Raw genomic sequence first — 57,671 nt, forward strand, 5'->3', positions numbered from 1 at the left:
TTAATCTTTTTCACAACCCCTTATTTATCAAGTAAATAAAAATGAAATTTTTTAGCGATAATTAGGGCTTACTGTTTTCTTCTTCTTTGAACGCTTAGAACGTCTCTTTTTTTTCTTTCTAATCTTAGCAAACATCTGTTTATACTCTTCAACATTTATTTCACCTTTCTTAGATTCTAAAATTGATATTGAAGGAATATTTAGCTTTGGTTCCTGAAAAATCAATTCTTCTTGAATATACGCTCTCTGTAATATGTCTTCAATTAAATAATCTTCATTAATCGTATTCGGAGAATATTCAGTCTTTAATGATAACTTGAATAAGTTTGCTGTTGTATTATACCAAAAAGCTTTCCAGCCGCTTCGAAATTCTCTTATGTTTTCAAAGGCAGTTTTTCCTGTTTGACGATGAATTAACTTTATTAATACCCTACCTTCAGTTCGAGTCATTTTTTTTAATTGATCTGTCAATTCTTTTTCAAGATATTTTTGTACTCTTTTTACATATTTTCTTTTTTTACTTTTTGAAGGAATTCTATCTAATCGTAAACGAAGACTATCTATTCTTTTTGATGCTAAAGTTGCGTACGGATATGCTTTGAAAACTTTTCTCTTGAACCAATAATAATAGTGTACATCTTTTGGTTCTTTAAATTTATGTTTTGGCAACACTGCAACTTCTGGTAATTCTATCATTAAAGTATCTCCCTCTTTAACCAAGTAGTAATCGTCTTTGAAACTAGGAAGAGTATCTTTTACCTGAGCTTGTAAAGCCAAGGTAGATATAAGTAAGCAGTAAAATATATATTGTTTCACTAATTTTAAATTTGACACATTAATTACAACAAAAAGGATTCCAAAAATATGGTTTTACTGAAAACAAAAAAACTCACAAAAGTTAATTTGTGAGTTTTTTTGTTTATACCTTATAATATTATTCTGCCATTATAGTTTCAGCAATCTTTTTATAAGTACCATTCTCTAATTTTTCTCTAATTGCTGTAAATGCTTCAATAGTTTCTTTAACATCTTCCATCGTATGACGTGCAGTAGGAATTAATCTTAAAATAATTAATCCTTTAGGAATTACTGGATAAACAACAATAGAGCAGAATACTCCATGATTTTCACGTAAATCGTGCACCATTGCCATTGCTTCTGGAATTTCTCCTTTTAAATATACTGGAGTAATACAGGTTTGCGTTGTTCCTAAATCGAATCCTGCATTTCTTAAACCTGATTGTAAAGCATTTGTGATTTCCCAAAGTTTATCTTTTAACTCTGGCATTGTTCGAATCATATCTAAACGCTTTAACGCTCCTTTTACCATTGGCATTGGTAACGATTTTGCAAACATTTGCGAACGCATGTTGTATTGTAAATACTGAACTACATCTTTATCTCCTGCAAAAAATGCTCCGATACCTGCCATAGATTTAGCGAATGTAGCAAAGTACACATCGATACCGTCTTGAACTCCTTGTTCGAAACCAGTTCCACGACCTCCTTCACCTAAAGTTCCAAATCCGTGTGCATCATCAACTAATAAACGGAAATTGTATTTTTCTTTTAATGCTACAATTTCTGCTAAACGACCTTGCTCACCACGCATACCAAAAACACCTTCAGAAACTAAAAGGATTCCTCCTCCAGTTTTTTCTGCCATTTTAGTAGCACGCTTTAAATTCTTTTCACAACTTTCAATATCATTATGACGGTATACAAATCTTTTACCTGCGTGTAAACGAACTCCATCGATAATACATGCATGCGTATCCATATCATATACAATGATGTCGTCTTTTCCTACTAAAGCATCAATTGCAGAGACCATTCCTTGGTAACCGAAATTCACCAAATATGATGCTTCTTTACCAACAAACTCAGCACATTCACGTTCTAATTGTTCGTGGTATTTTGTATGACCAGACATCATACGAGCTCCCATAGGATACGCCATTCCATCGGTAGCAGCAGATTCTCCATCTACTTTTAATACTTCAGGGTGATTTGCTAAACCTAAATAATCGTTAATACTCCAAGTAACTACAGATTTTCCATTAAACTGCATTCGGTTAGATATTGGTCCTTCTAATTTAGGGAACACATAATAGCCTTCTGCCTTATCTGCCCATTTTCCTAACGGTCCTTTATCTCCTTTAATTCTATCAAATAAATCTTTTACCATTGTTACTTCTGATTTTTTATAGGGTGCGAAAATAGGGCTTTTTTAACAGTTAATCAAATCTGAACTCTTGAGTTATTTACAAATAAAAAAGATGCCTGTGTAGACATCTTTTATTTTTAGCTTTATTAACTAGGAACTTTAATTCTTTTTAATTCATTTTCAAAAGGTTGATTATATAATCGATTTCCTAGTGCTTTATAAATTGCATTAGCTACAGCCCCTCCTGCCGGTGGTAATCCTGGTTCTCCTAAACCAGTTGGTGACAATTCATTTTCTACAAAATGTACTTCTACTTGGGGTGTTTCATTCATTCGAATTAAACGATATGTATCAAAGTTTTTATTTGAAGGTACACCTTTATTAAAACTTAAATCACCATACATTGCATGTCCTATTCCATCTAGAACTCCTCCTTGAACTTGATTGATTCCTCCTGTTGGATTAATAACAACTCCACAATCTACCGCTGCTACTACTTTTGTCACTATCGGATAACCATCTTTCAATTCAACTTCAGCAACCTCGGCAACATGTGTATTATGACTATAGTATGCAGCAAAACCTTGATAGACTCCTTCTCTACTCTTACCCCAATTACCTTTTTCTGCAGCTAGTTTAATCGTGTTTTGCATTCTTTCGCCAGAATACTCAATCTTTTCATCTTTTGTATTCTTAACATTTTCTAGAAGTTCTAAACGTAATTGTACTGGGTCTTTTCCTAATTCTTGAGCTAATTCATCGAAAAAAGCTTGTTCTGCAAAAGCTAAGAAATTAGTGTATGGTGCTCTCCAAGCCCCTGTAGTTACATCACTTTTATAATTTTTGGTAGAAACTTTATAATTAGGAATACATCCTGCTGGAAAGAAATGCGGAATTAATCCATACATATTAGAATTCATCGCAGCTTCTTTTAAGTGATATCCTGTAATTTTTCCGTCTTTTAACGATGCCGCAATTTTATATTTAATAGCAGGACGATAAATACCCGTAGTCATATCATCTTCTCTAGTTGAAATAACTTTTACTGGCTTTTTTATTGCATTAGAAATTTCTGCTGCTTCGTAGACAAAATCTCCGTATAAACGACGTCCGAATCCGCCACCCATTCTTGTCATATCTACATGAACGTTCTTTAAATCTCTACCTAACATGTCTGCAACTCCTTGCGCTGCGTATTGTGGAGTTTGAACTGGTCCTATTAAATGTACTTTTTCATCGGTAACATTCGCAAAAAAGTTCATTGGTTCTAAGCAGTTATGTGGTAAAAAAGGAGAATGATAGGTTCTCTCAATCACTTTATCTGCTTCAGCAAAAGCTTTTTTAACGTTACCATCTTCTCTACGAATATCAAAGTCTTTACCTACTAAAATCTTATTTAATACTTCATTTTGCTTATCAGTACTTTCAAGTTCTTTAGCTGCTTTCCATGTAGCTTTTAAAGCCTTTTTACCTTTGATTGCTGCCCAAGTGTTTGTTGCAATTACTACAACTTTATCAGTCGGAGACATTATAAACGTCCAATTAAATTTTCCTTGATCTAAAAAGCTTCTTACTTTTTCTCCAATAGTAATTACATCTACTACACCTTTTATTTTTTTAGCTTCAGTAGCATCGAAAGATGCTAATTCTTGACCAAAAGCTGGTGGACGTAATACAGAAGCATACAACATTCCTTTCTCTTTAAAATCTATACCGAATAATGGTTTTCCAGTAACAATATTTTCTAAATCTACATTTATTCTATCTGTACCAATAATAGAATATTCTGAAGGCTTTTTTAAAGTAACATTTTCTGGCACTTCTAATAACGCTGCTTCTTTAACCACATCTCCATAGCCTAGTTTTTCTCCTTTTGCATTTGTTATAATTCCTTTTGAAGCTTTACAAGTTGATGCATCTACACTCCATTTGGCTGCTGCTGCATTTACAAGCATTTGCTTCGTAGTAGCTCCCGTTTGTCTCAAAGCATCCCAACCAAAACGAATGGATTGACTCCCTCCTGCTAACTGACGTTTGTAGTTTTTAGTATCTAAAGGTGCTTGTGCTACATTTACTTTATCCCATTCTACATCTAACTCTTCAGCAATAATCATTGGCATAGACGTTTTTACTCCTTGTCCAATTTCAGGATTTGGAGAATAAATAGTCACATAACCATTATCTGCTATCTTTATAAAAGCATTAAAATCGTTAAAGTTTAGTTTTGAAATATCTACTGGTGGTTTTACTTCTGGCTTACATGCCGTGAACAGATTAAAACCTACTAACAAACCTCCACTTGCTAATGCAGATGTTCTTAAAAAATTTCTTCTGCTGAATGTATACTTTTGAGTACTCATAATTCAAAATTTATTAGTTGAGTTAAAGTTTTTCTTATTCATATTGTCTAGGTTTTGTAATTCCCATTTTTTCAAAACCTTTTTTGTTCATTTCAAAATGCGTTTTCATTGCAGAGTTTAAATAATCCTTTAAAGATTTTAAACCTATCTTTTTTCTTCTTACATCAACATTCATACTATCTTGGATTGGTTTTGGAACAATCCACATATCATTAGTATAATTTAGTTGAGTTCCATAATATTGTTTTTGTCCTTTATTAGTCAATACTCTATCAGTTAAATAAGCAAAATTTGAATTATCTGCATTATTCTTCAACACTTCCTTTTTCATAGATTTTAGTACTTTTTCCTGAAAAGCAACATCATGGTCGGCATGTTGCACTAATAACCAAAAGTCTTGAGATCCGCTTTCTCCTACTTTATCAAAACCTAAAAAATTATATTTATTGAAAAGTGACTTAATAGTATCAGTATTGGCAATAAAAATTCTCTCTTGCTCTTTATAGAGACTATCTTTTACTTTTTGAGTTTCATTAGGTGTATGAGCAAATTGTATTGCTTGATCATTTTTCACCATTCTTTGTAACTGTAACTTAACTACAGAATAATCTGTTTTTTTTACTCCCTCTTTCTTACAAGACAGCATCATAATTAAGAATAATAAGAATATTCCTCTGTTTACAAAGCACATATTTTATATTCTCTTTTAAGACATTTTTTTAGCAGCAATAGCAATCGCTTTTTCTATTCTATTATACGATGCACATCTACAAATATTTCCGTGCATAGCTTCTCGAATTTCTTGAGTGGTTGGATTTGGATTATCCTTCAAAAAAGAAGCTGCCGTCATTATTTGTCCTGCTTGACAATATCCGCATTGAGGAACATCTACTTCTTTCCATGCTTCTTGTAAAGGATGATCTCCTTTTTCTGAAAGTCCTTCAATAGTAGTAATCTCTTCATTATCTAACATAGATACCTGTAGTTGACAACTTCGCATTGCTGTACCATCTACATGTACTGTGCAAGCTCCACATTGAGCAATACCACAGCCAAATTTAGTACCTACCATATCTAGTTCATCTCTTAAAACCCAAAGTAAAGGTGTGTCTGCTTCTACATTAACGGTTTTAGAACTTCCGTTAATTTTAATTGTGTAAGTTGGCATTTTGATAGTTTTGTTTCGTTCTGTGTAAGTTACAAAAAATATAGATGCATTGTTTTTTATAAAATCGTTTTAAGAAAATTTTAAGGTGATTTAGAGTCTATTTAGAGTTCTTCAAAATAAAATGATGCATTTATAATTAATACATTTGCTTTATTTTTAATTTCTATGGAATTTAACAAGCATATTATCTACAATTATTTGAAAGAAATTGGTTTATCTGATTCATTAGCTACTTATTTAAACTTAATAACTTTATCTATCATTTCTTTAGTTATTATTTATGCTATTGATCTTTTTGTTAGAAAAATATTTCGAATAATTTCGGTAAGAATTGCTAAAACTTCTAAAACGAATTTTGATGATATTTTAATTACCAATAAAGTACCTACCAATGTTGCTCATTTGGTGCCTGTATTTTTATTGTTTGAATTAATTCCTGTTATTTTTTACGATTTTGAATATTTAAAGAATTTCTTCACAAAACTGGTTCTAATCATAAGCATTTTATTAGTTATTAATATTGCCAGAAGTATTTTAAATTCCTTAAGAGATTATTTAAAAAAACTCCCTCGTTTTAAAGACAAACCTATTGATAGTTATATACAAGTTTTTATGATTTTTGCTTGGTTTACAGGCTTTATTTTGTCTTTTGCTATTATTACCAACCAATCTATTTGGAAGTTTTTTACAGCTTTAGGAGCTGCATCTGCCATTATTATTTTAATTTTTAAGGATACTATTTTAGGTTTTGTTGCCAGTATTCAGGTATCAGTAAACGATATGGTTCGTATTGGTGATTGGATTACTTTTGAAAAATTTGGAGCTGATGGTGATGTGATAGAAATTACTTTAGCTACGGTAAAAGTTCAAAATTTTGATAAGACTATTACAACTATTCCTACCTATGCTTTAATTTCTGATTCTTTTAAAAACTGGAGAGGAATGGTTAATTCTCAAGGAAGGAGAATAAAAAGAGCTTTGTATATTAAAACGACAAGTATTCATTATTTATCTACTCAAGAAGTTGAAAAATTAAAAGAAATTCAATTAATTGAACCTTATCTTTCTACTAGACAAGAAAAAATTGATCAGTTTAATACTCATAATAATATTGATAAAAGTCTTTTACTAAATGGTAGAAACTTAACCAACATCGGAGTATTTAGAAAATATGCTCAATCTTATGTTGAAAATCATCCTGCAGTTAATAAAGAGATGATGATAATGGTACGACAGTTAGCTCCAACAACTCAAGGATTACCTATTGAAATTTATGCGTTTTCTTCAGATAAACGTTGGAAAAACTACGAATATGTTATGGCTGATATTTTTGACCATCTATTGGCTGCCATTCCACATTTTAATTTGGAAGTATTTGAATTATCTACAGATTTTAAAGTTCTAAATTCAAATCAATAATTTTTTCATTAAAGTCGAACTGTAAATCTTCATGTAGTTTTTCTATTGACTTTTTTGCTGAAGTCAATTGTCTGTTATAGGTATTTACCAATCGTGGACTTTTTTTAATTGTTGGTTTCATTTCTTTTAACTTCCAACAGAAATATAATAGCAATTCAACTTCGGTTTCTTTCTTTTTTGAATAACGAATAAACTTTTTTACCAAGGTTAGAATTTTACGCACACTTTTACGAATATAAAAGTAACTCTTGGTATTAATATTTTCGAACAATTCATCCACTTCTTCTTTTATTCCTTCAATGTATTCATCTTCATTATGTGATAAAAAAAGTAAATAGGTAAGTAGTTCTTTATTTTCTTTTTTAAATCGAGAAAGCTGTAAACATAACTCCATTAATTCACTCGATGATTTATGAGATAATTCATCTTTTAATTGTTTTACGGTTACTGCTTTCATATTCGTTGTTATTTTGTGTAAATATAAAAACCTCATAGAATTCTATGAGGTTTCAATTATTTTTTTGTTTTAATTCTTATTGAATACTTGGAATCTTTACCAATTCGTTTACATCTGCTTCGTAGTTAACCCCATCAACTTTAAATCCGAAAAGCTTGAAAAACTCTAAGCTGTATCCCTCTAAATCACCAATTTCATTAATATTTTCAGAAGTTGCTTGTTCCCAAAGTTTTGTAATTTCTTCCTGTACATCGTCACGCATTTCCCAATCGTCAATTCTAATTCTACCTTTTTCATCTAAAGATAAATCTCCGCCGAACAATCGTTCGCTATACAATCTTTCAATTTGTTCAATACAACCTTCATGAATTCCTTTTTCTTTCATCACTTTAAACAATAATGAAATATATAATGGTATTACAGGAATTGCAGAACTCGCTTGAGTTACCAACGCTTTGTTTACCGAAACATACGCCTTACCTCCTATTGCTTCTAAATCTTCTGAAATAGTAAAAGCTGTCGCTTCTAAATGATCTTTTGCTGCTCCAATAGTACCATTTCTGTATACAGGTTTTGTAACTTCTGGACCAATATATGAATACGCAACCGTGGTAACTCCTTCTGCTAAAACATTTGCATTTTTAAGAGCATCCATCCACATTCTCCAATCTTCACCTCCCATTACAGTTACTGTGTTTTCTACATCATCTCCTTCTGCTGGTTTGATGGAAATTTCTGAAACTTTTCCTGTATGAAAATCAACTGTTTTATTGGTAAAAACTTCACCAATTGGTTTTAAAACAGATTTAAAACGCTTCCCAGATTCTGGATGCGTTCTCACTGGAGACGCTAAACTATAAATTACCAAATCAACTTGACCTAAATCTTCTTTTATCAAATTGACTACTTCTTCTTTTATTTCGTTTGAAAAAGCATCTCCATTGATACTTTTTGCATACAATCCTGCTTTTTGTGCTTCTTCTTCGAAAGCAGCTGTGTTATAAAACCCTGGAGAAGCTGGTCTTCCTTCACTTGCAGCTTTATCAAAGAAAACTCCGATAGTTGCAGCGTCAGATCCGAAAGCACTTGTAATTCTAGATGCTAATCCGAATCCTGTAGAAGCACCAATTACTAATACTTTTTTAGCACCTTCTATTTTTCCTTTTGATTGTACATACGCTATTTGGTCTTTTACATTTTGGGCACATCCTGTTGGGTGTGATGTTAAACATATAAATCCGCGTGTTCTTGGTTCAATTATCATTGTTGTTTGTTTTAAGAGTTTAAAAACTCTGTTACATTTTTTTCTATTCGAGCTAATACATTATCGGTATTGGCTTTTACAAAAGTTTCCCCTGTAATTTGCTCGTATAACTCAATATATCTGTTAGAAATTTCGATGATTTTCTCATCAGTCATTTCTGGAATTTGTTGTCCTTCTTTTCCTTGAAACCCGTTTTCAATTAACCATTGACGTACAAATTCTTTTGACAACTGCTTTTGTTTCTCTCCTTTTTCTTGTCTTTCTTCATATCCGCCTGCATAAAAATATCGTGAAGAATCTGGAGTGTGAATTTCATCAATTAATACAATTTTACCATCGTTTGTTTTTCCAAACTCGTATTTGGTATCTACTAAAATAAGTCCTCTTTTAGCAGCTAATTCTGTTCCTCTTTGAAATAATTTTCGCGTATAATCTTCTAACACCACGTAATCTTCTTCAGAAACAATTCCTTTAGCTAAAATTTCTTCTCTAGAAATATCTTCGTCATGCTCACCGTTATCTGCTTTTGTAGAAGGTGTAATAATTGGTGTAGGAAACTTGTCGTTTTCTTCCATTCCTTCTGGCATTGCTACCCCACATAAAGTTCTCTTACCAACTTTATATTCACGAGCAGCATGACCTGATAAATATCCACGGATAACCATTTCCACTTTAAAAGGTTCGCATAAATTACCTACAGCAACATTCTCATCTGGATTTGCGATTAACCAATTCGGAACAATATCAGCTGTATCGTTCATCATTTTGGTTGCAATCTGGTTTAAGATTTGACCTTTAAAAGGTATTTGTCGTGGTAAAATAACATCGAAAGCTGAAAGTCTATCAGAAGCAATCATTACTAAAAGATCATCGTTAATATTGTAGACTTCTCTTACTTTTCCTTTATAAACTGACTTTTGCTTTGGAAACTGAAAGTTAGTTTCGTTAATTGTATTCATTCTTAAAATAGTTGTGTTGTTGCGGCAAATGTAAGTTTTTACAACTAAAAGCAGAAGCTTTTAAAAACAATCTTATTCAGTTTCTATACCTTTATAAGCTTTAATAATGCTCTTTACCAATCTATGACGAATCACATCTTTATCATCTAAATACACTTGAGCAATTCCTTTAATATCTTTTAAAGCTAACAAAGCTTCTTTTAAACCAGAAACTTGTTTACGTGGTAAATCTATTTGCCCTGGGTCTCCTGTTATTATAAACTTTGCGTGCATTCCCATACGCGTTAAAAACATTTTCATTTGAGAATGTGTCGTATTCTGCGCTTCATCTAAAATAACAAAAGCATTGTCTAAAGTTCTTCCACGCATAAAGGCTAAAGGAGCAATTTGAATGGTTCCTTTTTCTAAATAAGCTTGTAGTTTTTCATGCGGAATCATATCTCGTAACCCATCATACAAAGGTTGCATGTAAGGGTCGAGTTTTTCTTTTAAATCTCCAGGAAGAAATCCTAAATTTTCACCCGACTCTACAGCAGGACGCGTCAATACGATTCTTTTTACTTCTTTTTCTTTTAACGCTTTTACCGCCAATGCTACTGCTGTATAAGTTTTTCCTGTACCTGCAGGTCCTACAGCAAACAGCATATCGTTCTTTTTCATTAACTCAACCATTTTTCGTTGGTTGGCTGTTTGAGCCTTGATGAGTTTTCCACTTACTCCATGAACTAAAACATCTTCTCCTTTACCCGATTTTCTTATTTCTTCTTCTTTTCCTGTTGAAGTTAATATTCGTTCAATACTATTTTCATCTAATCTATTGTACCTATTAAAGTATTTAATAAGCATTTCTAATCGCTTTTCGAACTCATCTAAAATTTCCGATTCACCGTAAGCTTTTAGTTTATTTCCTCTTGCAACAATTTTAATTTTAGGAAAATAGCTTCTTAATTGTGCTATAGTACTATTTTGTGCTCCAAAAAATTCGTTTGGATTAATTTCAGTTAACTCAATAATTCTTTCGTTCAAATGACTTTTTTTTAATGTTAGTTGGTCTAAAATAACGAATATTTTGCTTGAAATGTTTAGCTTTGTCTTAAATTTTAGCACAGTTTTTCACAATTTAATTAACAAACACTTTTAATGTCGCTTATTACATTAACTACTGATTTCGGATTAAAAGACCATTTTGTGGGAGCTGTAAAAGGAGCTATTTACTCTGAACTACCTGAGGCTAAAATAGTTGACATCACACATCTTATTTCTCCTTTCAACATTACTGAGACTTCGTATATCTTAAAGAATGCCTATAAAAGCTTTCCTAAAGGTACTATTCATATTGTTGGAGTAGATTCTGAATTAAGTACCGAAAACAAACATATCGCTTTAGAGCTTGATGAACATTTTTTTATTTGTCCTGATAACGGATTAATCTCTATGGTTGCTTCTGAAGTAAATCCTACAAAAATTGTTGAAATTAATATTCACGATTATATTGAAAGTAGTTTTCCTGTTTTAGATGTTTTTGTGCAAGTAGCTTCTCATATTGCTAGAGGAGGAAGTTTAAATATTATAGGTAAAGAAATTCAATCGTATAAAAAATTAGTTGAAATTCAGCCTAAGGTAAATCAGGACCAAACTATTATTGTTGGTGGTGTTATTTATATTGATAACTATGGAAATGTAATTACCAATATTACCAAAAAGTTATTCAGTTTGATAGGAAAAGGGAGAAACTTTACCATTTCTGCGGGTAGATACCAATTTAAAAAAATCGTAAATCAATATAACGAGATTGTCGATTATACTGTTCCTTCAGAACAGCGTATGTACGATGGAAATAAGCTTACCTTATTTAATTCGGCAGGTTATTTAGAAATTGCTATTTATAAAAGTAATTTAGAAACCGTTGGTGGTGCTTCTACCCTACTTGGTTTAGGATATAGAGATACTATTACTATTGAATTTGACACGGTTGTAAAACCCGAGTTTGTTCCTATAAATTCTTAATTATGTTTGTACGAATTGTTAAACTAAGTTTTGATCCAGAAAAAATTGAAACTTTTTTAGAAAATTTTCAACATCAAAAAAATGATATACGAAACTTTCCTGGTTGTCGTTTATTAGAATTGTATAGAGATAAAACTAATTCCAATATCTTTTTTACCTATAGCTATTGGGATTCTGAACAAGATTTAGAAAATTATAGAAACTCAGATTTATTCAAAGGTATTTGGGCAAACACCAAAATTTATTTTAATGGTAAACCAGAAGCTTGGAGTGTTGATAAACTTGAGTCATTAACCTAAAACTAACAACATTGTTACCAATACTAAAAAAAGAATTTAACTCATTTTTTGCTTCACCCATAGCGTATTTAGTTATTGGTGTGTTTTTATTAGCAAACGGATTGTTTTTATGGGTTTTTAAAGATGGATTTAACATTTTAAACGCAGGTTTTGCCGATTTAAATACCTTCTTTCAAATAACACCTTGGTTTTTCTTATTCTTAATTCCTGCAATAACCATGAAAAGTTTTGCTGAAGAGTTTAACACAGGTACTATAGAAATTTTAAAAACACGACCTATTGGTTTATGGAATATCGTTTTAGGTAAATTTTTAGCATCACTATTATTAGTATTTATTGCTATTTTACCAACGGTTGCTTATGTGTATACCATATATCAACTAGCTACACCTTTAGGAAATATTGATACAGGAAGTATTATTGGTTCTTACATCGGAGTATTTTTATTAGGAGCAGTTTTTACTGCTATCGGACTTTTTACCTCAACCTTAGCGAGAAACCAAATTGTAGCATTCATTTTAGGTGTTATTGTTATTTTTTGTGCTTTTTATGGTTTAGATGCTTTAGGAAACTTAGTAGACTCTTCTGGATTAAGCATTAAAAAAATTGGTATTAACGAACATTTTAAAAGTATTTCGAGAGGAGTTATTGATACACGAGACCTCATTTATTTTATCAGTGCTACGTACTTCTTTTTATTCATCACTAAAACTCAATTAAGTAATGAATAAGAATCTCAAACATATCATTTTAGTTTTAGCAGGAATTGTTGTATTAAATATTGTTTCAAACAAAATTTACAAACGATTTGATGTCACACAAGACAAACGCTACACATTATCTAACACTACACTTAATTTAGTAGATAAGATTGACAATATGCTGTTAATCAATGTGTATTTAGAAGGAGAGTTTCCTGCGGAATTTGAACGCTTGCAGGTAGAAACACGTCAGTTTTTAGAAGAATTACAAGCTGAAAATTCTCAAATACGTATTCAGTTTATCAATCCTGATAATATTAGAGAACGTTTGATAAAAAAAGGGATGATTCCTAGCCAACTTACTGTTGAAGAAGATGGAAAATTATCGAATGCTATTATTTTTCCTTGGGTAGAATTAAACTATGGTACGAAGCGAGAAATAGTTTCCTTATTACCTAATACACTTACAAATTCACAAGAAAACCAATTACAAAATGCTGTAGAAAAATTAGAATTTTCAATAGCCAATGCAATCAATAATATTACCCAAGACAAAAAACAAAAAATTGCGATACTTTCTGGTAATGGTGAATTAAAGGATATTGAATTATATAGTTTATTAAAAGAAGTTGGCAAAAAATATCATTTGGCAAAGTTTACTTTAGACAGTGTTGCAACAAATGCTCAACAAACATTAAACGATTTAAATCAGTATGATTTAGCCATTATAGCTAAACCGACAGAAAAATTTACTGATGAGGAAAAGTTAACCTTGGATCAATTTATTACTAATGGTGGAAAATCTTTATGGATGATTGACATCAATGTTTCTGATACCGATAGTTTATACAACGAAGGAAAAATGTTTGCTTTTCCAAGAGATTTAAATCTTACCGATTTATTATTTAGCTACGGAGTTAGAATTAACAACAAGCTAATTCAAGATTTATATTCAGCCAAAATTCCGTTAGCAACGGGTAATGTTGGTAATCAAACTCAGTTTCAACATTTAAATTGGTTTTATCATCCGTTGAGTTCAGGAAATCCAAATCATCCAATTACAAAAAACTTGCCTCCTGTTCGTTTTCGATTTACCACTCAAATTGATACCTTAAAAAATAACATTAAAAAAACACCTTTGTATGTGAGTTCGGTATTAACAAAGAAAACTGCTCCATTAAATTTTATTGAACTACAAAGCATTACCAAAGAACCTAAAGAAGCAGATTATGCTGAAGGGCCACAATTATTTGCTGTTTTACTAGAAGGAGAATTTAACTCAGCTTATAAAAACAGAATAAAGCCTTTTAACGTAAATAATTTCAAACCTACATCACCTGAAAACAAAATGGTAATTATTGCCGATGGAGATGTGGCAAGAAATCAAATTTTAAAAGGAAGGCCTCACGATTTAGCTTTAGATAAGTGGACAGGACAACAATTTGGTAATAAAGAGTTTTTATTAAATACTATTGATTATTTACTAGATGATTCTGGTTTAATCACATTAAGAAACAAATCACTTCAATTAAAGTTATTAGATAAAAAACAGGCTTTTAACGAACGTAGTTTTTGGCAGTTTTTCAATATCCTAATACCTTTAATTCTTTTAGGTTTATTTGGTTTTGGATTCCGCTATTGGAGAAAGAAAAGATATTCTTAAATATCTAATAAATCAGTATGAATAAATCTATAATTTAATCGTTTTTGTAATTTATCAGAACTAATTATTTTATATTTCAACGCTAAAGAATCATCAAAAATAGGTGGTTCTTTTTTTATTTTAATTTTAGCAGTTGTATAAAACTCTTCCCTTGTTGGGTGATGACTTGAACAAGCATTAAACACTTCGCCCCATACATTTTGTTTTATTATTTGGTAAAGTATTTCAATACAATCATCTTGATGAATCATGTTTACAAAACCTTTCGGATGTGGAATTTTTTTCCCTTCAAACCAATTCCCAGGTTTTCTATCATATCCCAGCAATCCTGCAAAACGAATTATTGTAGTTTCAAAACTTTTGTTTACTCTAAAAGCATTTTCTATTTCAACTAAAGGAGAATTTATAGTTTGCTCTTCTTCTATAATAACTTTATTCAAGCTAGGATACACTGAGGTAGAACTTATAAAAATCACCTTTCTAATAGCCGATTTTTCTATTTCTTGAATTAACTTTTTAAACCCTAAAACATTTTTTGAAGTTATTACTATAATCAATACTTCAGAAGCTAAAAATTCCTGAATTTCTTCATTAAATTCTTTATCAATATCTATTAAAAAAGGAATTATCTTAACTTCATCTAAAGAGTTTAATTTATTTCCTGATGTTGTTGAACCTTTTATAACATATTCTTTGCCTAATAAATACAGCGCCAAAGGTTTTCCTAACCAACCACATCCTAAAATACTAACATCCTTCATCACAACAATTATCGTCTTTTACCAATTTACAAGAAACTACAGCTAAAAGAGCTCCTAAAATTGGCGCTAAAATATACAACCATAAATGTTTGTAATGACCAGAAACAATTGCCGGAGCTAATGATCTAGCAGGATTCATAGATGCTTTCGTCATAGGACCAGCGAACATAGCTTCTAACAATACCACTCCACCAATAGCAATACCAGCCATAACACCTACTTCCTTACTTCCTGTTGATACATTTATTATCACCAACATTAAAAAGAAAGTCAATAGTAATTCTAAAATAAAGGCTCGCCAAGGTACCATATTAGGAATTGTGGCTCCATAATACTCACTTGTGGGAAATAATATCCATAGTAAAACACTACCTAACAAAGCTCCTAAAACTTGTGCTATTATATATTTTGGAACTTCTTTCCAAGCAAACTTTTTAGCGTAGGCAAAAGAAATTGTTACTGCAGGATTAAAATGAGCTCCTGATATTTCTCCAAAAGCATAAATCATTGCCATCACAATAAGCCCCCAAGTGATTGCAACTCCTGTATGATTTAAATCTGATCCTTGTGTAATTTCGCTAATTGTCATAGCTCCTGTACCACAAAAAACAAGCGCAAATGTTCCTATAAATTCTGAAATATATTTTTTCATAACTGCAAATATCTATCAAAAAAGATAACTTTGATTTTAAGTTTTCGTTAACATTAATCCATTATTTTCATTGTAATTTTAACAACCTAAATTTTAAACAAACTAATCATTATGAAAAAAATAGTTTTAAGCTTATTCGTTGCAGCTTTAGCATTTTCAACTAATGCGCAAGTAAAAACTCCAGCTCCAAGTCCATCTTCTAAATTAGAACAAAAGGTAGGATTAACTGACGTTACAGTTGAATATTCTCGTCCTGGAATGAAAGGAAGAAAAATCTTTGGTGATTTAGTTCCTTTTGATAAAGTTTGGAGAACTGGAGCTAACCAAAACACTAAAGTTACATTTAGTGAAGATGTTATGATTGATGGAAAAAAGTTAAAAAAAGGAACCTATGCTTTATATACTAAACCAGGAAAAGATACTTGGGAAGTTATGTTTTACTCAGATGCTAACAACTGGGGGACTCCAAGAAAATGGGACGATTCTAAAGTAGCTGCTAAGGCAACTGCTAAAGTTTCTAAAATGCCAATGCCTATCGAAACATTTACGATTACCGTTGATGATGTTAAAGATGACTCAGCAGTATTAGGAATGTTATGGGAAAATTCTTATGTTGGATTAAAATTTAATACTCCTACAGATAAAGGTGTTGAAAAAAGCATTGCTAAAGTTATGTCTGGTCCTGGAGCTAACGATTATTTCGACGCTGCTGTTTACTACTTAAACAACAACAAAGACATTAACAAAGCTAAAACTTGGATTGACAAAGCTGTTGAAATGACAAATGCTGAACCTCGTTTTTGGTACATTCACCAACAAGCTTTAATCCACAAAAAAGCAGGAGATAAGAAAATGGCTAAAAAAGCAGCAATGCGCTCTTTAGAGTTAGCTAAAAAAGCTAAATACGATGCTTATATTAAAAAGAACGAAGATTTATTAAAAACTTTATAATAGAACTTCTCTTTAATAAATAAAAACCTTGCAATCAAAATTGATTGCGAGGTTTTTATTATTCTATTTTTTCATAATGATGATTTGTATTTTCATTCATCATTATTTTCTTTCTTTCAAACAGCTTATTAGAAATGTGAGTATAAATTGAAACTTGTTTTGAATTAAGTATAAACTCAATTCTATCAAATCTGTTATTTACTTTCCATTTTCCTTTACCATAAAACTTACTAAAAAAGCTTCCATCTTTAAACAATCGTAAAGTATCTGGAATATGTGGAGTTTCAATACAGCAAATTTTATTTTGAAAATTTTTATTTACATATACTCCTACCATTTTTTTATTAGTAGTTGGCATATCAAACCACATAAAAAATAAAAGAAATGCTCCTAAAATTAATATAATTCTAGATATGAATTTAGCTATTTGTTTCACTTTGATTATCTCTTATAACAACTTGCAAGATACATGCAATAGCAATTACTAATCCGCACCCTAAAGCATTAAGCCATAAATAAGGAAGCCAATCTACATACCAAACATATATGATTAATAACTGAGTAATTATAGCTGCAATAAAAACAGCATTTCCTCTAATAAACTTAAAGAAAAAGGCTAATAGGAAGATTCCTAAAACATTTCCATAGAAAATAGAACCTATAATATTTACTAATTGGATTAAGTTGTCAAACAAATTGGCTACACATGCCACCAAAATTGCTAAAACTCCCCAACCTAAAGTAAACCATTTAGACATTTTTACATAATGAGCCTCACTATGTTCTTTGATTACATTTCTCTTATATAAATCAATCGCAGTAGTACTTGCCAGTGCATTTAACTCTGAAGCTGTTGAAGACATGGCTGCCGATAAGATAACTGCTAATAATAACCCTATTAAACCTTTAGGTAAGTTGTTCAATATAAAATGAATGAAAACATAATCTTTATCGTTAGTTTCAACTTGATCATCAGCTTTTATAATAATAGCTTTGGCTTGTTCTTTTAGTTCTTTATCCTCTTCATTAAACTGTTGAAGTTTAGTTACATTTTCATCCGTCAATCCTTCGTATATCAAAGCTTTTTTACGTTCTTCAATAAAACGATGTTTTTCTTCTAACTTAACATATTCAGCAATTGTTTCTTGATTAGAATTTGCAATCGCTTCACCTGCTTTTGGATTAAAATTTAAAGGTGATGCATTAAATTGATAAAACACAAATACCATTACTCCTACCAACAATATAAAAAACTGCATAGGAACTTTTAACAATCCATTAAAAATTAAACCCAACTGACTTTCTCTTGCAGATTTTCCTGATAAATAACGCTGTACCTGACTTTGATCAGTTCCGAAATACGACAACATTAAAAATGTACCTCCTAAAATTCCTGTCCAAACTGTATAACGGTTATTTAAATCCCACGAGAAATCTAATACTTTCATTTTATTTGAAGCGCCAGCAATTTCCAATGCTTTAGAAAAGGTAATTCCATCAGGTAAATATTGAAGAATTAAGTAGAATGCTATAAACATACCTGCAAAAATCACTGCCATTTGCTGTTTTTGCGTAACACTAACGGCTTTTGTACCACCTGATACTGTATATATAATTACCAACACACCAATAACAATATTAAGCGTAATAAGATTCCAACCTAATACAGCTGATAAGATTATAGCAGGCGCAAAAATGGTAATTCCTGCTGCTAATCCACGTTGAATTAAAAATAAAATTGCTGTTAGGGTTCTTGTTTTCTGATCGAATCTTCCTTCTAAATATTCATAAGCTGTATATACTTTCAGTTTATGATAAATAGGAATAAAAACCAAACAAATAATTACCATGGCAATAGGCAATCCGAAGTAAAATTGAACAAAGCCCATTCCGCTATGAAAGGCTTGTCCTGGAGTAGACAAAAAAGTGATGGCACTAGCTTGTGTCGCCATTACCGACAACCCTATAGTCCACCACTTTGTTTCATTTCCACCTTTTATATAGTCATCTACATTGTTACTTCCTCTTGTTTTCCATACTCCGTATAAAACAATAAATAACAGTGTAGCAGAAAGTACACCCCAATCTAATAATTGCATAATTTTAGTTAGTATATAGGTTAGTTATTACATAAAAAAGTACAATATACACCAAGTTTGCTAACAGCACCATACCGTACTCTTTTTTCCATATATACTTTTGAGGTTTCATCTTTTAAAAGGTTTAGTTTGTTGATTTATTATTGTTTTGGTTTTTCAAAAAAACTATCTGCTAAAGGAGCTTGACTAATCAAACCATCAGAAAACACTATTGGGTCTCTTGCTGGTTCTAAAGGTTTTCCTTCTTCGTCTTTTTTGAACCAAGTTATAGATTTTGGTAATAAGAAACCGTTAACGTTTTCCCAATCATTGTAACGAATGATATTAAATTTTTCAGACGGCTTTTTTGAAAAATACGTAACTGTATAACCTAACCAAGCCATTTGATTTTTATTCGGATCAAAATATACATAATAATTATCATCTGGAGATACACCTACATTTGCTTCGTATGAAATTTTAACTCCAGGATACGATACTCCTTCAAAGTCTAAAGGTTTCGTTTCTGAATACACAATTCCATCATCAGCCAATACAAATGGCATTGCATAAAAATAGAAGTATAAATTATGATAAAATTCAGGATTTCCTTTAAAGGCCATAGAATCTTTTTGATGCAACCATACATTTTTACCATCAAATCCTAAAGAGTAATTTTCAGCATTCACAGCAGATTTTCTTGAGTGTAAATCTGTTGTATGATCTTCTCCATTAATTTTAAAAGATAACGTTTTAGCTTCTCTCCAATTTTTAAGGCCTCCATGTTTTTCAAATACTTTTCCTAACTCTTTAGGAAACTTATCTTCTTTAACTTGCTTAGTTACTTCTTGATTTTGTTGTGGTTGTTCCTTACTTTTTTCTTTTTTACATGAAAACGCAAAGACTGTTAATGTGATTAAAATGATTAGTTTTTTCATTGTTGTTATTTGATTTACTTTACTTGGTCGTAACAACAGTTTAAAATTACAAGAATTTTTAAACTTGATTAATCTTCATCGGTTAAACTTTCCATAAAAGCAATTAACGATTGTATTTCTTCTTTAGAAAGTTCCAATTTATCAGCTGGTAAAGTTTGATTAGGAACCTTAAATCCAAGACCTTCTCCCCCTCCTTTATTATAAAAATCCATTACTTGGTTTAAACTTTTATATACTCCATTGTGCATATATGGCGCTGTTTTAGCAATATTCCTAATAGTAGGAGTTTTAAAAAAGTACATTCTCTCATTAGTATTAAATACATGATAACGCCCTAAATCTTCATCTAAATTATCTTCTTGTAAATTAGGCACTCCAATAGATTCTAATTCTGAATCTTTAAAAGCTGGCGGTACAGTACCATTAAATACTGGTGGAAAATGACAGGTAGCACATTTTGCTTTTCCCATAAACAAATTGAAACCTTTAATTTCTGCTTTAGATAAGGTCTTTTCCTGCCCGTTTATATTCTTATCAAACTTAGAGTTAAATTCTCCTAGTGTTCTCATATAATCTGCAATGGAATTTCTAATAACCATATCGTTTACCTTTCCGTACAAGCTTTTTATTAGTTGACTGTAAATACTATCCTTTTTTATTTTTTCGGTTAGATTTTTTAAATCGGAATGAAACTCATTTTTATTCTCAACTACACCTACAATTTGACCTTCTAAACTTCCTGCTCTACCATCATGAAAAAAGCTTTTTTGTAATGCTACATAACTTAATGTTGGTGTATTTCTTGTTTGTTTATCAAAAGTAGTTTTTCCATCAGTAAAAGCTAATTCTTTAATATGACAAGTAGCACAACTCATTGTTTCATTTTTTGATAAACGCTTATCATTAAACAACTGCTTTCCTAACGAAATCTTTTCTTTGAACAAACTATCCTTCTTCATTTTATAATCTGAAAAGTAATTGATGTTAAATGTTTCTTTTGAAAATAAGGATGTCATATTATTCTTAAATGCCAACTCCAATGGAAATTGAACTTGCCAATCTTTTATAGTTTTCTGTAGCAATTTTAACTGGGGATGAGCATGCTTTTTGATAAACTCGTACCTATTAAAATCATTAAAATTTCCTTGTAAGTCATTTACACTTGAATCCAACTCTTTTAACCATTCTTTGTACAGTTCAATATTATTGAACTTTTCTCTGTAATTTTTTATAAGCTTAATCAAGCTCTTATATACAATTTGAGCTTCTTCTATAGATTGTTCAAAAACTGGTGAATCAAATCCTGTAATTCCAGTTAATGCAGTTCGTGCAATTTGATCTCTAATTAACCACAACACATGATAATCTTTTAAATAGAGTTTTGAATTTTGTAGAATTAATTCTAACCTTTTTTGTGTAGCTGAGACTGTTTCGTTAAAATCTAATTTAGATACCTCATCATCTAACAACATTTCTTCTATTACTTGAAATCCGAAAGGTTTATTTATCTTAATATCTGTTGCATCTTCTTCTTCGATTTTCAACAGGTTAGGGGCATTTAACGATTTATAATTATCGCTATCTGTAAATGCCAATACTGGTTCTATCTTTTTAAATTGTTTTCTTGCTTTTTTGTACCAAAAAATTCTTTGGTTAGAGGAGTCTTTTAAACTATCTAAATAATTAATAGTAGCTTCCAATCCTTGTTTATAATCATTTTCTAGCGCGACTACATAGTCTTTAGTTTTGGGTAAATAATGAGAAGATGATGTGTTTTTACAGCTACATAATACAATGGCAAAAAGACACATGATTACATGTGCCTTTTTAAAAAAACTAGTTTGTTTTTTCATTATCTATCTAAACCTTGAATAACATACAACATACTACCTTCTTTTCTTGAATCTGCAGCAGGATTAGCCTTTGGATCTGTAAATGCACTTCCATCTGCTGGTTCCCAACCATGGTTTTGTGTAATTAACAAAAATGTTTTAGCTACTCCTGTTGTTTCAGAAATATCAATCATCCCTGTAATTTCCCAAGCTTTTTGGTTGAAAGGTTTTCCGTAACCTTTTGCTGAAGCTGTAACTTGATCACACTCTAAAACTTCTTTTAAAGCTCCAGTATTTAAATTATACTGATACAAACGTGCTGCATGATTTTTTTCTCCATCAAAATATCCATTTGGATCTTCTTGAATGTAAGCATAATTTTCTGTTACTAAAATATTATCAGGACTATGGAAAGCCTTTGCTTTACCTGAAGTTAAGTCTCCATCTAACACACAAGTTATTTTAGCAGCCCCAGTAGGATCGTTATCGTTTAACACTACCTTATAAATACGCCCGTAAATAGTTCCTTTTCCTTTTAAACCATCTTTTTTACGACCTGTAACACAAAAATAAATCTCTCTGTTATTTTTTGCTGATCCTCTTCTCCAATCAATATCTTCTAAACGGGAGAAACCCATAACACCTTTTTGTTTAGCTTCTGCGTCTAATAAATCGATGTTTTTTTCAGTTAATTCAACAAAAGAAGCATTATATGTTTGTCCTTCTTTCATATCAACTTCATACGTTATACCTGCGTCGGTAACTTTAAGCCCATATAATTTACCGCTATTTAAGTCTCCTCTATTTCCTACATACATTCCTAATTGCCCAGAAGGTACACTATTGTCAGAATGATCATCTCCAATAAAAACTACTGTTTTATTTGGGTATGCATCTTTACCAATGGCAACAGCATTTTCTGTAGACCATTGCCCTAATGCTGTTAACATTTGAGCTGCTCCTGCTGCAGAAGCACTCTTAGTTGGATCGGTAACAAAAACTCCTTTAGATGATCCTCCCCATTCTCCTCCAGAAAGATATAATGGTCCAAAACCATGCTCTTCTGGAGTAATTAATGACCCTGAACATTGGGCAGTTTTTGCAGTAGCATTAGCATTTAAAATATACTCTCCTTCAACTGGCTTAAATGTTTTGTCAAACTTTATTCTGGCAATTGAATAATCTGCTTCAATATTATTTATTAAATTAAAAGAACCGTCTGTGTTTCTAATCAAACCTGCTCCATCTGCCATTGAACCATAGATGAAGTTAGGCGTATTCACTAATCTATCTTCGGAAGATAAAATAGGATATACTTTTACATTGGAAAAAGCCGAATTTAACTTTAAAAAGTTTGGTGTTTTAGAATGTGCTTTTAACTCAATATCTTCTCCTTTTACAGGTTCAGTATCTGATTTACAAGCTAAAAAAGTAATTGATGTGCAAGTAGCTAGTATACTTGCTTTAAAAAAATGTTTCATTGTGATTAGTTTTCTTACGTTTTATACCGCAAATCAACTATATCAAGTTTACTAAAAGCTTACCCCTATTTTAAAAAGATTTGATAAAAAGGTTATGTAGATTAACTAAACATAAAGTCATTATATCTTAAACAATTTCTAAAGTATTAAAAGTCAAGACATTTATTTTTTACTAAAGACAATATCCAATATCATTATTAACAAAAAACATACATAAAGGATAAAGTTTACTAACATCATTTTTTTTCATTTTTTGGTATAAAAAAAACGCCTCCCCACAAGACGTTTTAATTTTTTTAGTTTTAACTTTTGGTTAGAGTAAAACCTTCTTTTTCGTTTTCATAGTATTTTCCCCACTTCGACTAAAAACTCAAGTTTTTAGACCTTAGTTAACTAAGGCTTTGTTTTGAACGATTCAAAAATAGGTACTAAAAAAATGAAGTTGGTAAGTCAGTGACTTACTTTTAGTAAGTCACTGACTTACTTTTTGCATAAATTTTATCTAAAATGGTCTTTTTAAAGAGATATTTCCAAATTTCTTATATTTGCTTCTTTATAAAATGAAGAAAATTAATTTACATAGAAAAGTATTAAAAAGTTCATCGCGTAACTTTTATACTAACAAAGATGTTTTCGATAAAAATCGAACGCCTTATGAATATATAAGACATTTATAACTTATTTAAAATAAGTTATAAAAGGTAAAAAGCGTTCAAAATAAATTTTGAACGCTTTTTTTATTAAATTTTTTTATAAAATATGAAAAATTAAAAACAACATAGTAATTGAGTACAAAAACGTTTAAGCAACTGATTGGTTGACTGTTGCATTTAGTTCTTTTTTCTGGATACTTTCTGGGGAGATACCCCACATCCCAAAAACAACACAAACAACTGATTTTCAGTAAAATAAATTTTTGAAATCACAAAAAAACACATATCTTTGTACCATAATTAAATAACAAAAACTCATTAATATTATTTAAAAAAGAGAAATTATGAAACTTTTAAAATTAAATACAATTTCAAGTCAATCGCCAATTAGAGGCGTAGATTTTGAATATAGAGTGAGTAAAGATGTTTGTTTTTTGAATAGAAACTATTTTGATTAAATAAATCGAAATATTACAGATATAAAACAAAAGGCATCTTGAAAAACAAGATGCCTTTTGCATTTGGTATATTTTTTGATTAATAAACTAATTTACAATTATTTGTTGCTAATAAATTTGGAAAAAAGGAAAAAATTTCTTATATTAATAAGACAAAATTGAAAACTATGAAAAAATTAAAATTGCACATCCTTATTGAAAAAGAACGTTTACTCACCCAAACAAAACGCTTACTAAAATACTCTTCCTATAAAGAAGATATGAACGTATTTTAGAACAACAATTAACCAGCGTTTTATTTCAAAATTGCAAACGCTTCTAATATTTTAAGACAAAGTAGAATTCCTGAAGCCTAAAACTCATAGGCCTTAATAGTTATGTCTTCACAGATATGGTTTTCAACACCTATCTAATTCTACCAACCACCTGATTTACTCGGGCTGGATATGTATTGCCCTAATTCTAGGGAATATCAAAATTAAATCAATCAACAATTTGCTGCAGATGCGGCAAGGAAAACTATTGTCTAATTATTAAAAATTGAATTATGAAAACTTTAAAAACTACTTTAATCGTATTATTATTACTTGTATTAACTACTAGTTGTACAGACTTAACTGAAGATTTAGTAACAAACCCAAATGTTGTAAATACTGAATTATCTAATGGAGATATTGATACAGGTTTCACAGACGGAGATACTGATAACGACAACAATAATGATCCAGATAATCAAGATACTGGAGGTACAGGAAGTAACAGCGGAGATACTGGTAAAGATGGATAACAGATTTTCTTTTATAGCCTTTAACATTAGTTAAAGGCTTTTTTTTTAGATTTGTCTAAAATCATTTAACTTGAATTACTTTAATAGAAAAATCTTTCTCTTTATCATTTTATTTATCTCTCTAAACCAAAATATTTTTTCAAAAAAAAGAAGTTTAGATATAACCAAAAATGATAGTATTATACATTGGATTAAACTTTCAAAACAAAAAAGTTTATCATTAACAAAAAGAAAGCTTAACTTATTTAAGGCAATAAAACACTTAAAAAAAGATAAAGATTATTCTAAAAATTTGAGTGAAATAGCTTATCGCTTCTATATTTTAAAAGATACTGTTAATTTTTTAAAACTTAACAAAAAGGCTCAAACATGGGCTATTCAACGTAAAGATACTTTTACAATAGCAGATACACATTGGAGCTATGCTTATTATTACAAAAATGATGAGATTTATGATAAAGCTTATCAGCACTACAATGAAGCATTTCAAAACTTTAAATTCATTAAAGAAGAATATAAAATGGCACGTATGCTTTTTGCCATGGCATTTATTAAAGGTCTGTATCGAGATTATGCTGGAAGTGAAGTGCAAACCTTACAATCAATTAAAATTTTTAAACGATTAATAAATAATGAATGGTTATATAGAGCATATAATCACCTAGGATTACTTCAAATAGATATTAAAGAATATGATAAAGCTTTATTTTATTTCAACAAATCTTTAGAGTATTTCTCAAAAATTGAGAATAAAGAAAAAGTTTATTTAGCTAGTTATAATAATATTGGAAATGTCTATTTGGAAAAAGGGTTGTATAAAAAAGCTATTGAGACATATAATATCGACCTTAAAAATAAGGTCAGTCTAGTAGATTATGCTACACTAATAGATAACAAAGCTCTAGCTAAACTATATTTAAAAGATACTAATGAGATAAAAAACACCTTTTTTAAGGCTTTATCAATAAGAGATAGTTTAAAAAACAAAACTGGTATTTTAACTTCAAAACTGAATATTTCAAATTATTATAAGTATTTAAATGATACTATAAATGCAATAAAGTATGCTAATGAAGCTTTAATTTTAGCTAAAGAACTAAAAAACGGAAGAGACTATTTAGCTAGTTTAAATCAATTAGCAAATTTAGATATATATAACCAAAAAAAATACTTTGATCGTTATATCGAATTTAACGATAGTTTAGTTATTGCTGAACGTAGAACTCAAAACAAATTTACTCGTATTGAATTTGAAACCGATGAGTATATTGCAGAAACCAAGCGTTTAAATCAGCAACGAATTTGGATAATAGTTACCAGTATTGGTGGTATTTTAATTTTAAGCTTATTATACTTTTTACGTGTACAAAAAGTACGTAACGAAAAACTCCTTTTAGAAGCAGAACAACAACAAGCTAACGAAGAAGTGTATGTTTTAACGCTACAACAGCAAGCTAAATTAGAAGAAGAACGTATAAACGAACGTAACAGAATTTCTGCCGAGTTACATGATAGCATTTTAGGAAAACTCTTTGGTACTCGAGTTAACCTCGGCTTTTTAGCGATGGCAATGCAACCAGAAACTCAAGTAAAGCATCAATCTTTTTTAGATGAATTACAAGATATAGAAAAAGAGATTAGAGATGTATCTCATAAGTTAAGTGATAATTTTGATAGTTCTAATGTAAATTTCACCAATATTATAGAACAACTACTAAAAGACAAAAGTGCTTTAGGTAATTTTAAATATCAGTTTAATTTTGATGAAAATATTGTTTGGAAAAACATTACCGAAATAACTAAAGTGAATTTATACCGTATTATACAAGAAGCGCTACAAAACATTATTAAGCATGCAAAGGCAAAAAATGTTATTTTAGGGGCTTCAATCAAAAAAAATGTATTACAAATTACGTTACAAGATGACGGAATTGGTTTTAACACAGAAAAAAAGAAAAAGGGAATTGGTATAAAAAATATAAACTCAAGAGTAGTAAAAATTGGAGGTACGATAGATTTACTGTCCGAAGAAAATAAAGGAACTACTCTGGTGATTAAAATTCCTTTATAAAAATGGAAATTAAAAAGTTTAATGCTCTTATAATAGATGATCATCCTCTAATATCTGAAGCATATAAAAGTGCTTTTGGCTTTGTTGAAAGTCAAAATGATTATAAATTTCAAATTCAAGTAGCCGATAATTGCGATACAGCACAAACTATTATTGAAGATTTTAGCGATGCTAACGACAATATTGATATTATTTTCTTAGACATTAGTCTTCCTCCTTCTAATGACGGAAAAATTTTATCAGGAGAAGATTTAGGTTTACTTATAAATGAAAAATTGCCTGAAGCTAAAATAATTGTTTCTACTACTTTTAATGATAACTATAGAGTTCATAGTATTCTTAAAAATGTAAATCCTGATGGATTTTTAGTTAAAAACGATATTACGCCGATTGAATTAGTTTCGGCAATTCAAGAAGTAATAATCGATCCTCCATATTATAGTAAAACAGTAACGAAAATGATGAGAAATCAGGTTTCTCATGATTATTTTTTAGATGATTTAGACAGAAAAATATTATACGAATTATCAATTGGAAATAGGGTAAACAAACTTCCTTTAATTTTACCTTTATCCTTAGCTGCAATTCAAAAAAGAAAAAGGCAAATGGCTAAAATATTTGATATTGATAATTCTGATGATCGTAATTTAATTTTGGCAGCCAAAGAAAAAGGATTTCTATAAAGAAATCCTTTTTTATTTAAATTACAATCTGTTATTAATAATACTCTCAACAACTTCTGGGTTTAATAAAGTAGAAACATCTCCTAAATTATCCAATTCATTATGAGCAATTTTACGTAAAATACGTCTCATAATTTTTCCTGATCTAGTCTTTGGAAGTCCAACCGTAAACTGAATCTTATCTAACTTAGCAATCGGACCTATATGTTCGGTAATTACTTGATTAATCTCTTTTCTTAGATTTTCATGATTACGACTTTCTCCTACATCTTTTAAGATTACATATCCATATAACGCATTTCCTTTAATATCGTGCGGAAATCCAACAATAGCACTTTCTGCTACGGCAGGATGTTCATTAATGGCATCTTCAATAGGGGCAGTTCCTAAATTATGACCTGAAACAATAACAACATCGTCTACTCTACCCGTAATTCTGTAGTAACCAACTTCATCACGTAAAGCACCATCTCCTGTAAAATACATATTTTCAAAAGTTGAAAAATAGGTATTTTTATAACGTTCATGATTACCCCAAATGGTTCTTGCCATCGATGGCCAAGGGTATTTAACACATAATCTACCATCTACTTGATTTCCTTTTACTTCTTCTCCATCAGCATCCATTAACGCTAATTGAATTCCTGGTAATGGTAAAGTAGCATAGGTCGGTTTGGTTGGTGTAGTGTACGGAATTGGAGAAATCATCATTCCTCCTGTTTCTGTTTGCCACCAAGTATCTACAATTGGCGATTTCTTTTTACCTACATTATCATTATACCAATGCCATGCTTCTTCATTTATAGGCTCACCAACTGTTCCTAATACTTTTAAAGAAGACAAATCGTACTTATTTACAAAATCTAATTTTTCTTTTGCTAAGGCTCTAATTGCAGTTGGTGCTGTATAAAACTGAGTTACTTTATGTTTTTCAACAATTTCCCAAAACCTTCCAAAATCTGGGTAACTTGGTACACCTTCAAACATTACAGTAGTAGCTCCGTTTGCTAAAGGACCATACACTATATAACTGTGCCCTGTAATCCATCCAATATCTGCGGTACACCAATATACATCTTTTTCTTTATAATTGAATACATTTTTAAAGGTATAAGCTGTGTAAATCATATAACCCCCGGTGGTATGTAACATTCCTTTCGGGCTTCCTGTTGAGCCCGAAGTATACAATATAAATAACGGATCTTCTGCATTTACAATTTCTGGTTCACATACTTCTGAAGCTTTGTCTAATAAAGGTTGTAACCAACAATCTCTATTCTCAACCATTTGAATGTCTGATTGAATTCTCTTTACAACCAATACAGTTTCTACACAAGAACAATTCTCTAGAGCTTCATCTACTATTCCTTTTAAATCTATTGTCTTTGCTCCTCTAAAAGAACCATCGGAAGTAATAACCATTTTTGCTTCACAATCATTTATTCTTGTTGCTAAAGCTGTTGATGAAAAGCCTGCAAAAACTACTGAATGAATAGCTCCTATTCGAGCACAAGCTAATACTGAAATAGCCAACTCAGGAATCATTGGTAAATAAATACAAACTCTATCTCCTTTTTGAATTCCTTTTTCCTTTAATACATTGGCAAACTTGCATACTCTTTTATGCAATTCTTTATAAGTAATATATTGTACTGCTTCATCAGGGTTATTCGGTTCAAATAAAATAGCCGTTTTATCGCCTCTAATATGAAGATGTCTATCAATACAGTTTTCAGTAATATTTAATTTTGCTCCTTCAAACCACTTTATTGCTGGTTTAGAAAAATCATATTCTAAAACTTTATCCCATTTCTTTCTCCAAACAAAATGCTCTTCAGCTATTTCCTCCCAAAACAACTCTGGATTTCTTATAGATTTACGATAAACTTGAAAATATTCTTCTAGATTCTTTATATGATACGTGCTCATAAGTTATGGTTAGTTTTTGTTTAAAAGTAACCAAATTTCTGAAATAATTAAAAGCTATTTTAAGATGAATATACTTAATGTTGATGAGCATTTCCTGCGTTACTAGGAATTCTAATATTCTCTACTAATTCTTGTACTTCTTCTGGTGGAGCAACAGTTAAACGAGAAACTACTAGCGAAATAACCATATTAACGAGCATTGCAACGGTGCCAAAACCTTCTGGAGAAATTCCTAACCACCAATCTTCTTTTGTACCACCACCAAACCAACCAAACTTAAACTTGGTCATATAAAAAAGCATTAACAAAATACCTACTAACATACCGCTAACTACTCCTTCTTTATTGGTTCGTTTACTAAAAATACCCAAAACAATGGCAGGAAAAAATGACGCCGCAGCTAAACCGAAAGCTAAAGCAACTGTGGCGGCAACAAAATCGGGTGGATTGATACCAAAATAGCCCGCAATACAAACTGCTACTACTGAAGATACTCGTGCAGCTATCAATTCTCCTTTTTCACTTATGTTAGGGTTGATCATCTTTTTAATCAAATCATGAGAAACTGAAGCAGAAATAACCAAAAGTAATCCAGCTGCTGTAGATAACGCAGCTGCCAACCCTCCAGCTGCTACCAAAGCTACAACCCAATTAGGTAGTTTCGCTATTTCGGGATTTGCCAATACCATAATATCTCTATCTACTTTTAACTCATTCTTTTTTGCATTGGCTAAATATTGTACTTTTCCATCAGCGTTTTTATCAGTAAAAGTAATTAACCCTGTTCTTTCCCAATTAGCAAACCATTCGGGTAATTGTTTATACTCTTTATTTTGAACCGTTTCAATAAGATTTACTCTAGAAAACACTGCTATTGCCGGAGCTGTTGTATATAGAATTGCAATAAATAATAACGCCCAACCTGCAGATTTACGAGCATCTGATACTTTTTTAACAGTAAAAAAACGAACTATCACGTGTGGCAAGCCTGCTGTACCTACCATTAAAGAAACTGTTATAAAAAATACATCTAGCTTTGTTTTACTTCCTGAAGTGTATTCAGCAAATCCTAATTCTGTATGAAGTTTATCTAGTTTTTCTAAAAGATATACTCCATTTTCATCCATTCCTCCAAAACCAACTTGTGGAAAAACATTTCCTGTCATCTGAATGGATATAAAAATAGCAGGTACCATAAAAGCAAAAATCAGTACACAATACTGTGCTACTTGTGTATATGTAATACCTTTCATTCCGCCCAAAACAGCATAGAATAAAACGATAATCATACCAATAACTACCCCTGTATTTATATTCACTTCTAAAAACCTAGAAAACACAAGCCCTACTCCTCTCATTTGTCCTGCTACATAAGTAAATGATATGAGCAATGCGCAAAAAACGGCAACACTACGAGCAGTATTTGAATAGTAACGATCACCAATAAAATCGGTAACTGTAAACTTACCAAACTTCCTTAAATACGGTGCTAATAATAGCGCTAAAAGTACATAACCACCTGTCCACCCCATTAAATAAACGGAACCGTCATAGCCCATAAAAGAAATAATTCCTGCCATAGATATGAAAGACGCTGCAGACATCCAATCGGCTGCAGTAGCTAATCCGTTTGCCAAAGGAGAAACTCCTCCTCCTGCAACATAAAAATCTTTTGTAGATGCTGCTCTAGACCAAATAGCAATTCCTATATATAATGAAAAGGTTATTCCAACCAAAATCCATGTCCAAACTTGAATACTCATAGCTTAATTTTATTCGTTACAATGAAACTTTTTATCTAACTTATTCATCAAATACACATACACAAAAATGATGATTACAAAAACATAAATAGCTCCTTGTTGAGCAAACCAAAAACCTAGTTTAAATCCACCAATTTGAATAGTGTTTAATTCATCGACAAGTAAAATTCCGAAAACAAAAGAAACCAAAAACCATATACTTAATAAAACACCTACATATTTTAAATTTTGTTTCCAATATCGTTTTTTGTCTTGTTCGAGCATAGCTAAGAGTTTTTAGTTTTCTACCAAGATAAAGAATTATTTTTCTATTTTTAGAATCCTAAAAAAATTAATCTATTGATATTGCACTCATTAGCTTTTTTTACTATTGATAACTGGCTACTTTTAATTTTATTTTTTTTGATAGCAGTCTTATATTCTTCAGTTGGATTTGGTGGAGGATCGAGTTATTTAGCAGTACTAGCCTTAACAGGTATTGCTTTTACACAAATTCGCTCTACAGCTTTGTTATGTAATATTGTAGTCGTTTCTGGTAATGTTTGGCTATATCTTCAACAAAAAAAATATAATTGGAAAAAGGTTTTACCTTTAGTTTTCTTTAGTATTCCTTTTGCTTTTTTAGGTGGATATCTTCGGATTAGTAAGAATTTTTTCTTCATCTTATTAGGAATAACACTTTTAATTGCGGCAATTACCATGTGGCTGTCGAAAAGAATTGTTCGTAAAGAAAATACGAATCAAGGCTTAACACTTCAAAAGAATGCTTCTTATGGCGGAATTATTGGTTTTATCTCTGGAATGGTTGGTATAGGTGGCGGAATTTTTTTAGCTCCTCTTTTACATTTAACTCAGTGGGATACCCCAAAAAGAATTGCGGCTACAGCTAGCTTTTTTATTTTGGCGAATTCAATTAGCGGATTAATTGGCCAATACACAAATCCTGATTTTTATATTGATTGGAGTTTTACTACAGTTTTACTCATCGTAGTTTTTATTGGTGGACAAATTGGTAGTAGACTTAGTAACAAACTTTTATCTCCTTATCAATTAAAAAAAGCTACAGCAATTCTTATTGCTTTTGTGAGCATTCGTATTTTAATTAAATATCTTTTTACATAAAAAAAGCAGCGTTTGGCATACGCTGCTAATAGTTCCCCTAAAAATGGACGATTAAACTTAGCTTAACCAAGCATTCATCATCCATAACGTTTTTTCTTGTTCAGAAATAAAATCGCTCATCATAGAATTTGTTCCTTCGTCATTTGCTTCATCAGACAATTCAAGGATAGAACGTTCTATTTTTAATAATATACTCAAAGACTGTACCACTAATTGTACTGCTTCTTCGTCGTTAGAAATTTCTTTTCCTGTCGGAACTTCAGAAGATTTTAAATAATCTTCAAAAGTATGCAATGGCACTCCTTGTAAAGTTAGTATTCTTTCTGCTATTAAATCTACTTTTTCTTGAGCATCTGTATAAAATTCTTCAAACTTTGTATGTAACTCAAAAAAGTTTCTTCCTTTTATATTCCAGTGCAAACCTCTAACATTTTGGTAATATACTTGAAAATTTGCTAATAATACGTTTAATTCTTTAATTAATTCTTGAGTTTGATCTTTATCTAATCCTAAAACTGTAGTATTCATAATATATTGTTTTATGTATGTTATTTTTTGTTAACACAAATTTATTTCAACTTTACTCGAAAAAACTATAAATGTAATTGATAGTTTTAATATCTTTATCGAAAATTATTATACAATGACCATCACACAACTAAAATATACGCTTGCGGTTGCTGAATATAAAAACTTCACAGTAGCTGCAGAACATTGTTTTGTAACTCAACCTACTTTAAGTATGCAAATACAAAAGTTAGAAGACGAGTTAGATGCAAAGATTTTCAACCGCTCTAAAAAACCAATTGAATTAACTGAAGTTGGTAAAAAAATAATTGAACAAGCTAAGGTTATCGTAGATGAAAGTAATCGAATAGTAGATATCGTTCATCAACAAAAAGGATATATTGGCGGTGAGTTTAAATTAGGAATAATTCCTACAATTATGCCTACACTTTTACCAATGTTTCTAAAAACTTTCAATAGAAATTATCCTAAAGTAAAACTTATTATTGAAGAGCTTACTACTGAAGAAATTGTAAGAAAATTAACTGACGGACATATTGATGCTGCTATTGCTGCTACTCCACTAGAAAATGAAGCTATTAAAGAACGAGTACTATACTATGAGCCTTTTGTGGGATTAATTCCTGAGGAACATAGACTATATGAGCAACGAAAAATAAAAGTTGATGATTTAGAAGTTGACGATATATTATTACTTGAAGATGGACATTGTTTTAAAGACAGTGTTATCAATCTTTGTAGAACAAATAAAACAAACTCTAAACAGCATTTTCAATTAGAAAGCGGAAGTTTTGATACATTAATAAAACTATCTAAAGACGGATTAGGAATGACATTACTACCCTATCTAAACACATTAGATTTAAACGAGAACGAGAAATCATTCTTGCGTGAATTTGAAACTCCTCCTCCAGCAAGAGAAGTAAGTTTAATTTATCATAAATCGCAATTAAAGATGCAGTTAATTGAAGCATTAAAAAGTACCATTGATAGCGTTATTAGAGGAGCCATAGCTTTTAGTGATGTAGAAATTATAAGTCCGCTACAAAAAAATTAAAACCAAAAAAACCGCTCATTGAGCGGTTTTTTTTTAAAATGTATATTCTGATAATGGTTTCGGAAATTTCTCAGGATTCGCAGCTAAATGATAACGTGGATCGTCTACGTCTTCTTCAATAACATCTTTAAAAATTGGACTTGCCTTATACAATAAAACTTTACAATCTTCACTTAAATGTTTTAAAGTAACCTTTTTCTCCGCTGCTTGATATTTCTCTACCAATGCAAAAATTGCTTCAATTGCCGAATGATCTGAAACTCGTGATTCTACAAAATCAATTTCAACTTTTTCTGGATCATTTTTTACATCAAACTTTTCGTTAAATGCAGTAATACTTCCGAAGAATAAAGGTCCCCAAATTTCATAAACTTTTGTACCATCTGCTTTCATTCGCTTTCTTGCTCTAATTTTCTTTGCATTTTCCCAAGAAAAAACCAATGCACTAACAATTACACCTACAAAAACTGCAATTGCCAAATCGAAAAACACTGTTACCGCTGATACTATTATCAGTACAAAAGCATCAGATTTTGGTATTTTATTCATTATTCTAAAGCTCGACCAAGCAAACGTATCAATAACCATCATAAACATTACTCCAACTAAAGCTGCAATAGGAACTTGTTCTATATATTTATCGGCAAATAAAATGAATATTAAAAGTGTTACCGCCATCATTACTCCCGATAAACGTCCTTTACCACCAGCATTTATATTAATTACAGTTTGACCAATCATACCACAACCTCCAGTACCTCCAAAAACTCCGCTTAACATATTTCCTGCACCTTGTGCAATACATTCTTTATTTCCATCTCCTCTCGATTCTGTTAATTCATCAACTAAATTCATAGTCATTAACGTTTCTATTAAACCAACAGAAGCTGCTAAAAATGCATAGGGGGCAATAAACTTTAAAGTATCTAAATTAAAAGGTAAGTGACTCCAAAGTTCAAAAATATTTAAGTTCTTAGAAATTTCGTCGAAACCATTTAAACCAGCACCTCCTCCATCTCTAATAAAATCTCCTACATTTATTGATTGTAAACCTCCTACGATACTAACAATTGTTACTATTAAAATTGCTGTTAAAGCGGCTGGAGCTTTCTTCGTAATTTTAGGTAACAACCAAATAATAAGCATGGTTAATAATACCAAACCTACCATTGTATATAATTTTGTTCCTTGTAAAACCGACTTTACTACTCCTTTATCTTTTACAGAATACAAACCTCCTTCTTCAATATTATAAACAACCTTCTTTGTTTGAGCATCGAAAACTTGAGTATCTGATTTTATAAAAATTTCTTTATTCGTTTCTGGATTAATTATTGAGTTTCCTTTAACAGTAAACAACACTTTATCAGAAACTAAATCGTTTATAGAGTTATTATTAATATTGTAAACAAGTTCTTTCGACACTGTTTTACGCATGTTTTGTCCAAAAATATCTTTCTTATTTTCTTTAAACATACCTAATTGAGCCATAAAAATTACGATAGCTAAACCGTTTACAAACCCCATCATTACTGGATGTGGAATTAATCTTACTAGCTTACCCAATTTAAAAACTCCAGCTAACACTTGAACGATTCCCATTAAAACAACCGCGGCTAATAAATAAAAATACCCCATGTTTTCTACTGGCGTATCAAACAATAACCCTTTTGCGTGCCCTTCTTGAATCATGTTTACAAAAATTACAGCAACAGCTCCAGCAGCCCCAGAAATTAAACCAGGTCTTCCACCAAAAACTGCAGAAATAATTCCAATCATAAAAGCCCCAAAAAGTGCTACTATAGGACTAATTTGAGCAACAAATGCAAAGGCAACGACTTCAGGAATCATAGCTAACGATACAGTTATACCAGCTAACGTATCGTCTTTAACATTAATTCTCTTGTTTCTAAGGTATTTCATCATAACTCCAGTGTCTTATATAAAAGTTGGCAAAGGTAAAGATAATTTTGTTCATTTAGTTTTATGTTTCGCTAACTTTAATTTTGCTGTCACTTTTTTTTACGTTAATTTTGAACTTTGAAACTATCACACAAATATTGATAGCGACAAAATGAGCAGAAAAACATTACTTACTTCAAAAGAAATTGAAATAATTCTGCATCGATTAGCTTGTCAGTTAATCGAAAATCACAACGACTTTTCTAATACAGTATTAATTGGATTACAACCAAGAGGAAGCTATTTGGCTGAACGTTTGGTAACTATTCTTGAGCAAGAGTATGGAATTAAAAACCTACAATTAGGCCTATTAGATATTACTTTTTATCGTGATGATTTCCGCAGAAATGATGAGCCACTAGAAGCTACTCCTACTAAAATTGATTTTTTAATAGAACATAAAAAAGTAGTGATTATAGATGATGTTTTATATTCTGGTAGAAGCGTACGTGCAGCTTTAACAGCTTTACAAGCCTATGGTAGACCAGAAAACATTGAATTATTAGTACTGATTGATAGACGCTTTAGTCGTCATTTACCAATTCAACCAAATTATAGAGGAAGACAGGTAGATGCTATTAATCAAGAAAAAGTAGTCGTTCACTGGAAAGAAACTCACAACGAAGATGCCATTATTTTAGAAAACAAATAAAATGAGCTGGTATTCAAACAACATAACAACAACACATTTAGAAAACTAAACCAATGAAGCAGTTAAGTGTAGAACATTTATTAGGCATAAAATACCTTAACCCTAACGATTTAGAATTAATTTTTGAAACTGCCTCTCATTTTAAAGAAGTTATTAATAGACCTATTAAAAAGGTTCCTTCTTTACGCGATATAACAATTGCCAATTTATTTTTTGAAAATAGTACACGTACCAAGCTTTCTTTTGAATTAGCTGAAAAACGTTTATCTGCAGATGTTATCAATTTTTCTGCAGGACAATCTTCAGTAAAAAAAGGAGAAACTTTAATTGACACCGTTAACAACATCTTATCTATGAAAGTAGATATTGTTGTCATGCGTCACTCCAATGTTGGTGCTGGTGTATTTCTTTCTAAGCATGTAGATGCTAAAATTGTAAATGCTGGTGATGGTACTCACGAACACCCAACTCAGGCATTACTCGATAGCTTTTCAATGAGAGAAGCTTTGAACACCAATAGTTTAAAAGGAAAGAAAATAGTTATTGTAGGAGATGTTTTACACTCTCGGGTAGCATTGTCTAATATTTTTGCTTTACAATTACAAGGTGCTGAAGTCAAGGTTTGTGGACCAACTACGTTAATTCCACGTTATATTTCGAGTTTAGGAGTTGGTGTAGAAACTAATTTAAAAAAGGCTCTAGAATGGTGTGATGTTGCCAATGTACTTCGTGTACAACACGAACGAATGGCTATTAAGTATTTTCCATCAACAAGAGAGTATACGCAGCTTTTTGGTATTAATAAAGAAATACTAGATAACCTTGGCAAGAAAATTGTAATTATGCACCCAGGACCAATTAACAGAGGTGTAGAATTAACAAGTGATGTTGCTGATAGTGATCAATCTATTATTTTGAATCAAGTAGAAAATGGAGTTGCAGTTCGTATGGCAGTAATTTACTTGTTAGCACAACAAATAAAACGATAAGTATGAAAATTGAAGATAAAGAAGGTTATATTTTAATAAATTCTGAAGGAAATTCTTTTGACGTTTTCTTTAAAAAATTTGAAAAAGAGCATACTAATTTTGAGGAAAATCACTTAATCGTTCATATTTCTCCAGAAATTAACAGTAATGAAAAAAATATTTCATTATTTTTGAGTTACGCAGACTTACATCAACAAAATGGCACATCTTTTGTTTTAATTTGTCAAAATGTAGATGTTGATGTTTTTCCAGAAACATTTAATATAGTTCCAACTTTAGTTGAAGCAGAAGATGTAATTGAAATGGAAAACATACAGCGAGATTTAGGTTTTTAATCTTGAGAAAAATCAAGAACTAAAATCTAAATCGAAATTTTGTTTATCCCCCTAAAAACAAATAATGTATGACTAAAAAATTACTTTTAATTATATTTTTATTAACTGCCTCTTTTAGCTTTTCTCAAGACAAGTTAAAGGATAAGTTACTCGCGTCTCCAAATCCCTTTTCAAATCAAACTACAATTTATTTTAATACTCAGTTAGATCAAGATGTTATTTTAACTGTAAAAAATGTATTAGGTAAAACCGTTTTTAAACAGAATTTAAAAGTTTCAAAAGGAAAAAACGTAATTCCTTTTTATCGTAACGACTTAAAATCGGGTATGTATATATACGCTATACAAAGTAGAGAAAAAATAATTTCTAAACGCTTTGTTATTAGATAAATGAGTATAAAACTTACTATTTTAGGATGCCACTCTGCAACGCCTAGGGTTAACGCACATCCAACAGCTCAATATTTAGAAATAAACAACCGTCATTTTTTAATTGATTGTGGTGAAGGTACGCAAAGACAAATGCGTAAATACAAAGTTGGATTTTCTAAAATAGATCATATTTTTATTTCTCATTTACACGGTGACCATTTCTTTGGGTTAATCGGATTAATTTCAACATTAGGCTTATTAAACAGAGAACGTGATTTACATATTTACGGTCCAGTCGGAATAAAAGAAATTACTGTTTTACAGCTTAAACTTTCTAAATCTTGGACAAAATTCAATTTGATTTTTCATGAGCTTAGTTCAACTGAAAGTGAACTTATTTTTGAAGATGATAAAGTTTTAGTTAAAACAATCCCACTTAATCATAGAGTTTATACAAACGGTTATTTATTTATTGAAAAACCTAAACCTCGTAAACTTCATATTGATAATATAAAACAATACGACGAAATTGATGTTTGCGATTATCACAATTTAAAAGCGGGTAAAGATTATACTTTAGAAACTGGAGAAGTTATTCTGAACTCAGAACTAACTATTGACCCTCCAAAAGTAAAAAGTTATGCTTTTTGTAGTGATACTGCTTACAAACCCGATATAGTACCGATAATTAAAAATGTAGATATTTTATACCACGAAAGTACTTTTTTAAAAGATAGAGAAGAACTTTGTGATAAAACAAAACACGCAACTGCCGAACAAGCTGCATTAATTGCTAAAGAAGCAGATGTTGATAAGTTAATTATTGGTCATTACTCAAGTAGATATAAGAATATTGAAGATTTTAAAACAGAAGCTCAAACAGTTTTTGAAAATGTAGAACTAGCCAAAGCGGGTAACGTTTATACTACTTCTACACTTCCTCAAAGTTTAGTAGTTTAATATTGCTTCGTTGCTAATAATACTAGAGTACAAGCAATTTCTACTTCAATAATATTCTCTTTTAACAAATTCATCAATTCAGAATTCTCAGTTCCTGGATTAAAAATCACTCTACGAGGAGATAAATTCAATATATAAGAATAATACTCTTTTTGTCGTGACGGATTTAAATATAACGTTACCGTATCTACAGAATTGAATTTTTCTTTTTTTGTTGTAACAAATACATCGGCAACTTCTCCTTCCTTAGCTCCAATAGCTACTACATTAATCTCATTGGCCCTTAATGCTTTAATTGCTTTGTTAGAATATCTTATTGGATTTAATGAGGCTCCAAGCACCAAAGTAATATTGTCCATAAGTTGTTAATAATACGTTAAACTCTGTTAAAACAGGTAACAAAGTTTGTTTTCAAGTAGTCTATTAGACGTTAAAACTATTCAATTTATACGTAATGAAACAAACATTAACCATACTTTTTTTGGTATTTAGCACAATTGCTTTTGCTCAAATGCCTAAAAAATTTCTTCCGAAACCTGGAACAATTTCGGGGAAAGTAATCGACCAAAAAACAAAAGAACCACTACCCTATGTAAATGTGGTAGTAAAAGATGCTGCTAGTAAAATAGTTACTGGTGGTATTACAAACGAAAAAGGAATTTTCTCGATAAAAAATATTCCTGAAGGAAAAAACATTATTGAAATTCAATTTATAGGATACAAAACAGTTTCTAAACCTATTAATGTTACAAGAAAAAACCGAAAAGTTAATTTAGGAACTATTTCTTTAGAAGAAGATAGTACTACATTAGATGAGGTTGAAGTTCGTGCAGAAACATCAACAGTAACTCAAAAAGTAGACAGAAAAGTTATTAATGTAGGTAAAGATTTAACTTCTGCTGGTACTACTGCTTCTGAGTTATTAAACAACGTACAATCGGTAAGTGTAGATAGTCAAACTGGTAATATTAGCTTACGTGGTAACGAAAATGTACGTGTATTGGTTGACGGAAGACCTACAAATATTCCTGCTAGTCAGTTACTAAAACAAATCCCATCAACTTCTATTAAGAGTGTAGAATTAATTACCAATCCATCTGCTAAATACAATCCAGAAGGAATGAGTGGTATTATTAATATTGTTCTTAATAAAAATGCCAACATGGGATTCAATGGATCTTTAAATACTGGAATTGAAGCTGGACATTATGTACGTTACAATGCTGGTACCAATATGAATTATAAAACTGGTAAAGTTAATTTCTTTGGTAACTACGGTTATAGAGGAGGAGAAAGATATAACTTTGGTTTTGTAAATAGACCTGGAGAGAATTTTCAAGACTTCATTTTTACAAACGACAACGAATCGCATTTACTTAAGTTTGGTGCCGATATTTATTTAGATGATAAAAATACTTTATCATTATACACAACTCAAAACTGGTTTGACAGTAATGCTGGTGGTAGAGCTATAATTACTAATGCAGATAATAGTATTAGAAGTAATGCACCTAACACTCAAATTTCAGACAATCATAGTCAAACTTATAATGTAAATTATAAAAGAGATTTTGAAAAGAAAGGACATAATATTGAGTTTGAAGCTACTTATACTAAAAACGATGCTCCTACTACATTAACCAACAGAGATCTTGCTTTAAATACATCTGACAATAGATACCAATTATTAAACTATTTTAATAATATAACTAATGACAGAAACAATACATTAATCAATTTAGATTATACAAATCCTATTTCGAAAAATGGAAAATTAGAATTAGGTTTAGAATATAGAATTAATAGAACTGATAACACAAATTTAACCGACCAGCATAGAATTCTTACCTACGAAAGAGATAACAACAATAACATTATTTTTGATGCTAATGGTCCTCGTGTTACTCAAACAGAAAAAATTCCAAATTCAAGTTTTTCATACGATAGAAACATATACTCGGGGTATGTAAACTATAGTCATAAATTCGGAAAATTCTCTATGCAATTAGGTGCTCGTTTAGAGCAATATGAAATTGAAGGAAAATTTAATCAGGTAGGTAAAGCAACAGAGACTGTTACTGATGATATATTCACTATTTATCCTTCTACTTTCTTTACTTTTAATCCAAATGATAAAGATCAATTTCAGCTAAGTTATAGTAAAAGAGTAGATAGACCAGGAATACAACAAGTAAACCCAATTAGAGAATGGAGTACTCCATTAATTACTTCAAAAGGAGAACCAACATTAGTTCCACAGTTTACAAATTCAGTTGAATTTAACTATACAAGAAGAATTAAAGGAGGATCGATTACATTAGGTAGTTTTTATAGAAATATTACTGATGTAATTAACAGGGTAACTTATAAAGATCCTACAGATGCAAGTGAAACAAGACAAATTTTATCTTTTGGTAATTTTGATGATACAGATGCTTATGGTTTAGAATTCTCTACAAGTTATAGAATTACTAAGTGGTGGCGTGCAAATGCGAGTATGGATTTTTACTCTCAAAAACAATTTGGAACAACAAATGCTAATGATCCTAATTCACCAAGAATTGAAGTACAAGCTAATATATTTAACGCTCGTATAAGCAATAGCTTTACTGTTAGTAAAAAATTACGATTACAATTATTTGCTATGTATCGTGGCCCAAGAAAAGATATTCAATGGGATGTAGATCCTATGAAAATGGTAAATATTGGAGCTAACTATAGTATCTTAAAAGGAAAAGGAAATATTACTTTTAGAGTAAACGATATTTTCAATGATATGAGATTTCAGTTTGAATCTGAAAGACCTTATGCACAAAACGGTCGATTTAAATGGGAAAGCAGAACTACATTCTTAGGATTTAACTATCGCTTTGGTGGAGGTAAAAACAAAGCTAAATCTCGAAGAAGAAGAGATAGCAATGAAAAGCAAGGAGGAGGAGGTTTCTTCTAAGCCCCCAGTGTTAATTATTCTGAATAAAAATCCAAGGTACTCATTACCTTGGATTTTTTTATTACATTTAGCGTAAATAACTTAGAAAGACCCCGAAAATGAAAAAGTTGCTACTTTTTACGTTACTATTATTAGTAACTGTTTACTCCTATTCTCAAAATAGGAAAATCTCTGGTAAAGTCATAGATGCTAAAAGTAACTCTCCATTATCTTATGTAACTATCTCTTGTAAAAAATTAAATGGTAAAATAATTACAGGAGCTATTACCAATGATAAAGGTGAATTTGCTGTCACAAAACTTCCTAAGGAAAAAATTACAATCCAATTTCAATTTATAGGTTATAAATCTATTGAAAAAAATATAGATTTAACCACTACAAAATCAAATTACAACATTGGAATCGTTTCTTTACAACAAGACAATACTCAATTGAATGAAGTTGAAATACAAGGAGAAACTTCAACCATTATTCAAAAAATAGATCGTAAGGTGATAAATGTGGGCAACGATTTAACATCTGCAGGTTCAAACTCTTTTGATATGTTGCAAAACATTCCATCTATTGATGTTGATCAACTTTCAGGAAACATTAGTTTACGAGGAAATGATAACGTAAGAGTATTGGTTAACGGAAAACCTTCTAGCTTAAATACACAACAGTTATTAAAACAAATTCCCTCAAATTCTGTAAAAAGTATTGAAATTATTACGAGTCCTTCTGCAAAATATACTCCAGAAGGTATGAGCGGAATCATTAATATTATTCTAAAAAAGAATACTAAAATTGGTTTTAACGGGACTATTTCTGCAGGAATAGTACATAGTAAAAATACAAGACCTGAAGCTTCTTTAAATTTAAACTACAAAACAGGAAATATAAATTTCTATGGAAGTTACAATACTAGTTGGGGTGATTATGCAACCACAAATATTCTTTCTAGAACAGATAAAAATCTTATTCAAAATTTAGATTTTTTAAACAACTCAAACTCTCATAGCTTTAAAATTGGTGCTGATATTGAGTTGAATAAAAAAAGTACATTATCTCTTTATACCAACCAAAGTTTTGACAAGAATAGTTTATTAACAAACACTAATGTTTCTGAGAATAATGCCTCATCATTTAACCAAAGGAGTTTGTCTAAATATAACGAACATAATCAGGATTATAACATAGATTATGTGTATAAAATAGATGATAAAGGACAAAATATTGAAATAGAATTAAATCATTCTACCAACAAAAACCCTGAAGAGACAATTAATAATGAAACTATTAATCCAACATCGAAGTTATACAACTATAACAACGATATAACTGATACTCGTAAATTATGGTTAGTAAATGTCGACTATACCAAACCAATTAAAGACGGTAAATTAGAATTCGGATTAGAATTTAGGCTACAAGACTTTAAAAACAACATTATAACCGATCAAGAAGCTTTAATTGGCGGAACTCCAGCAATTCAACCTGTTGGAAATACAAATCTAAATTACGATCGTTCTATATATTCTGGTTATGTAAATTTCAATAAGAAGTTCAATAAAATTTCTATTCAAACAGGTATACGATTAGAACAATTTAAACTTGATGCTTTATTTAGCAATACTCAACAAGGGAATACTCCCGTAAAAGATGATATTTTTAGTATTTATCCTTCTGCATATATTACCTATCATATTACTGATAAAGACGATTTACAATTAGGCTACAGCAGAAGAGTTGACAGACCCTCTGCTTACCAGATAACACCAATTCAAGAGTGGTTCTCTCCCCTATCTATATCGAGAGGGAATATTAATATAAGACCTCAATTTACGAATTCAGTAGAATTAAATTACACCAAAACAATTAAAAAAGGATATATCTCTTTAGGTACTTTTTACCGAAGAACTCACGACAAAATTGGTCGATTATTACAACAAGATAATTTAAGCACAGATAGACAAATTATCTCTTTTACCAATTATGATTTTGCTGACAGTTATGGTTTTGAATCGTCAGCAAGCTTTAAACCTTATAGTTGGTGGACGTTAAGACCTTCTTTTGAAATTTATGTACAAGATTCTGAAGGAATATTAAACGGAAGAAGAGAAACGATTAAAAATACTCGTATAAAAAGTAGTTTAAGTAATTCATTTAAAGCTACTAAAAAGTTAAGTTTTCAGCTTTCTGCAATTCATCGTGGAAAAAGTGAAAGTATTCAGTACATCGTCGATCCATATACGATGATAAATCTTGCTGCAAGGTTATCAGTATTAGATAACAAAGGACGAATAACTTTAAGAGCCAACGATATTTTTAATAATGTAAATTTTGATTACTCGTCTAATAATCCATTCTCTCAAACAGGAAAATATGTTTTAGAGTACGATTCTGTTTACTTAGGCTTTTCATACAACTTCGGAAGCGGAAAAAACAAAGCCAAAAGAAGAAAGCATAGAGATGATAATGAATCTCAAGGAGGTTTATTCTAATAAAAAAATCCGAAGCATTTACTTCGGATTTTTTATTATATCTATTTCTGTAATTTTATTACCAACGAATCACTACCGATCCCCAAGTAAATCCACTACCAAAGGCAGCTAAAACTACTAAATCTCCATCGTTAATTTTTCCTTTTTCCCAAGCTTCAGTTAAAGCAATAATTACAGAAGCAGCAGTTGTATTACCATACTTCATAATATTATTATATACTTTATCATCAGCTAATTGGAATTTCTTCTGAATAAATTGGGCAATACGTAAATTCGCTTGATGAGGAATTAACATATCAATATCTTCTTTTTGTAAACCGTTAGCTTGTAAGCCTTCAACAATAGCTTCAGAAAAACGAACTACGGCATGTTTAAATACAAACTGACCATTCATATGTGGAAAATAAGAAACATCATCAGGATCATTTGCATCTATGATTTCAGGAACCCATCGCCCAGTAGCAGGCCCTTCTAAAACTAATTCTTTAGCGTGTTTTCCTTCAGAATGTAAGTGAGAAGATAAAATCCCTTTTCCTTCTTCTTCAGAACGAGAAAGAACAGCAGCTCCTGCTCCATCACCAAAAATCACGGTTACTCCTCTACCGCGAGTAGAACGTTCTAAACCTCCTGAATGATTTTCAGAACCAATTACAAGAATATTTTTATACATTCCTGTTTTAATAAACTGGTCAGCAACAGACATTGCATAAATAAATCCAGAACATTGATTACGAACATCTAATGCTCCAATTGTAGGCATATCCAATAAATCTTGAACTTGCACTCCTCCACCTGGGAAATATAAATCTGGACTTAATGTAGCAAAAATGATAAAATCGATATCATCTTTTGTTAATCCAGCACGTTCAATAGCAATTTTTGCAGCTTTTGCTCCCATTACAGAAGTTGTATCCTCTGTTTTTGGGTCAATCCAACGACGCTCTTTAATTCCTGTTCTTTCTTGAATCCATTCGTCGCTAGTTTCCATCCACTGCGTTAAGTCGTCATTAGTCACCACGTTATCAGGAACGTAATAACCTAAACCTGTAATTTTTGAACTATACATTATATATGTTGATTTTTTTGTTGTTTGCAAAATGTTAGCTTACAAAAGTAGTAATTAATTCATTATACTACAATTATCCTTATTATGACTTAAATAGTTACTTCGTACATAAAAATCAATCTAAATCGTATTATTTTTTACCATCTATACAACTTAACGTCCAAAGCTTGTAATTAAAACTCAAAAATGGTTTCTTTGAACTACCCTCATGATAAACAAACGTTTTTTTCAAATATTGTTATTTATAGTAGCAGTAGAAATAATTTACGCGCTACCCTTTGTCTTAATCAGACTTTTTAGACCTTCTATTATACATGCATTTGATATAACTAACACACAAATTGGTTATTGCTATACCTTATACGGTGCTACTGCCCTAGTTTTTTATTTTTTTGGTGGATTAATTGCTGACCGATATCAACCCAAACTTTTAATGAGTATAGCCCTAGTAACTACTGGTATTGGCGGATTGTTTTTAGTTTTTTTTCCTTCTTTAACTACTTTATATATTATGTATGTGTACTGGGGAATAACTACTATTCTGTTATTTTGGTCTGCTTTAATAAAAGCTACTCGTATTTGGGGAGGAAAGGATCAGCAAATAAAAGCTTTTGGTTTGTTAGAAGGAGGAAGAGGAATTGTCGCTGCTTTAATAGGAACAATTGGTGTTGTATTTTTTTCTACCCTGCTTCCAGAAGCTGCAAGCACATCAAAAGTTGAATTACAAACAGTTTTAAAAGATGTTTATTTAATTGTTTCGGTTGCAGTAATTATTGTTGGATTTCTATTATTATTTCTTCCAAACTACAACACAAAAAAAGATAATATAATTACACGAAACAGTTATAAACAAAATACTATGAGGGCAATTAAACATCCTGTTGTATGGATGTTAATGCTTATAATTTTATCAGCATATATTGGTTTTAGAATTGCTGATGTTTTTACTCAATATACTAATGAAATTTATGGTTATACAGATAAAGAATCGGCTTTATTCGGAGTAATTATTTCCTATTTAAGACCTTTAGTTTGCTTATTTATTATTCTTTTTGCTAAAAAAGCAACACCAACTAAATGGTTAATTTTTGGGTTTTTAATTACGACTTTAAGTAGTTTTCTTTTATCATTAAATGTAAATTTATCACTTAGCTATACAATTAATTTACTTTCATTAACAAGTACACTTGTTGGTATTTATGCACTTAGAGTAGTTTATTTTACCATTATTGAAGAATCTAATATTCCAATCTCAATTACTGGTACTGTAGTTGGTATTATTTCAATTGTTGGGTATTCTCCCGATTTATTTATTGGTCCGTTAGTTGGATATTATCTAGATGTAGTAGGTGGAGAAACAGGGTATCAATACTTATTTATTTTTCTTTTATTAAGTTCTTTTATTGGCTTATTAGCTTCTTTATTTCTACACAAAACTATTCGAGTAAGATAATCTTTGCTGTCATCTTGTCATTTATTGGGATTTGGTATTTTTTTTGACAATTCTGTCTTCAGAAAATAATATCAAACAAAATATATACTTATGAGTAAAGGAAACATTAATGTATCGGTAGAGAATATATTTCCACTGATTAAAAAATTCTTGTATTCTGACCACGAAATCTTTTTACGCGAATTGATTTCTAACGGAACCGATGCCACTACTAAATTAAAGCACTTAATTTCTATTGGAGAAGCTAACGTTGAATACGGAACTCCACAAATCGAAATTAAAATTGATAAAGACAACAAAACGCTTCATATCATAGATCAAGGTTTAGGTATGACAGCTGATGAGGTTGAAAAATACATCAATCAAATTGCTTTTTCTGGTGCCGAAGAATTCTTAGAAAAATACAAAGACTCTAACAACGAAACTGGCGTTATTGGTCACTTCGGACTTGGATTTTACTCAGCTTTCATGGTTGCTGATAAGGTAGAAATTATTACAAAATCGTATAAAGATGAACCTGCTGCTCATTGGATTTGTGATGGTTCTCCAGAATATACTTTAGAAGCACATGACAAAACTGAAAGAGGTACAGAAATCATTTTACATATTTCTGAAGATGAAAAGGATTTCTTAGAAGAACATAAAATCTCTGGTTTATTAACTAAATACAATCGTTTCAATCAAATTCCAATCAAATTCGGAACGAAGGAAGAAACTTTACCATTACCAGAAGGAGCTGCTGAAGATGCAAAACCAGAAACTAAAACGGTTGATAACATCATCAACAACACAAATCCTGCTTGGACTAAAAAACCAGCAGATTTAGAGGGTGATGACTATAAAACATTTTATAGAGAATTGTACCCAATGCAATTCGAAGAGCCTTTATTCCACATTCATTTAAATGTAGATTACCCTTTTAACTTAACTGGTATTTTATATTTCCCACGTTTATCTCAAAACATGGATATCCAGAAGGATAAAATTCAATTATACCAAAACCAAGTATTTGTAACGGATAATGTAGAAGGAATTGTTCCTGATTTCTTACAAATGCTAAAAGGTGTTATCGATTCTCCAGATATTCCTTTAAATGTATCTCGCTCGTATTTACAAGCTGATGGAGCGGTGAAGAAAATCTCTGGATATATCACTAAAAAAGTAGCTGACAAACTAAGTTCTTTATTCAAAAAAGATCGAGAAGATTTTGAGCAAAAATGGAACGACATCAAGGTAATTATCGAATACGGAATGTTATCTGAAGATAAATTCTTCGATAAGGCTAAGAAATTCGCTTTATATCCAACTGTAAATGATACTTATTTTACGTTTGATGAATTAGTTGAAAAAACTAAAGATGCTCAAACCGATAAAGATGGTAACCACGTAATTTTATATGCTGCAAACAAAGATGCACAACATAGTTATATTGAAGATGCAAAAGCAAAAGGATACGAAGTGCTTTTATTAGATTCTCCTATTGTAAGTCATTTAATGCAAAAATTAGAAACTTCTAATACTGAAGCTAAAATTCAATTTAAACGTGTAGATGCAGATCATGTTGACAATTTAATTAAGAAAGACGACACAGTAATTTCTAAACTTACCGATGAAGAGAAAGAAAAGTTAAAACCTGTTATTGAAGGTGCTGTTAACAACACTAATTATACAGTGCAATTAGAAGCTATGGACTCTTCTGCTTCTCCATTCTTAATTACTGTTCCAGAATTTATGCGCCGTATGAAAGAAATGCAAGCTTCTGGTGGTGGCGGAATGATGGGAATGGGTAATTTACCTGAAATGTATAACTTGGTGGTAAATACCAATCACGAATTAATAGGTGATATTTTAAATGCAGATGGAGACAAACAAAAACAATTGGTTTCTCAAGCTTTTGATTTAGCTAAGTTATCTCAAAATCTCTTACATGGTGAAGAGTTAACCAACTTTATAAAACGTAGTTACGAATTAATTAAGTAGTAATAAATCACTATAGATAAATATTTAAAACCTCTTTGTTTTTCAAAGAGGTTTTTCTTTTCATTCATTTTATAAAATGTACATTATTAATTTCTAAAACACTGTAAGTAAACAGTATATTTTATTACTTTCGCTTGCTTAAAAATATACACTCCTCAACTATGAAAAAAAGTTACTTTTTAATTCTTTTTTTACTAACAGCATTTTATGGTTTTGCCCAAAATGTAAACATCTCTGACACTAATTTTAAGTCTGCTTTATTAAGCCACACTCCAACTATTGATACAAACAGTGATGGTGAAATTCAAGTTTCAGAAGCAGCTGCTTTTTCAGGAACTTTAAATTTGATTAGTAAAAATATTACCGATTTAACAGGAATTGAAACTTTTATTAACATTACTCAGTTATCTTGTCGTACAAACAATATTTCATCAATTGATATTTCTAAAAATGTAAAACTTACATTTTTTGATTGTAGTGAAAATAAGTTACAAAGTATCGATTTTTCTAAAAATACAGAATTAACTAGAGTTTCTTGTTTAAATAACAACTTAACAACTTTAGACTTATCTAACAACTTAAAAATAACAGATATTTCTTGTTCAAATAATCAATTAACTTCAATAATTACACCAAATAGTGACACTTTAAACTCTATAGTTTGTAATTACAATAAATTAAACTCTTTAGATATTACAAAGAACATAAAAATTAAAGAGCTACACTGTTTCAATAACAACTTAACTTCATTAGATATATCTCAAAACACAGACTTGAATTATTTAGCTTGTTCAAACAACAAATTACAAAGTCTCGATGTTTCAAAAAATCTTAAATTAAAACAAATATATTGTGGAGGAAATCAACTACCTTCCATAGATTTCACAAAAAACACTGTGTTAACACAAATTTCAATTAAAGAGAATAATATAGAATCTATCGATTTATCTAACAATCTAGATTTATTTGAGCTAGTACTTGAAAAAAATAAACTAACAAGTTTAGACTTATCCAAACATTCAAAATTAGAATTACTTAATTGTCGTGAAAACAATTTAAACAGCCTGAATGTAGCTAATGGTACCAACGTGAGTTTATCTTTAATTGTTGCTACTTATTCAAACCCAAACTTAACTTGTATTACTGTTGATGATGTATCATATAGTACTAGTAATTGGACATCTATAGATAGCCATTCTTCATTTAGTAAAGATTGCTCTAAAATGTATACTTTAACTAAAAGTGCAACTAATGGAGAAATTACAGTAAAATCTAACCCTGAGAATACTAGAAATAATAATTATGAAAATGGTACAGAAATTACATTAACTGCAGTTGCCGATACAGGATATCAATTTGTAAGATGGGAAGGAGATATTACCAACAACAATAACCCACATACATTTACTATAGATAGTAATAAAAGTGTTACTGCTATATTTGAACCATCAATTCATAAAGTAACTACTAATTCTCCAAATGGTACTATTACTATTTCTCCTAATTCTAGCGATAATACTTATACATATGGTACAGCACTTACACTAAAAGCTGTACCTAACAATGGGTATAAATTTAAAAATTGGTCAGGAGACATATCTGGTACTAATACTACTGCATATACTAGTGTTACAAAAGACATGAATATTACCGCTAATTTTATAGAAAACAAACATTTTTTAACTATAAATAGTTCTAACGGAATGGCTACTGTAAGTCCAACCCCAGATAGTGATGGAAAATATAAAGACGGAACCGAAGTTACTATAACAGTAAACTCAAATTCAGGATACATTGTAGACAACATAAACGTAGGGAATACGACTTATTTTGGAAGTCCAATAACTTTAAAAATGGATGGAGACAAAACCGTTAATATTAACTACACAGAAGCTTATGAACTTATACTTAAACATGACAATGGTAACATTAATGTTTCTTCTTCTGGAAAACACGAAGGAAATAAATACAAAGCGAATAGTACAATAGAGCTTACCGCAATACCAGAAACAGGATATGAGTTTGAAAACTGGTCAGATGGTGCCTCAGGGATCACAAACCCATTGACGATTACAATGAATGCTAATAAAAATATCACAGCAATTTTTAAACAAAGCACTACAACCACAATAACGACCTATGCTAGCGGATTTTCTTCATTAGAAGGTGTTGCTGTAAACTCAAATAACGAAGTTTATATTTCTGAGCATGATTCAGGTAAAATTTTTAAATTAGATAACAGTGGTAACGCAACATTAATTGCTACTTCTGGATTTAGAGCTAATGGATTAGCTTTTGACAATGCTAATAATTTATATATTGCAGCTCCCTTTTCTGGAAAAATTTTAATTGCAGATACTTCAAATAATTTAACTGAATATGTAAGTGCTACTGGTGATTCTCCTTATGGAATTGTATTTAAAAACAATGAAATGTTTTATGTTTCTGAAACAAATTCAAAAGTTGTTAAAGTAAAAACAAACAAATCTAAAGAAAATTTTATTACAGGATTTTATACTCCAGAAGATATTGCTTTTGACTCTAATGGTAATACCTATGTTACAGATAGAAATGATAGAAAACTATTTAAAATTGCTCCTAACGGGACAAAAACAATAGTAGCTAGTGGATATGCTGCAATTAGAGGCGTAGCCATTGCTAGAAACATGGTTTATTTTACAACCTATACTTCTAGTACAAATAAAATTGTTAAGTATAATCCTTCAACAAATGAAATATCAGACTACGTTACAACAAATTTAAACGACCCTAGAGATATTGCTATAGATAAACTTGGTAATATGTATGTCACTAACTCAGGAAATGGTACAGTTGTAAAAATTTATGATGAAAACTTAAAACCTGACACAACGGCTAGTAATAATGATTATACTTTTAGTAATGCTATTAATATTTTTCCTAATCCAGCTAATGACTATATTGAGATTAATGCTACATCACACATTATTAAAAAAATTATTTTAGTAGATCTTGTAGGTAAAGAAATTATTAATACAACTAAAAAAAGAATTAATATTTCTAATTTACCAACAGGAGTATATGTATTAAAAATTACAAACGATAACAATAAAATAGCTACTAAGAAATTTATAAAGCAATAAGTTTTATACTTTAAATTTTAAAGACCTCTTTGTTTATTCAAAGAGGTTTTGTTTTTTTGTAGGAATACTGCTAAAAAATAATCTATGAATAACGAGCATAATACAGGAAAATTTAAAGAACTTTTAGACAAGCTTCAACAAGAAAGCTGGCAATTAGAATTACTTATTTCTGGTTTTGCAATTTTTGGATTAATAAGTGCCATAACACCTATCGAGGCCAAATTAAATGAAGCTATTGTTTTTGAAAAAGCTAGTTACTTTAGATATGCATTTCAGTTTGCATTATTATCTTGTTATATTCTAATTATCAACTTAGTTATTCATGTAATATTAAGAGGGCTATGGATTGGAGCTATCGGACTTCGATATGTATCTAGCGAAATTGATTATACAGAACTAAATTATCATAAACGATTTACCAATTATTTAGAAAAAAAAGTAGGCTCTTTTGATGGCTATATTGCTCGTCTAGAAAATTACTGTAGTATATTATTTGCCGTTACATTTCTTACACTATTTTACTTTATTACTGCATTTTGTTTATTTGCAATTTTTCTTTTTCTAGGGTACTTTTTTGTAGAAGCTGGTATCTTTCCAAAAGAAGTTGGGGTTATAATTTTTGTATTATTCTTATTAGTTTATTTAGTTGCCATTCTTATTATATTCATAGATTTTATTACACAAGGTTTTTTGAAGAAAAAAGAATGGACCTCGTTCTTATACATGCCTATTTATAAAATATTCAGTTACTTAACACTTTCTTTTTTATACAGACCTTTAGTTTATAATTTTTTAGATAATAAATTTGGAAGAAGAATAGCATTTATCTTAGTACCGTTATATGCCTTTATTTTTTATTTTTCTACATTTGATAATGTTCGTTCTAATTACTTTTATAAAGGAGCAGAGACTTCTAAACATTACTCAAAAAAATATAGATACCTTTCTTCTCTAACCAAAGAGGATTATGTATGGACAGCTGTAATTCAATCTAAAATAATTGATGAGCCTTATGTACACCTTTTTGTTCCTTTCAAAGAAAAAATAGATGATTATATTTTTGAAAGAAATCCTGATATAAAACCTCAAAAAGATATTCGAGGTTATGAAAGTACTGTAAACCTATTTACAACTCCAAAGTCAAGAAAACGAAAAATAAAAGCTTTAAAGAAAAAAGATAGTATTCAGAGTATTTACTTAAAAACATTTAATAACAATTATAAATTAAAAATTGATAGTATTAACTTACCTTCAAAATTTATTGTAACATCTATAAAAAATCAATTAGGTTTTGAAACGGTTTTACCATTACAAAACACTCCAGAAGGAAAACACTTATTACGAATCGACAGAATAATTGTAAATAAAAAAGATAACAAAGAAACACTTGAAAAAGTAGTTGAAATTCCTTTTTGGTACTACAAACCCAACTATAAATTAGATTAACAAACGCTAAGGTTTTCTTTTTGGTATATTTGTTTGCAATCAAAACATACAGCCATGAAGAAAATCTTCTTAACAATACTAGCTACTGCAACACTTTTAACTTCTTGTAAACAAGAAAAAAAAGAAGTAGCTAACACTCCTACTCCTGTCAATACTGAGTTTAATCAGTTATTAAAAGACTATAATGAAGGGAAATTAGAACTGAATCCATTAAACGCAACATTTGCAGGAGACAATCGTCATAATGATAAATTCCCTAACTTTTTATCAGACGAATATGCTGTCAAAGCAAAAGAGTTTTTCACAAACTATAAAGCGAAATTAAAGAACTTTCCAGATGATAAGTTAACAGAAAGTCAACAAATGAGTAAAGCTGTTTTAGCTTGGGATACAGATATGATGCTGAATCAAATGAGTTTTAAAAACGATCAGTTATTACCTATCAACCAAATGTGGACTGTTAATTTAGTAATGGGTCAATTAGGTAGCGGTAGTAGTGCACAACCTTTTAAAACGGTTAAAGATTATAAAAATTGGTTAAGTCGTTTAGACAAATTCAATGTTTGGTTACAGTCTGCTAAAACTCGTATGCAAGAAGGAATTAAAAAAGGATATGTTTTACCAGCTTCCTTAGTTGAAAAAGTAATTCCTCAATTCGAAGTCCTTTCAGAAGAAGCAGCTTCAGATCATTTATTCTATGCTCCTGTTAAACAATTTCCTGAAAATTTTTCTGAAGAAGAGAAAAAAGAATTGACTCAAAAATATACTGAAATTTTAGAGAAAAAACTAATCCCTACTTTCAGAAGTTTATACGAATTCTTAAGAACCGATTATTTAAAAGCTGGATTAAAAGAAAGCGGTATTCACGCAATTCCTCAAGGAAAAGAATACTACCAACATGCTATTAAAAACTATACGACTACCAACATGACTGCCGATGAAATTCATGAGTTAGGCTTACAAGAAGTAGCTCGTATTTTATCGGAAATGGAAAAGATAAAAGAGCAAGTAGGCTTTAAAGGATCTCTTAAAGAGTTTTTTAACTATGTGCGTAATCACAAAGATTTAATGCCTTATACAGAACCTCAACAAATCATTGATAATTTCAATGCTATTCATGAAAAAATGAAACCTCAACTAGAGAAGTTGTTTGGTAACAAGCCAAAGACTCCTTTTGTAGTAAAACAAACTGAAAAATTTAGAGAAGCTTCTGCAAGTGCCGAGTATAATCCTGGTTCTTTAGATGGAACACGTCCTGGTGTATTCTACACTCCTATTCCAGACGCAACAAAATACAACGTATTTTCAGACGAAGCTTTATTCTTACATGAAGCTATTCCTGGGCATCATTATCAAATTTCGTTAACACAAGAAAATAAGGATTTACCTGATTTTAGAAAAACCTTATGGTACAGTGCTTATGGTGAAGGTTGGGCTTTATATACCGAAAACTTAGGAAGAGAGTTAGGTTTATATTCCGACCCTTATCAATACTTCGGAATGTTAGGAATGGAAATGCACAGAGCAATTCGTTTAGTGGTTGATACTGGAATGCACGCCAAAGGATGGAGTCGTGAAAAAGCAATTCAATATTCTTTAGAAAATGAAGCAGAAAGTGAAGCTAGTATTATTTCTGAAATTGAGCGTTATATGGCTAATCCAGGTCAAGCATTGTCGTATAAAATTGGTCAGTTAAAAATTAGAGAATTACGTGATAAAGCGACTAAAGAGTTGGGTGATAAATTTGATATTAGAGAATTCCACAATCAAGTATTGGAAACGGGTTGTATTCCTTTAGCTCTATTAGAAGATAAAATTAATAAATGGATTGCTTCTCAAAAGTAATCTCGCTTTAACAAATAATTTAAATCCACTTTGAGCATTTCAGAGTGGATTTTTTAGTATTTTGAACTCAAATTTAATTATCATGAAAAGGCTATTATTTGCATTATTTATTTCTTCTGTTTCAATGGCACAAACAAATACCGAAGTCCATTTGTTTGATATAAAACCTAACAATGGAAAGTGGGACGTCACTAACGGAAAAAACATATCAAACAATGATGGGTATGATAGTCAGCCTCATTTTTATGATGAAAATACTATTGTTTTTGCTTCTAGTAGAAATGAGCAAACTGATATTGTTAAATATCAGTTTGATAATGGAGAGAAGAGTTTTATAAACAATACACCGAATGGAGGTGAGTATTCTCCCCAACGAATTCCAAATTCAAATAATGTTTCTGCGGTTAGATTAGATAAAAATGGATTGCAGCGTTTTTATCAGTATAATTTTAAAACAGGAAAAGATACCGAACTTATTAAAGATTTGGTGGTTGCTTACCCAATGTGGTACGATAAAAACACCGTTATTTCTTCTGCTATTGTAAATGACAGTTTACATCTTTTTGTTAGTGATTTAAAAAAGAAAAAAAATACAACAATTGCTAAACAAACTGGTCGATCTTTTCATAAAATTCCAAATTCTAGCTTGGTAAGTTTTATGAAGCAAAACGGAAAGAAATGGGAAGTTTGGTCGCTTAATCCAACTTCAAAAGAAACTAAAAAAATTACTTCAACAGGAACAAGTCAAGATATGTGTTGGTTGCCTAACGGAACTATATTAATTGCATATCAAAACATGATTTTACAACACAATCCTAAAACGGATAAAAATTGGAGTGTCTTTCACAAATTTGAAAATGAAAACATTAATAATATTTCAAGGATTACAGTAAATAAAGACGCTACTAAGTTGGCTATTGTTGCTGAAGTTTCTCCAAGAATGTTAGCGCAAGAACAATTAGATGGCTATAACAAAAGAGATATTGAAGCTTTCTTAAAACCATATGCTAAAAACGTAAAAGTATATACTTATCCTGATAAATTAAACTACGAAGGAATTGAGGAAATGCGCAAACGTTACGCACCTATGTTTGAAAAAACAAAAGATTTACATTGTAAAATTACAAGTAGAATTGTAAAAGGTAATGTTGTTATAGATGAAGAATTAGTAACAGCAAATGGCAACACTTTTAAAGCAGTTGCCATTTACGAAATTACCAATGGTAAAATAAGTTCGGTTAGATTTGTTAGATAAAAAATCATTTATGAAAAATTATTTAATTTTAATACTGTGTTTATCCCTTTTAAGTTCTTGCAAAAAAGAGAGTAAGAATAGAATTGCATATAATCAAGAAACTTGGTATGAGTTACTTGAAAAAGACAGAAATGCTAAAATAACAGTAATAGATACGTTTTGTATAAATCAAAAACAAAAAGCAAAAAATGCAATTAAAAAAGGAGAATTAACTTATTTCTATTATATGGGAATGATGAAAGTATTTCGTAATAATAAAGAAATGAAAGAATTATTATCTAAACATAATATTAAAATAGATTCTACTTTAACTACTTGTTTTACTCCTGCTCCAGGGTTTGAATATTATTGTTATGAAGAAGAAATGAGAAAAGCTATTGATGAAAAATATGGTGCAAATTTTATTGATTCACTTCGATTAGAAGCCGATAAAATTTATGTATCAAACCATCTTAATAAAATTTATGAGTTTGAAGACTGTGATACAATTCCAAGATACCCAAGAGCAAAAACTTATAAAGAACATTTTGATAACTATGAAGAAGATTATTTTAAAAGTTTTAAATATCCTGTAGATTATAAATATAAAAATGA

The 57,671-nt window shown here is 30.4% G+C and carries 48 protein-coding genes (1 of these 48 running past the window's edge); 25 read left to right on the forward strand and 23 right to left on the reverse strand.

Annotated elements, in window-relative coordinates; all coding sequences use genetic code 11:
• Positions 1–51: 51 nt before the first annotated feature.
• The 5 genes from WH52_RS05185 to WH52_RS05205 form a co-directional block, all read right to left on the reverse strand.
• A complete protein-coding gene (locus WH52_RS05185; protein ID WP_233131517.1) occupies positions 52–816 on the reverse strand; it encodes a DUF4294 domain-containing protein in 765 nt (254 codons plus the stop codon).
• A 118-nt stretch (positions 817–934) separates the two neighbouring features.
• Positions 935–2,188, reverse strand: a complete 1,254-nt coding sequence (locus tag WH52_RS05190; RefSeq protein ID WP_086029890.1) for an aminotransferase class I/II-fold pyridoxal phosphate-dependent enzyme — start codon at positions 2,186–2,188, stop codon at positions 935–937.
• Between the two features lie 125 nt (positions 2,189–2,313).
• Positions 2,314–4,527: a xanthine dehydrogenase family protein molybdopterin-binding subunit gene (locus WH52_RS05195; RefSeq protein ID WP_198938384.1), complete on the reverse strand. Its 2,214-nt coding sequence runs from the start codon at positions 4,525–4,527 to the stop codon at positions 2,314–2,316.
• 34 nt (positions 4,528–4,561) lie between these two features.
• A complete protein-coding gene (locus tag WH52_RS05200; protein ID WP_143592068.1) occupies positions 4,562–5,218 on the reverse strand; it encodes a DUF6624 domain-containing protein in 657 nt (218 codons plus the stop codon).
• Between the two features lie 15 nt (positions 5,219–5,233).
• Positions 5,234–5,695, reverse strand: coding sequence for a (2Fe-2S)-binding protein (locus WH52_RS05205; protein ID WP_086029893.1), 462 nt, complete (start codon positions 5,693–5,695; stop codon positions 5,234–5,236).
• A 165-nt stretch (positions 5,696–5,860) separates the two neighbouring features.
• Here WH52_RS05205 and WH52_RS05210 point away from each other — a divergent pair, with 165 nt between their 5' ends.
• Positions 5,861–7,114 (forward strand): mechanosensitive ion channel family protein, encoded by a 1,254-nt coding sequence (locus tag WH52_RS05210; RefSeq protein ID WP_086029894.1) that lies wholly within the window; start codon positions 5,861–5,863, stop codon positions 7,112–7,114.
• Here WH52_RS05210 and WH52_RS05215 read toward each other — a convergent pair.
• The 4 genes from WH52_RS05215 to WH52_RS05230 form a co-directional block, all read right to left on the reverse strand.
• Positions 7,089–7,571: a hypothetical protein gene (locus WH52_RS05215; protein ID WP_086029895.1), complete on the reverse strand. Its 483-nt coding sequence runs from the start codon at positions 7,569–7,571 to the stop codon at positions 7,089–7,091. The genes WH52_RS05210 and WH52_RS05215 overlap by 26 nt on opposite strands.
• A gap of 76 nt (positions 7,572–7,647) precedes the next feature.
• Positions 7,648–8,835: an enoyl-ACP reductase FabV gene (fabV, locus tag WH52_RS05220; protein WP_086029896.1), complete on the reverse strand. Its 1,188-nt coding sequence runs from the start codon at positions 8,833–8,835 to the stop codon at positions 7,648–7,650.
• 11 nt (positions 8,836–8,846) lie between these two features.
• Positions 8,847–9,794 (reverse strand): phosphoribosylaminoimidazolesuccinocarboxamide synthase, encoded by a 948-nt coding sequence (locus WH52_RS05225; RefSeq protein WP_086029897.1) that lies wholly within the window; start codon positions 9,792–9,794, stop codon positions 8,847–8,849.
• Between the two features lie 72 nt (positions 9,795–9,866).
• Entirely contained in the window at positions 9,867–10,820 is a 954-nt protein-coding gene (locus tag WH52_RS05230; RefSeq protein ID WP_086029898.1) for a PhoH family protein, read from the reverse strand.
• A 114-nt stretch (positions 10,821–10,934) separates the two neighbouring features.
• On the opposite strand from WH52_RS05230, the gene WH52_RS05235 reads away from it, so the two are divergent.
• From WH52_RS05235 to gldG, 4 genes are read left to right on the forward strand one after another with little or no spacing between them, the layout of a single operon-like run.
• Positions 10,935–11,801, forward strand: a complete 867-nt coding sequence (locus WH52_RS05235; RefSeq protein WP_086029899.1) for an SAM hydrolase/SAM-dependent halogenase family protein — start codon at positions 10,935–10,937, stop codon at positions 11,799–11,801.
• 2 nt (positions 11,802–11,803) lie between these two features.
• A complete protein-coding gene (locus WH52_RS05240; RefSeq protein WP_086029900.1) occupies positions 11,804–12,100 on the forward strand; it encodes a putative quinol monooxygenase in 297 nt (98 codons plus the stop codon).
• An 11-nt stretch (positions 12,101–12,111) separates the two neighbouring features.
• Complete coding sequence (gene gldF / locus WH52_RS05245) at positions 12,112–12,831, forward strand: gliding motility-associated ABC transporter permease subunit GldF (RefSeq protein WP_086029901.1); 720 nt, start codon at positions 12,112–12,114, stop codon at positions 12,829–12,831.
• Positions 12,824–14,464 (forward strand): gliding motility-associated ABC transporter substrate-binding protein GldG, encoded by a 1,641-nt coding sequence (gene gldG, locus WH52_RS05250; protein WP_086029902.1) that lies wholly within the window; start codon positions 12,824–12,826, stop codon positions 14,462–14,464. The genes gldF and gldG overlap by 8 nt, the downstream gene beginning before the upstream one ends.
• Here the strand turns inward: gldG and WH52_RS05255 are convergent.
• Complete coding sequence (locus WH52_RS05255) at positions 14,461–15,225, reverse strand: NAD-dependent epimerase/dehydratase family protein (protein WP_086029903.1); 765 nt, start codon at positions 15,223–15,225, stop codon at positions 14,461–14,463. The genes gldG and WH52_RS05255 overlap by 4 nt on opposite strands.
• A complete protein-coding gene (locus WH52_RS05260) occupies positions 15,212–15,877 on the reverse strand; it encodes an MIP/aquaporin family protein (RefSeq protein ID WP_086029904.1) in 666 nt (221 codons plus the stop codon). The genes WH52_RS05255 and WH52_RS05260 overlap by 14 nt, the downstream gene beginning before the upstream one ends.
• A 111-nt stretch (positions 15,878–15,988) precedes the next feature.
• Here WH52_RS05260 and WH52_RS05265 point away from each other — a divergent pair, with 111 nt between their 5' ends.
• On the forward strand, positions 15,989–16,828 hold the full coding sequence (locus tag WH52_RS05265) for a DUF2911 domain-containing protein (RefSeq protein WP_086029905.1): 840 nt from the start codon (positions 15,989–15,991) through the stop codon (positions 16,826–16,828).
• 58 nt (positions 16,829–16,886) lie between these two features.
• Here the strand turns inward: WH52_RS05265 and WH52_RS05270 are convergent, their stop codons facing one another.
• The 5 genes from WH52_RS05270 to WH52_RS05290 form a co-directional block, all read right to left on the reverse strand.
• Positions 16,887–17,264: a hypothetical protein gene (locus tag WH52_RS05270; protein WP_086029906.1), complete on the reverse strand. Its 378-nt coding sequence runs from the start codon at positions 17,262–17,264 to the stop codon at positions 16,887–16,889.
• Positions 17,248–18,927, reverse strand: a complete 1,680-nt coding sequence (locus tag WH52_RS05275) for a sodium:solute symporter (protein ID WP_086029907.1) — start codon at positions 18,925–18,927, stop codon at positions 17,248–17,250. The genes WH52_RS05270 and WH52_RS05275 overlap by 17 nt, the downstream gene beginning before the upstream one ends.
• A 140-nt stretch (positions 18,928–19,067) precedes the next feature.
• The gene (locus WH52_RS05280) at positions 19,068–19,844 is read right to left on the reverse strand and encodes a DUF6503 family protein (RefSeq protein ID WP_086029908.1); all 777 of its coding nucleotides are present in this window, start codon (positions 19,842–19,844) and stop codon (positions 19,068–19,070) included.
• A 68-nt stretch (positions 19,845–19,912) separates the two neighbouring features.
• Positions 19,913–21,697, reverse strand: coding sequence for a cytochrome-c peroxidase (locus tag WH52_RS05285; protein WP_086029909.1), 1,785 nt, complete (start codon positions 21,695–21,697; stop codon positions 19,913–19,915).
• Positions 21,697–23,157 (reverse strand): alkaline phosphatase PhoX, encoded by a 1,461-nt coding sequence (locus WH52_RS05290; RefSeq protein WP_086029910.1) that lies wholly within the window; start codon positions 23,155–23,157, stop codon positions 21,697–21,699. The genes WH52_RS05285 and WH52_RS05290 overlap by 1 nt, the downstream gene beginning before the upstream one ends.
• A gap of 1,658 nt (positions 23,158–24,815) precedes the next feature.
• Here WH52_RS05290 and WH52_RS05295 point away from each other — a divergent pair.
• From WH52_RS05295 to WH52_RS05305, 3 genes are all read left to right on the forward strand, one after another.
• The gene (locus tag WH52_RS05295) at positions 24,816–25,055 is read left to right on the forward strand and encodes a hypothetical protein (protein ID WP_086029911.1); all 240 of its coding nucleotides are present in this window, start codon (positions 24,816–24,818) and stop codon (positions 25,053–25,055) included.
• A 292-nt stretch (positions 25,056–25,347) separates the two neighbouring features.
• On the forward strand, positions 25,348–27,126 hold the full coding sequence (locus WH52_RS05300) for a tetratricopeptide repeat-containing sensor histidine kinase (RefSeq protein ID WP_143592070.1): 1,779 nt from the start codon (positions 25,348–25,350) through the stop codon (positions 27,124–27,126).
• A gap of 2 nt (positions 27,127–27,128) precedes the next feature.
• Positions 27,129–27,809, forward strand: coding sequence for a response regulator (locus tag WH52_RS05305; RefSeq protein ID WP_086029913.1), 681 nt, complete (start codon positions 27,129–27,131; stop codon positions 27,807–27,809).
• A 21-nt stretch (positions 27,810–27,830) separates the two neighbouring features.
• Here the strand turns inward: WH52_RS05305 and acs are convergent, their stop codons facing one another.
• The 3 genes from acs to WH52_RS05320 form a co-directional block, all read right to left on the reverse strand.
• Complete coding sequence (acs, locus tag WH52_RS05310; protein ID WP_086029914.1) at positions 27,831–29,738, reverse strand: acetate--CoA ligase; 1,908 nt, start codon at positions 29,736–29,738, stop codon at positions 27,831–27,833.
• Between the two features lie 74 nt (positions 29,739–29,812).
• Positions 29,813–31,501, reverse strand: a complete 1,689-nt coding sequence (locus tag WH52_RS05315) for a sodium:solute symporter family protein (protein ID WP_086029915.1) — start codon at positions 31,499–31,501, stop codon at positions 29,813–29,815.
• Between the two features lie 9 nt (positions 31,502–31,510).
• A complete protein-coding gene (locus WH52_RS05320) occupies positions 31,511–31,765 on the reverse strand; it encodes a DUF4212 domain-containing protein (RefSeq protein ID WP_086029916.1) in 255 nt (84 codons plus the stop codon).
• Positions 31,766–31,846: 81 nt separating this feature from the next.
• Between WH52_RS05320 and WH52_RS05325 the strand changes: the two genes are divergently transcribed.
• Positions 31,847–32,623 carry a sulfite exporter TauE/SafE family protein gene (locus tag WH52_RS05325; RefSeq protein WP_317041841.1) on the forward strand — a complete coding sequence of 259 codons (777 nt, stop codon included), beginning with the start codon at positions 31,847–31,849 and terminating at the stop codon, positions 32,621–32,623.
• A gap of 57 nt (positions 32,624–32,680) precedes the next feature.
• On the opposite strand, the gene WH52_RS05330 is transcribed toward WH52_RS05325, so the two are convergent.
• Positions 32,681–33,151: a Dps family protein gene (locus WH52_RS05330; RefSeq protein WP_086029917.1), complete on the reverse strand. Its 471-nt coding sequence runs from the start codon at positions 33,149–33,151 to the stop codon at positions 32,681–32,683.
• Between the two features lie 115 nt (positions 33,152–33,266).
• Here WH52_RS05330 and WH52_RS05335 point away from each other — a divergent pair, with 115 nt between their 5' ends.
• The gene (locus WH52_RS05335) at positions 33,267–34,208 is read left to right on the forward strand and encodes a hydrogen peroxide-inducible genes activator (RefSeq protein ID WP_086029918.1); all 942 of its coding nucleotides are present in this window, start codon (positions 33,267–33,269) and stop codon (positions 34,206–34,208) included.
• A 33-nt stretch (positions 34,209–34,241) separates the two neighbouring features.
• Here WH52_RS05335 and WH52_RS05340 read toward each other — a convergent pair whose 3' ends face one another.
• The gene (locus WH52_RS05340) at positions 34,242–36,134 is read right to left on the reverse strand and encodes a SulP family inorganic anion transporter (RefSeq protein ID WP_143592073.1); all 1,893 of its coding nucleotides are present in this window, start codon (positions 36,132–36,134) and stop codon (positions 34,242–34,244) included.
• A gap of 148 nt (positions 36,135–36,282) precedes the next feature.
• Between WH52_RS05340 and pyrR the strand changes: the two genes are divergently transcribed.
• From pyrR to WH52_RS05365, 5 genes are all read left to right on the forward strand, one after another.
• Positions 36,283–36,822: a bifunctional pyr operon transcriptional regulator/uracil phosphoribosyltransferase PyrR gene (pyrR, locus tag WH52_RS05345; RefSeq protein WP_086029920.1), complete on the forward strand. Its 540-nt coding sequence runs from the start codon at positions 36,283–36,285 to the stop codon at positions 36,820–36,822.
• Between the two features lie 53 nt (positions 36,823–36,875).
• On the forward strand, positions 36,876–37,811 hold the full coding sequence (locus tag WH52_RS05350; RefSeq protein ID WP_086029921.1) for an aspartate carbamoyltransferase catalytic subunit: 936 nt from the start codon (positions 36,876–36,878) through the stop codon (positions 37,809–37,811).
• 2 nt (positions 37,812–37,813) lie between these two features.
• Complete coding sequence (locus tag WH52_RS05355; protein WP_086029922.1) at positions 37,814–38,146, forward strand: hypothetical protein; 333 nt, start codon at positions 37,814–37,816, stop codon at positions 38,144–38,146.
• A gap of 68 nt (positions 38,147–38,214) precedes the next feature.
• Entirely contained in the window at positions 38,215–38,535 is a 321-nt protein-coding gene (locus tag WH52_RS05360; RefSeq protein ID WP_086029923.1) for a T9SS type A sorting domain-containing protein, read from the forward strand.
• Positions 38,536–39,477 (forward strand): ribonuclease Z, encoded by a 942-nt coding sequence (locus tag WH52_RS05365; RefSeq protein ID WP_086029924.1) that lies wholly within the window; start codon positions 38,536–38,538, stop codon positions 39,475–39,477.
• Here WH52_RS05365 and WH52_RS05370 read toward each other — a convergent pair.
• Positions 39,474–39,836: a CoA-binding protein gene (locus tag WH52_RS05370; RefSeq protein ID WP_086029925.1), complete on the reverse strand. Its 363-nt coding sequence runs from the start codon at positions 39,834–39,836 to the stop codon at positions 39,474–39,476. The genes WH52_RS05365 and WH52_RS05370 overlap by 4 nt on opposite strands.
• A gap of 95 nt (positions 39,837–39,931) precedes the next feature.
• Between WH52_RS05370 and WH52_RS05375 the strand changes: the two genes are divergently transcribed.
• Together WH52_RS05375 and WH52_RS05380 are read left to right on the forward strand one after the other, a co-directional pair.
• A complete protein-coding gene (locus WH52_RS05375) occupies positions 39,932–42,427 on the forward strand; it encodes a TonB-dependent receptor domain-containing protein (protein ID WP_086029926.1) in 2,496 nt (831 codons plus the stop codon).
• A gap of 98 nt (positions 42,428–42,525) precedes the next feature.
• The gene (locus tag WH52_RS05380) at positions 42,526–44,910 is read left to right on the forward strand and encodes an outer membrane beta-barrel family protein (protein WP_086029927.1); all 2,385 of its coding nucleotides are present in this window, start codon (positions 42,526–42,528) and stop codon (positions 44,908–44,910) included.
• Positions 44,911–44,968: 58 nt separating this feature from the next.
• Here the strand turns inward: WH52_RS05380 and WH52_RS05385 are convergent, their stop codons facing one another.
• Positions 44,969–45,976 (reverse strand): 3-oxoacyl-ACP synthase III family protein, encoded by a 1,008-nt coding sequence (locus WH52_RS05385; protein WP_086029928.1) that lies wholly within the window; start codon positions 45,974–45,976, stop codon positions 44,969–44,971.
• Between the two features lie 208 nt (positions 45,977–46,184).
• Here WH52_RS05385 and WH52_RS05390 point away from each other — a divergent pair, with 208 nt between their 5' ends.
• The 7 genes from WH52_RS05390 to WH52_RS05420 form a co-directional block, all read left to right on the forward strand.
• A complete protein-coding gene (locus WH52_RS05390) occupies positions 46,185–47,429 on the forward strand; it encodes an MFS transporter (RefSeq protein ID WP_086029929.1) in 1,245 nt (414 codons plus the stop codon).
• A 90-nt stretch (positions 47,430–47,519) separates the two neighbouring features.
• Positions 47,520–49,409, forward strand: coding sequence for a molecular chaperone HtpG (htpG, locus tag WH52_RS05395; RefSeq protein ID WP_086029930.1), 1,890 nt, complete (start codon positions 47,520–47,522; stop codon positions 49,407–49,409).
• 161 nt (positions 49,410–49,570) lie between these two features.
• Entirely contained in the window at positions 49,571–52,531 is a 2,961-nt protein-coding gene (locus WH52_RS05400) for an InlB B-repeat-containing protein (RefSeq protein ID WP_086029931.1), read from the forward strand.
• Positions 52,532–52,615: 84 nt separating this feature from the next.
• On the forward strand, positions 52,616–53,977 hold the full coding sequence (locus WH52_RS05405; RefSeq protein ID WP_086029932.1) for a hypothetical protein: 1,362 nt from the start codon (positions 52,616–52,618) through the stop codon (positions 53,975–53,977).
• A gap of 54 nt (positions 53,978–54,031) precedes the next feature.
• The gene (locus WH52_RS05410; protein ID WP_086029933.1) at positions 54,032–55,822 is read left to right on the forward strand and encodes a DUF885 domain-containing protein; all 1,791 of its coding nucleotides are present in this window, start codon (positions 54,032–54,034) and stop codon (positions 55,820–55,822) included.
• Positions 55,823–55,904: 82 nt separating this feature from the next.
• Positions 55,905–57,077, forward strand: coding sequence for a nuclear transport factor 2 family protein (locus WH52_RS14960; protein WP_198938386.1), 1,173 nt, complete (start codon positions 55,905–55,907; stop codon positions 57,075–57,077).
• Between the two features lie 10 nt (positions 57,078–57,087).
• Positions 57,088–57,671, forward strand: partial view of a hypothetical protein gene (locus tag WH52_RS05420; protein WP_143592075.1) — the 5' portion only. The gene runs 223 nt beyond the window's last position; only the first 584 of its 807 coding nucleotides appear in the window; the start codon lies at positions 57,088–57,090; its stop codon lies off the right edge, out of view.

Source organism: Tenacibaculum holothuriorum, from assembly GCF_002120225.1.
Lineage (GTDB): Bacteria > Bacteroidota > Bacteroidia > Flavobacteriales > Flavobacteriaceae > Polaribacter > Polaribacter holothuriorum.

What these genes read in the sequence shown, in the direction of transcription:
- WH52_RS05190 (WP_086029890.1), bottom strand. Translation starts at nt 2,188, where the DNA reads ATGGTAAAAGATTTATTTGATAGAATTAAAGGAGATAAAGGACCGTTA.
- WH52_RS05195 (WP_198938384.1), bottom strand. Translation starts at nt 4,527, where the DNA reads ATGAGTACTCAAAAGTATACATTCAGCAGAAGAAATTTTTTAAGAACA.
- WH52_RS05200 (WP_143592068.1), bottom strand. Translation starts at nt 5,218, where the DNA reads ATGTGCTTTGTAAACAGAGGAATATTCTTATTATTCTTAATTATGATG.
- WH52_RS05205 (WP_086029893.1), bottom strand. Translation starts at nt 5,695, where the DNA reads ATGCCAACTTACACAATTAAAATTAACGGAAGTTCTAAAACCGTTAAT.
- WH52_RS05210 (WP_086029894.1), top strand. Translation starts at nt 5,861, where the DNA reads ATGGAATTTAACAAGCATATTATCTACAATTATTTGAAAGAAATTGGT.
- WH52_RS05215 (WP_086029895.1), bottom strand. Translation starts at nt 7,571, where the DNA reads ATGAAAGCAGTAACCGTAAAACAATTAAAAGATGAATTATCTCATAAA.
- fabV (WP_086029896.1), bottom strand. Translation starts at nt 8,835, where the DNA reads ATGATAATTGAACCAAGAACACGCGGATTTATATGTTTAACATCACAC.
- WH52_RS05225 (WP_086029897.1), bottom strand. Translation starts at nt 9,794, where the DNA reads ATGAATACAATTAACGAAACTAACTTTCAGTTTCCAAAGCAAAAGTCA.
- WH52_RS05235 (WP_086029899.1), top strand. Translation starts at nt 10,935, where the DNA reads ATGTCGCTTATTACATTAACTACTGATTTCGGATTAAAAGACCATTTT.
- WH52_RS05240 (WP_086029900.1), top strand. Translation starts at nt 11,804, where the DNA reads ATGTTTGTACGAATTGTTAAACTAAGTTTTGATCCAGAAAAAATTGAA.
- gldG (WP_086029902.1), top strand. Translation starts at nt 12,824, where the DNA reads ATGAATAAGAATCTCAAACATATCATTTTAGTTTTAGCAGGAATTGTT.
- WH52_RS05255 (WP_086029903.1), bottom strand. Translation starts at nt 15,225, where the DNA reads ATGAAGGATGTTAGTATTTTAGGATGTGGTTGGTTAGGAAAACCTTTG.
- WH52_RS05260 (WP_086029904.1), bottom strand. Translation starts at nt 15,877, where the DNA reads ATGAAAAAATATATTTCAGAATTTATAGGAACATTTGCGCTTGTTTTT.
- WH52_RS05265 (WP_086029905.1), top strand. Translation starts at nt 15,989, where the DNA reads ATGAAAAAAATAGTTTTAAGCTTATTCGTTGCAGCTTTAGCATTTTCA.
- WH52_RS05275 (WP_086029907.1), bottom strand. Translation starts at nt 18,927, where the DNA reads ATGCAATTATTAGATTGGGGTGTACTTTCTGCTACACTGTTATTTATT.
- WH52_RS05280 (WP_086029908.1), bottom strand. Translation starts at nt 19,844, where the DNA reads ATGAAAAAACTAATCATTTTAATCACATTAACAGTCTTTGCGTTTTCA.
- WH52_RS05285 (WP_086029909.1), bottom strand. Translation starts at nt 21,697, where the DNA reads ATGAAAAAACAAACTAGTTTTTTTAAAAAGGCACATGTAATCATGTGT.
- WH52_RS05290 (WP_086029910.1), bottom strand. Translation starts at nt 23,157, where the DNA reads ATGAAACATTTTTTTAAAGCAAGTATACTAGCTACTTGCACATCAATT.
- WH52_RS05295 (WP_086029911.1), top strand. Translation starts at nt 24,816, where the DNA reads ATGAAAACTTTAAAAACTACTTTAATCGTATTATTATTACTTGTATTA.
- WH52_RS05305 (WP_086029913.1), top strand. Translation starts at nt 27,129, where the DNA reads ATGGAAATTAAAAAGTTTAATGCTCTTATAATAGATGATCATCCTCTA.
- acs (WP_086029914.1), bottom strand. Translation starts at nt 29,738, where the DNA reads ATGAGCACGTATCATATAAAGAATCTAGAAGAATATTTTCAAGTTTAT.
- WH52_RS05315 (WP_086029915.1), bottom strand. Translation starts at nt 31,501, where the DNA reads ATGAGTATTCAAGTTTGGACATGGATTTTGGTTGGAATAACCTTTTCA.
- WH52_RS05320 (WP_086029916.1), bottom strand. Translation starts at nt 31,765, where the DNA reads ATGCTCGAACAAGACAAAAAACGATATTGGAAACAAAATTTAAAATAT.
- WH52_RS05330 (WP_086029917.1), bottom strand. Translation starts at nt 33,151, where the DNA reads ATGAATACTACAGTTTTAGGATTAGATAAAGATCAAACTCAAGAATTA.
- WH52_RS05335 (WP_086029918.1), top strand. Translation starts at nt 33,267, where the DNA reads ATGACCATCACACAACTAAAATATACGCTTGCGGTTGCTGAATATAAA.
- WH52_RS05340 (WP_143592073.1), bottom strand. Translation starts at nt 36,134, where the DNA reads ATGATGAAATACCTTAGAAACAAGAGAATTAATGTTAAAGACGATACG.
- pyrR (WP_086029920.1), top strand. Translation starts at nt 36,283, where the DNA reads ATGAGCAGAAAAACATTACTTACTTCAAAAGAAATTGAAATAATTCTG.
- WH52_RS05350 (WP_086029921.1), top strand. Translation starts at nt 36,876, where the DNA reads ATGAAGCAGTTAAGTGTAGAACATTTATTAGGCATAAAATACCTTAAC.
- WH52_RS05355 (WP_086029922.1), top strand. Translation starts at nt 37,814, where the DNA reads ATGAAAATTGAAGATAAAGAAGGTTATATTTTAATAAATTCTGAAGGA.
- WH52_RS05360 (WP_086029923.1), top strand. Translation starts at nt 38,215, where the DNA reads ATGACTAAAAAATTACTTTTAATTATATTTTTATTAACTGCCTCTTTT.
- WH52_RS05365 (WP_086029924.1), top strand. Translation starts at nt 38,536, where the DNA reads ATGAGTATAAAACTTACTATTTTAGGATGCCACTCTGCAACGCCTAGG.
- WH52_RS05370 (WP_086029925.1), bottom strand. Translation starts at nt 39,836, where the DNA reads ATGGACAATATTACTTTGGTGCTTGGAGCCTCATTAAATCCAATAAGA.
- WH52_RS05375 (WP_086029926.1), top strand. Translation starts at nt 39,932, where the DNA reads ATGAAACAAACATTAACCATACTTTTTTTGGTATTTAGCACAATTGCT.
- WH52_RS05380 (WP_086029927.1), top strand. Translation starts at nt 42,526, where the DNA reads ATGAAAAAGTTGCTACTTTTTACGTTACTATTATTAGTAACTGTTTAC.
- WH52_RS05385 (WP_086029928.1), bottom strand. Translation starts at nt 45,976, where the DNA reads ATGTATAGTTCAAAAATTACAGGTTTAGGTTATTACGTTCCTGATAAC.
- WH52_RS05390 (WP_086029929.1), top strand. Translation starts at nt 46,185, where the DNA reads ATGATAAACAAACGTTTTTTTCAAATATTGTTATTTATAGTAGCAGTA.
- htpG (WP_086029930.1), top strand. Translation starts at nt 47,520, where the DNA reads ATGAGTAAAGGAAACATTAATGTATCGGTAGAGAATATATTTCCACTG.
- WH52_RS05400 (WP_086029931.1), top strand. Translation starts at nt 49,571, where the DNA reads ATGAAAAAAAGTTACTTTTTAATTCTTTTTTTACTAACAGCATTTTAT.
- WH52_RS05405 (WP_086029932.1), top strand. Translation starts at nt 52,616, where the DNA reads ATGAATAACGAGCATAATACAGGAAAATTTAAAGAACTTTTAGACAAG.
- WH52_RS05410 (WP_086029933.1), top strand. Translation starts at nt 54,032, where the DNA reads ATGAAGAAAATCTTCTTAACAATACTAGCTACTGCAACACTTTTAACT.
- WH52_RS14960 (WP_198938386.1), top strand. Translation starts at nt 55,905, where the DNA reads ATGAAAAGGCTATTATTTGCATTATTTATTTCTTCTGTTTCAATGGCA.